Annotated in this window: 47 protein-coding genes and 1 pseudogene; 13 read left to right on the top strand and 35 right to left on the bottom strand. The window is 41.1% G+C overall.

Annotation, left to right across the window (positions count from 1 at the left end; all coding sequences use genetic code 11):
* Nucleotides 1-718 precede the first annotated feature (718 nt).
* From recG to RWZ99_RS03715, 10 genes are all read right to left on the bottom strand, one after another.
* A complete protein-coding gene (gene recG / locus RWZ99_RS03760) occupies nucleotides 719-2737 on the bottom strand; it encodes an ATP-dependent DNA helicase RecG (protein ID WP_314676531.1) in 2019 nt (672 codons plus the stop codon).
* A gap of 128 nt (nucleotides 2738-2865) precedes the next feature.
* Nucleotides 2866-3969, bottom strand: coding sequence for an alanine racemase (gene alr, locus RWZ99_RS03755; protein WP_314676530.1), 1104 nt, complete (start codon nucleotides 3967-3969; stop codon nucleotides 2866-2868).
* Nucleotides 3970-3996: 27 nt separating this feature from the next.
* Nucleotides 3997-4350, bottom strand: a complete 354-nt coding sequence (gene acpS / locus RWZ99_RS03750; RefSeq protein WP_314676529.1) for a holo-ACP synthase — start codon at nucleotides 4348-4350, stop codon at nucleotides 3997-3999.
* A gap of 3 nt (nucleotides 4351-4353) precedes the next feature.
* On the bottom strand, nucleotides 4354-5385 hold the full coding sequence (locus RWZ99_RS03745; protein WP_314676528.1) for a 3-deoxy-7-phosphoheptulonate synthase: 1032 nt from the start codon (nucleotides 5383-5385) through the stop codon (nucleotides 4354-4356).
* A 98-nt stretch (nucleotides 5386-5483) separates the two neighbouring features.
* The gene (locus RWZ99_RS03740; RefSeq protein ID WP_314676527.1) at nucleotides 5484-6515 is read right to left on the bottom strand and encodes a 3-deoxy-7-phosphoheptulonate synthase; all 1032 of its coding nucleotides are present in this window, start codon (nucleotides 6513-6515) and stop codon (nucleotides 5484-5486) included.
* 23 nt (nucleotides 6516-6538) lie between these two features.
* Entirely contained in the window at nucleotides 6539-9088 is a 2550-nt protein-coding gene (secA, locus tag RWZ99_RS03735; RefSeq protein ID WP_314676525.1) for a preprotein translocase subunit SecA, read from the bottom strand.
* A gap of 182 nt (nucleotides 9089-9270) precedes the next feature.
* On the bottom strand, nucleotides 9271-9615 hold the full coding sequence (locus RWZ99_RS03730; protein WP_314676524.1) for a hypothetical protein: 345 nt from the start codon (nucleotides 9613-9615) through the stop codon (nucleotides 9271-9273).
* Nucleotides 9616-9617: 2 nt separating this feature from the next.
* A complete protein-coding gene (gene manA, locus RWZ99_RS03725) occupies nucleotides 9618-10565 on the bottom strand; it encodes a mannose-6-phosphate isomerase, class I (protein WP_314676523.1) in 948 nt (315 codons plus the stop codon).
* Between the two features lie 68 nt (nucleotides 10566-10633).
* The gene (gene scrK / locus RWZ99_RS03720) at nucleotides 10634-11524 is read right to left on the bottom strand and encodes a fructokinase ScrK (protein WP_314676520.1); all 891 of its coding nucleotides are present in this window, start codon (nucleotides 11522-11524) and stop codon (nucleotides 10634-10636) included.
* 183 nt (nucleotides 11525-11707) lie between these two features.
* Nucleotides 11708-13609 (bottom strand): sucrose-specific PTS transporter subunit IIBC, encoded by a 1902-nt coding sequence (locus RWZ99_RS03715; RefSeq protein ID WP_314676519.1) that lies wholly within the window; start codon nucleotides 13607-13609, stop codon nucleotides 11708-11710.
* Nucleotides 13610-13798: 189 nt separating this feature from the next.
* Between RWZ99_RS03715 and RWZ99_RS03710 the strand changes: the two genes are divergently transcribed.
* On the top strand, nucleotides 13799-15241 hold the full coding sequence (locus tag RWZ99_RS03710; protein WP_314676518.1) for a sucrose-6-phosphate hydrolase: 1443 nt from the start codon (nucleotides 13799-13801) through the stop codon (nucleotides 15239-15241).
* Between the two features lie 8 nt (nucleotides 15242-15249).
* Nucleotides 15250-16215 (top strand): LacI family DNA-binding transcriptional regulator, encoded by a 966-nt coding sequence (locus RWZ99_RS03705; RefSeq protein WP_314676517.1) that lies wholly within the window; start codon nucleotides 15250-15252, stop codon nucleotides 16213-16215.
* Between the two features lie 89 nt (nucleotides 16216-16304).
* Here the strand turns inward: RWZ99_RS03705 and nusB are convergent, their stop codons facing one another.
* From nusB to uvrA, 11 genes are all read right to left on the bottom strand, one after another.
* The gene (gene nusB / locus RWZ99_RS03700; RefSeq protein ID WP_314676516.1) at nucleotides 16305-16739 is read right to left on the bottom strand and encodes a transcription antitermination factor NusB; all 435 of its coding nucleotides are present in this window, start codon (nucleotides 16737-16739) and stop codon (nucleotides 16305-16307) included.
* Nucleotides 16732-17121 carry an Asp23/Gls24 family envelope stress response protein gene (locus RWZ99_RS03695; protein ID WP_003096049.1) on the bottom strand — a complete coding sequence of 130 codons (390 nt, stop codon included), beginning with the start codon at nucleotides 17119-17121 and terminating at the stop codon, nucleotides 16732-16734. Before RWZ99_RS03695 ends, nusB begins: the two co-directional genes overlap by 8 nt.
* Nucleotides 17122-17191: 70 nt before the next feature.
* Nucleotides 17192-17752 (bottom strand): elongation factor P, encoded by a 561-nt coding sequence (efp, locus tag RWZ99_RS03690; protein ID WP_002891830.1) that lies wholly within the window; start codon nucleotides 17750-17752, stop codon nucleotides 17192-17194.
* 112 nt (nucleotides 17753-17864) lie between these two features.
* Nucleotides 17865-18320, bottom strand: coding sequence for a deaminase (locus tag RWZ99_RS03685; protein WP_314676515.1), 456 nt, complete (start codon nucleotides 18318-18320; stop codon nucleotides 17865-17867).
* Nucleotides 18321-18338: 18 nt separating this feature from the next.
* Entirely contained in the window at nucleotides 18339-19400 is a 1062-nt protein-coding gene (locus tag RWZ99_RS03680) for a Xaa-Pro peptidase family protein (protein WP_314676514.1), read from the bottom strand.
* Between the two features lie 132 nt (nucleotides 19401-19532).
* Nucleotides 19533-20255, bottom strand: coding sequence for a hypothetical protein (locus tag RWZ99_RS03675; RefSeq protein WP_314676513.1), 723 nt, complete (start codon nucleotides 20253-20255; stop codon nucleotides 19533-19535).
* Nucleotides 20245-21066: an ATP-binding cassette domain-containing protein gene (locus RWZ99_RS03670; protein WP_314676512.1), complete on the bottom strand. Its 822-nt coding sequence runs from the start codon at nucleotides 21064-21066 to the stop codon at nucleotides 20245-20247. Before RWZ99_RS03670 ends, RWZ99_RS03675 begins: the two co-directional genes overlap by 11 nt.
* Before the next feature lie 59 nt (nucleotides 21067-21125).
* Entirely contained in the window at nucleotides 21126-21986 is an 861-nt protein-coding gene (locus tag RWZ99_RS03665) for a thiol reductase thioredoxin (RefSeq protein WP_314676511.1), read from the bottom strand.
* 255 nt (nucleotides 21987-22241) lie between these two features.
* Nucleotides 22242-22481 (bottom strand): hypothetical protein, encoded by a 240-nt coding sequence (locus RWZ99_RS03660; protein ID WP_314676510.1) that lies wholly within the window; start codon nucleotides 22479-22481, stop codon nucleotides 22242-22244.
* A 200-nt stretch (nucleotides 22482-22681) separates the two neighbouring features.
* Nucleotides 22682-22924, bottom strand: coding sequence for a DUF3923 family protein (locus tag RWZ99_RS03655; protein ID WP_314676509.1), 243 nt, complete (start codon nucleotides 22922-22924; stop codon nucleotides 22682-22684).
* 92 nt (nucleotides 22925-23016) lie between these two features.
* Nucleotides 23017-25842: an excinuclease ABC subunit UvrA gene (uvrA, locus tag RWZ99_RS03650; protein ID WP_314676508.1), complete on the bottom strand. Its 2826-nt coding sequence runs from the start codon at nucleotides 25840-25842 to the stop codon at nucleotides 23017-23019.
* A gap of 305 nt (nucleotides 25843-26147) precedes the next feature.
* Here uvrA and RWZ99_RS03645 point away from each other — a divergent pair, with 305 nt between their 5' ends.
* The 3 genes from RWZ99_RS03645 to RWZ99_RS03635 all read left to right on the top strand — a co-directional run bounded on the left by RWZ99_RS03645 (nucleotide 26148) and on the right by RWZ99_RS03635 (nucleotide 28829).
* Nucleotides 26148-27092, top strand: coding sequence for a magnesium transporter CorA family protein (locus RWZ99_RS03645; protein WP_037611177.1), 945 nt, complete (start codon nucleotides 26148-26150; stop codon nucleotides 27090-27092).
* Nucleotides 27093-27159: 67 nt separating this feature from the next.
* The gene (locus RWZ99_RS03640; protein WP_314676507.1) at nucleotides 27160-27831 is read left to right on the top strand and encodes a DUF1129 domain-containing protein; all 672 of its coding nucleotides are present in this window, start codon (nucleotides 27160-27162) and stop codon (nucleotides 27829-27831) included.
* Nucleotides 27832-27947: 116 nt separating this feature from the next.
* Nucleotides 27948-28829: a DUF4300 family protein gene (locus tag RWZ99_RS03635; protein WP_314676506.1), complete on the top strand. Its 882-nt coding sequence runs from the start codon at nucleotides 27948-27950 to the stop codon at nucleotides 28827-28829.
* Nucleotides 28830-28955: 126 nt separating this feature from the next.
* Here the strand turns inward: RWZ99_RS03635 and rpsR are convergent, their stop codons facing one another.
* The 3 genes from rpsR to rpsF are packed head-to-tail and all read right to left on the bottom strand — an operon-like array spanning nucleotide 28956 to nucleotide 30057.
* Nucleotides 28956-29195 (bottom strand): 30S ribosomal protein S18, encoded by a 240-nt coding sequence (gene rpsR / locus RWZ99_RS03630; RefSeq protein WP_000068665.1) that lies wholly within the window; start codon nucleotides 29193-29195, stop codon nucleotides 28956-28958.
* A gap of 41 nt (nucleotides 29196-29236) precedes the next feature.
* Nucleotides 29237-29755 carry a single-stranded DNA-binding protein gene (locus tag RWZ99_RS03625; RefSeq protein ID WP_314676411.1) on the bottom strand — a complete coding sequence of 173 codons (519 nt, stop codon included), beginning with the start codon at nucleotides 29753-29755 and terminating at the stop codon, nucleotides 29237-29239.
* Nucleotides 29756-29766: 11 nt separating this feature from the next.
* Entirely contained in the window at nucleotides 29767-30057 is a 291-nt protein-coding gene (gene rpsF / locus RWZ99_RS03620; RefSeq protein WP_037602621.1) for a 30S ribosomal protein S6, read from the bottom strand.
* A 218-nt stretch (nucleotides 30058-30275) separates the two neighbouring features.
* Here rpsF and RWZ99_RS09385 point away from each other — a divergent pair.
* Together RWZ99_RS09385 and mutY are read left to right on the top strand one after the other, a co-directional pair.
* Nucleotides 30276-31229, top strand: a pseudogene (locus RWZ99_RS09385) (hypothetical protein).
* A 920-nt stretch (nucleotides 31230-32149) separates the two neighbouring features.
* Nucleotides 32150-33301 (top strand): A/G-specific adenine glycosylase, encoded by a 1152-nt coding sequence (gene mutY, locus RWZ99_RS03605; RefSeq protein ID WP_314676406.1) that lies wholly within the window; start codon nucleotides 32150-32152, stop codon nucleotides 33299-33301.
* A gap of 143 nt (nucleotides 33302-33444) precedes the next feature.
* Here mutY and RWZ99_RS03600 read toward each other — a convergent pair whose 3' ends face one another.
* The 4 genes from RWZ99_RS03600 to polA form a co-directional block, all read right to left on the bottom strand.
* Nucleotides 33445-33645, bottom strand: coding sequence for a Blp family class II bacteriocin (locus RWZ99_RS03600; protein ID WP_314676405.1), 201 nt, complete (start codon nucleotides 33643-33645; stop codon nucleotides 33445-33447).
* 269 nt (nucleotides 33646-33914) lie between these two features.
* On the bottom strand, nucleotides 33915-34511 hold the full coding sequence (locus RWZ99_RS03595; protein ID WP_314676403.1) for a DUF6287 domain-containing protein: 597 nt from the start codon (nucleotides 34509-34511) through the stop codon (nucleotides 33915-33917).
* Between the two features lie 188 nt (nucleotides 34512-34699).
* The gene (locus RWZ99_RS03590) at nucleotides 34700-35014 is read right to left on the bottom strand and encodes a hypothetical protein (RefSeq protein WP_314676400.1); all 315 of its coding nucleotides are present in this window, start codon (nucleotides 35012-35014) and stop codon (nucleotides 34700-34702) included.
* 414 nt (nucleotides 35015-35428) lie between these two features.
* Complete coding sequence (polA, locus tag RWZ99_RS03585) at nucleotides 35429-38068, bottom strand: DNA polymerase I (RefSeq protein ID WP_314676398.1); 2640 nt, start codon at nucleotides 38066-38068, stop codon at nucleotides 35429-35431.
* 206 nt (nucleotides 38069-38274) lie between these two features.
* Here polA and RWZ99_RS03580 point away from each other — a divergent pair, with 206 nt between their 5' ends.
* Nucleotides 38275-40623, top strand: coding sequence for an endonuclease MutS2 (locus tag RWZ99_RS03580; RefSeq protein ID WP_314676396.1), 2349 nt, complete (start codon nucleotides 38275-38277; stop codon nucleotides 40621-40623).
* 100 nt (nucleotides 40624-40723) lie between these two features.
* Here the strand turns inward: RWZ99_RS03580 and RWZ99_RS03575 are convergent, their stop codons facing one another.
* Nucleotides 40724-41266, bottom strand: coding sequence for a CvpA family protein (locus tag RWZ99_RS03575; protein ID WP_314676394.1), 543 nt, complete (start codon nucleotides 41264-41266; stop codon nucleotides 40724-40726).
* Nucleotides 41263-41580: a hypothetical protein gene (locus RWZ99_RS03570; RefSeq protein ID WP_003096030.1), complete on the bottom strand. Its 318-nt coding sequence runs from the start codon at nucleotides 41578-41580 to the stop codon at nucleotides 41263-41265. The genes RWZ99_RS03575 and RWZ99_RS03570 overlap by 4 nt, the downstream gene beginning before the upstream one ends.
* A gap of 311 nt (nucleotides 41581-41891) precedes the next feature.
* Here RWZ99_RS03570 and rnhC point away from each other — a divergent pair, with 311 nt between their 5' ends.
* The 3 genes from rnhC (at nucleotide 41892) to RWZ99_RS03555 (ending at nucleotide 45990) form a co-directional block, all read left to right on the top strand.
* A complete protein-coding gene (rnhC, locus tag RWZ99_RS03565; RefSeq protein ID WP_314676393.1) occupies nucleotides 41892-42782 on the top strand; it encodes a ribonuclease HIII in 891 nt (296 codons plus the stop codon).
* Between the two features lie 18 nt (nucleotides 42783-42800).
* Nucleotides 42801-43424 carry a signal peptidase I gene (gene lepB, locus RWZ99_RS03560; RefSeq protein ID WP_314676392.1) on the top strand — a complete coding sequence of 208 codons (624 nt, stop codon included), beginning with the start codon at nucleotides 42801-42803 and terminating at the stop codon, nucleotides 43422-43424.
* Between the two features lie 61 nt (nucleotides 43425-43485).
* The gene (locus RWZ99_RS03555; protein WP_314676390.1) at nucleotides 43486-45990 is read left to right on the top strand and encodes an ATP-dependent RecD-like DNA helicase; all 2505 of its coding nucleotides are present in this window, start codon (nucleotides 43486-43488) and stop codon (nucleotides 45988-45990) included.
* Between the two features lie 51 nt (nucleotides 45991-46041).
* On the opposite strand, the gene RWZ99_RS03550 is transcribed toward RWZ99_RS03555, so the two are convergent.
* From RWZ99_RS03550 to tsaB, 5 genes are read right to left on the bottom strand one after another with little or no spacing between them, the layout of a single operon-like run.
* The gene (locus tag RWZ99_RS03550; RefSeq protein WP_314676389.1) at nucleotides 46042-46368 is read right to left on the bottom strand and encodes an AzlD domain-containing protein; all 327 of its coding nucleotides are present in this window, start codon (nucleotides 46366-46368) and stop codon (nucleotides 46042-46044) included.
* Nucleotides 46355-47047, bottom strand: a complete 693-nt coding sequence (locus tag RWZ99_RS03545) for an AzlC family ABC transporter permease (protein WP_314676387.1) — start codon at nucleotides 47045-47047, stop codon at nucleotides 46355-46357. Before RWZ99_RS03545 ends, RWZ99_RS03550 begins: the two co-directional genes overlap by 14 nt.
* Nucleotides 47048-47097: 50 nt before the next feature.
* Nucleotides 47098-48111: a tRNA (adenosine(37)-N6)-threonylcarbamoyltransferase complex transferase subunit TsaD gene (tsaD, locus tag RWZ99_RS03540; protein ID WP_314676385.1), complete on the bottom strand. Its 1014-nt coding sequence runs from the start codon at nucleotides 48109-48111 to the stop codon at nucleotides 47098-47100.
* Nucleotides 48111-48566: a ribosomal protein S18-alanine N-acetyltransferase gene (gene rimI, locus RWZ99_RS03535; RefSeq protein ID WP_314676384.1), complete on the bottom strand. Its 456-nt coding sequence runs from the start codon at nucleotides 48564-48566 to the stop codon at nucleotides 48111-48113. The genes tsaD and rimI overlap by 1 nt, the downstream gene beginning before the upstream one ends.
* Nucleotides 48526-49212: a tRNA (adenosine(37)-N6)-threonylcarbamoyltransferase complex dimerization subunit type 1 TsaB gene (gene tsaB / locus RWZ99_RS03530; RefSeq protein ID WP_314676383.1), complete on the bottom strand. Its 687-nt coding sequence runs from the start codon at nucleotides 49210-49212 to the stop codon at nucleotides 48526-48528. Before tsaB ends, rimI begins: the two co-directional genes overlap by 41 nt.
* A 262-nt stretch (nucleotides 49213-49474) precedes the next feature.
* Between tsaB and RWZ99_RS03525 the strand changes: the two genes are divergently transcribed.
* The gene (locus tag RWZ99_RS03525; RefSeq protein ID WP_064523125.1) at nucleotides 49475-49705 is read left to right on the top strand and encodes a DNA-dependent RNA polymerase subunit epsilon; all 231 of its coding nucleotides are present in this window, start codon (nucleotides 49475-49477) and stop codon (nucleotides 49703-49705) included.
* Between the two features lie 4 nt (nucleotides 49706-49709).
* Nucleotides 49710-51392 carry a ribonuclease J1 gene (rnjA, locus tag RWZ99_RS03520; protein ID WP_314676382.1) on the top strand — a complete coding sequence of 561 codons (1683 nt, stop codon included), beginning with the start codon at nucleotides 49710-49712 and terminating at the stop codon, nucleotides 51390-51392.
* Nucleotides 51393-51461: the final 69 nt, after the last annotated feature.

Genomic DNA, 51461 nt, shown 5'->3' with positions numbered 1-51461 from the left:
ATTATAGGAACTCTAACTTAAAGAAAGCTTGTAATAAGCTTGAAGGAAACTTAAACCTCTCAGTGAGTTCACTGAGAGGTTTTGTGTTTATATCAGTGTTTTCATGATAAGTATTTCCTTATCGAAAAGTTATTATCGTTCTTCGATATTTTTATCTAAAATTCAAAAAAACAGAAAAACCAGTTAAGAAAATCTCAACTGGTTACCTTACTTATGTTAATCACCTAGACTGGTCATTCTTCCGTCTAGACTTGTTATGACTTTAAGAAGAGGGATTCTACGTTATGAAAAAAAGGGAAAAGGGATTTTGGAAAATGAGGGATGAAACTTGTAGAATATGGGTAAATTTAGCCTCTTCCTAGCATCAATATTAGTTTTGATAAACCTTAAAGTCTTGAGGACGCTTCTGGAAATTTGGGTTGTAGGTTACTTTAATTTTTACTGTCATTGTTGTTGCCTCCTTTTTAGGAATGGTTTGGCCTAGCCAAAACGTTTTATTATCAAAACCTATCTCGTTTTGATGGTTTTATTATAGGAACTCTAACTTAAAGAAAGCTTGTAATAAGCTTGAAGGAAACTTAAACCTCTCAGTGAGTTCACTGAGAGATTTTGTGTTTATATCATGGATAAAATATAAGAGCTATCATCATAAGAAAGAAGGGATGGAAGATAGCAAAAAAATCGAGTTTTAACCATTTCTTTTTCATTGGTTTCCTCCTCAGTCAAACTCACCTTGGTTTCTCAAATGAGCTTCTAGCACCTGCCAAGTAGGATTTTCACGCCAGTTAGGATTAGATACAATTTGACTAGCCACACGCCTTGCTTCTTCTAGGATATTATAGTCTTCCACAATATCAGCCACCTGAAATTCGGGAATACCTGACTGCCGTGTCCCGAAAATCTCTCCTGAGCCACGCATTTTAAGGTCCTCTTCTGCTAGAACAAAACCATCTGTAGTCTCACACATAGCCTGCATGCGTTTTTTACCGGTATCATTTTTAGGATTAGCCACCAATACACAGTAAGACTGCTTGTCGCCACGACCTACACGGCCTCGAAGCTGGTGAAGCTGGCTAAGTCCAAAACGATCCGCATCCATAATGACCATAACCGTAGCATTAGGTACGTTAACTCCCACTTCGATAACTGTGGTTGATACTAAAATCTGAGATTTTTTGTTCTTAAAGTCCTGCATAATTTGGTCTTTTTCATCATTTTTCATCCGACCATGCATCAAAGCCACCCTAGCTGAATCTCCAAAGAACTCTGTGAGTTCCTGATGAAGGGCAACAGCATTTTTCAAATCAAGAGCCTCAGACTCTTCAATCAAAGGAGAAATAAAATAAACCTGAGCATCTTTTTCTAGTTCTCCCTTAATCCAAGTCAATACGGTGTCTAGTTGCTCATGTTTAACCCAGCGGGTAATAATGGGCTTACGTCCAGCCGGCATCTGATCAATAATTGAGACATCCATTTCCCCAAAGGCAGTAATCGCCAAGGTCCTAGGGATGGGTGTCGCTGTCATCATGAGGACATCAGGATTGTCCCCCTTCTCGCGAAAAATACGACGTTGATTAACTCCGAATCGGTGCTGTTCATCAGTAATCACCAAGCCAAGTTTATGATAAGTCACCGCATCCTGAATCAGTGAGTGAGTCCCTACAATCATCTGAGCCTCCCCAGATTCAATTTTGGAAAGAGCTACTTTCTTATCTGCCGCCTTCATCCCAGAAGTTAAGAGGACTACCTCTAGCTCAGGAAAAAGTCCCTGCAAGCTCTGATAATGTTGTTCTGCTAAGATTTCCGTCGGTACCATAAGGGCAGACTGCAATCCTGCCGTATAGGCCCCATACATGGCAAGGCTAGCGATAACTGTTTTCCCTGAACCCACATCTCCTTGCAAGAGACGGTTCATATGAGCCCCAGATTTCATATCAGCTAGGATCTCTGATAAACTGCGTTGTTGGGCTTCTGTTAAGGGAAATGGTAATTCTGCAATTTTGGCTTTGATTTTGGCTTCATGGTAAGAAATCGCTAGCCCATTGGTTTCTGACTTATTCTCAGCCTTTAGCACCTGTAAATTCATCTGGAAATAAAAAAGTTCCTCAAACTTTGTTCGTCGTAGGGCCTGCTTATATTCAGCCAAATCTCTCGGAAAATGCATGGCACGCACAGCCTCTTGACGCCCCATGAGACGATACTTGTCCATCAGCACCTGGGGGAGACTTTCCTCCAACAAATTAAGGGCCCCACTATCAAAGGCTGCCTTTATAGCCTTTATTAGCTGGGCCTGACTAACGCCCTGAGCCACATGGTAGACTGGCTGCATATCGTCCTCAACTTGAGCTAAGACTTTCACCCCAGTCACTGCAGACTTCTTCTGGTCCCACTTGCCAAAGATAGCCACTTCTGCCCCCATCTCAATCTTGTCCACAAGATAAGGCTGGTTGAAGAAACTAATGGCAATCACTGCCTCCCCTTGTTTGATTTTAAAGCTAAGACGATTACGTTTAAAGCCATAATACTGCACATTGGCAGGCGTCACCACTGTTCCCGTAATGACGGCCTTTTCTCCATCCATCAGTTCAAAGATGGACTTACTCTTAAAATCTTCATATCGGAAAGGAAAATAAAGCAAGAGGTCCCCAACTGTGTGTAAATCTAATTTGGTGAATTTTTCAGCGGACTTAGGACCAAAGCCCTTCAAATCCGCTATTGGTGAATCTAATTGAATCATATTCTATATCATTTCTATCGAGTTCTGTTCCTCCTGAAAGAGGAAGCCTTATCAGCTATTATAACACATGGAAAGGATCTTCCCTAAAATCAAAAAATCCAGTATCAAACTGGATCTCTTTTTTTATATTAGTCATAGCTACGAGGTACACGGTCACTAAGTAAACAAAGGACCTCATAGTTGATTGTACCACGCTTTTCAGCTACCTCTGTCGCAGTAATCCTTGCTTCCCCCTTTTCACCTATAAGCGTAACCGGAGTTCCCAGTGGATATACCTTAGGAAGGCGAACGGTGATCTGGTCCATAGACACACGCCCAACAATAGGACAAAACTGTCCATCCACAATAACGTGGAAACCTTGTAAATCTCTGGTCCAACCATCCGCATAGCCGATCGGAAGCGTTCCAATAACTTCTTCAGTCCTAGTTGTATAGGTTGCACCGTAACCCACATCTTGAGCAGCTGGAAGGGTCTTAACATGGATAAGAGCTGTCTCTAAACTTAGAGCAGGTTGAATATTATAGGGAAGTTCCAAAACACTGCCACTAGGATTGAGACCATAGATGACGACACCCAGACGTACCGCATTAAAGACGGTTTCTGCATGCCAAATACTTGTCGCTGAGTTGCTAGCGTGCACCAAGCGAGGTCTATCAGTCAAGTTATCCACCAAATCGGTGAAGAAAGATAATTGACGCTTAAATTTACTATCATCTGCTTCATCAGCTGTTGCAAAATGAGTAAAAATACCTTCGACATCGGCACCAAGAACCTTCAGACCAGCAATCAAGTTATCTGCGTCCTCTAGGCTACGTACCCCAATGCGACCCATACCTGAATCAACCTTAATATGGCAGGTCAAACCTGTCAAATCAAGCCCTTGTTTCTGAACCAGTGCCAACCACTCAAGCGAAGCCACCGTCAGACTAATGTTTTCATGAATAGCCAAGGGAACCACATCTGGCAAGACTACTCCCAAAATAAGTATCGGTTGCTCTAAGCCAGCTTGACGAAGTTCAAGCGCCTCGTCTAGGTTGGAAACACAAAAACCATCCACCTGCTTAGACACATGCTTGGCCACTTCAACAGCGCCATGACCATAAGCATTGGCCTTCACAACTGCAAAAGTCTGCACCTGTTTAGGAATATGACTAACCACTTGTTCAATATTTTCTGAAATTGCTGATAGATCAACCTTTGCCAAGGTTGGTCGATGTAAACTCGATATCATAAGCTATCCTCTTCCAACACCTATCTCTTAGTTTTTTTCTAAAATGACACTTGCCTGGACAAAATCACCACTATGAGAAATAGAGATAAAGACATTTCCTTCAAAAGGCGACTGAGTCACCACGGGGGCTCCCTTGTCATTGTTTAGAATTTCAATATCCTTAAAACCAACTGCTCCGATTCCAGTACCCCAGGCCTTTGAAAAAGCTTCCTTACCGGCCCAACGCCCTGCCAGGAATGACATCTGACGATTTCCAGAAAGGGACTCGAAACGCTCCCATTCTTTTGCTGTCAGTACTTTCTTTGCAAAACGAGGGTTTCGGTCATAGGCCTTTTTAACTGCTGAAATTTCCTGCAAGTCTATACCATGTCCAAAAATCATAAACTATTTTGAAAGAGTAGCATGGATTTCACGAATAAGGCTATCCGTTTTTTCCCAACCGAGACATGGATCTGTGATTGATTTTCCATAAACTTCAGGTGTATCTTGACGACCATCTTCAAGATAAGATTCAATCATAAAGCCACGTACAGTATCTGCAATACGCTTATCCCACTCACGGTTAAGAAGAACTTCACGCACAATTCGGATTTGCTCCATAAAGTTTTTACCAGAGTTATCATGGTTTGTATCAACAAGAATAAATGGGTTTTCTAAACCAAATTCACTATATTTATCCAAAGCCTTAACCAAGTCCTCGTAGTGGTAGTTGACCTCGTTTTGACCATATTCGTTACTAGAACCACGTAAAATAGCATGTGCTAACGGATTACCGTCTGTTTGCACTTCATGGCTATTGTAGATAAACTCTTGCTTATTGTGAGCAGCATAGATACCATTGAACATGACATTAAGATTGCCTGAAGTTGGATTTTTCAAGCCCGTTGGAACATCAAGCCCTGAAGCCACAAAACGATGTTCTTGATCCTCAACTGATCGAGCACCAATAGCATGATAACTTAATAAATCTTCAAAATAGACCAGATTTGTCGGATATAGCATCTCATCAGCAAGCGGAAGTCCGGTTTCCCTAATAATGCGAGACTGTAGACGACGCACTGCCTTGATACCTGTTATAAGATCAGTAGCTCCTTCAGCATCAGGTTGGTGAACAAGTCCTTTATAACCATCACCATTTGTGCGTGGTTTAGCCGTATAAACACGCATAACAATGAAAATCTTATCCTTGACTTCCTCTTGCAACTTAGACAAGCGATGAGCATAGTCAAGTACTGCTTCTTCATTATCTGACGAACATGGTCCAACAACTAAGAGAAGACGATCATCTTCACCTTTAATTATCTTAGCTAAGGTACTATCATTAGCTTGTTTTTTCGCCAAGTCATCTCCTGTAAGAGCATGTGCTTTTCTTACTTCTGTTGCCTTAATTAGTGAACTAATTTTATGAATTCCCATTTCCCTATTCTCTACTTCCTATTTTGGGTAAAGAGTCGAGCCGTTTGGAAAATCCCAAAACGGCTCAAATCTTTACATTCAGACTGTGTTTCAAATAATTATTTTGAAAGTGTTGTGTGAATTTCACGAATCAATTGCTCAGTATTATCCCAACCAAGACATGGATCAGTAATTGATTTTCCATAAACTTCTGGTGTATCCTGACGACCATCTTCAAGATAAGACTCAATCATAAAGCCACGAGCAACCTTATTGATTTTTTCATTCCAATCACGGTTAATCAAGGTCTGACGTACAATACGGACTTGCTCCAAGTAACGTTTACCAGAATTATCGTGGTTCGTATCAATCACGATAAATGGATTTTGAAGTCCCATCTTTTCGTAGGTGTCAATAGTATCAAGGACATCATCATAGTAGAAATTAGGAATATTCTTTCCGTATTCATTTGTTGATCCACGAAGGATAACGTGTGCCAACGGATTTCCAGATGTCTTAACTTCCTCACCATTATAGAGGAAATTTTGTTTAGATTGCGCAGCATAGATACCATTAAACATCACATTAAGGTTCCCTGATGTTGGATTTTTCATACCAGTTGGTACATCAATACCTGACGCAACAAAACGGTGTTGTTGGTCTTCTACAGAACGAGCACCGATAGCAATGTATGACACAAGGTCATCTACCAAAGGAAGGTTTTCAGGGTAAAGCATTTCGTCAGCAGTTGTGATACCAGTTTCTGTGATAACACGGTAGTGAAGATTACGTACGGCTTTGATACCGTTGATTAGGTTTGGTTTTCCTTCAGCATTAGGCTGATGCACAAGCCCTTTATACCCATCACCATTTGTACGAGGTTTAGCAGTATAAACACGCATAACCATAAAGACTTTATCTTTTACTTCTTCTTGAAGTTTAGCCAAACGGTGTGCATAATCAAGAACTGCCTCCTCATTATCAGATGAACATGGACCAATCACCAAAAGCGTACGGTCATCTTCACCCTTGATGATTGCCTCAAGCTCTTTATCACGAGCTTGCTTCTTGGCAAGGGCTTCTCCTGTCAATGTAGTTGATTCTTTGACTGCATCAAAATCAATTTTTTTACTTACTGCTTTAAAAACCATAATAATTACCTATTTCTATTTGTCTAAAACTGTTTACGACCGTGACAATTTTTAAATTTCTTACCAGAGCCACATGGACAGAAGTCATTACGACCAACCTTGCTAAAGTCAATCTCTTGACCGTTAGCATCTGCTTGATGTGCTTGAATATTACCTGTTGCTGTTGTTGAAACGCGTTCATTAACATGTTCACGAGATTGTTCGTGGATTTGTGCTTTCATCATCGTACGAGTTACATCATACTCAATAGCACCAATCATATCTTGGAACATCTTGAAACCTTCAGATTGATACTCAACGATTGGGTTGTTTTGCGCATAACCACGCAAACCAACAGCGTTACGTAATTGATCAAGGGCATCAATGTGGTCTGTCCACTTATTATCAACAACCATCAAAATCAAGACTTTTTGGAATTCGCGGATAGCTTCCTCTGAACGCAACTTCTTGATTTGACGATCATAAACGTCGTCTGCTAACTCAGTCAGATAAACCTTGATAGCATCATAATTAACACTACGTTTTGTCACCTCTCCCACTTCTTTTAGATCTTCAAGTGAGATGGCATTCTCAGGAACCAAGGCCTGACGTGCAAAGTTCAAGATACCTTTAAGAGCTTCTTCTTGATCGTTGCGACTGTGCCCATCAACCGTACGGTTAATAGTACGTTTAATCATAGCCTTGATTTCAGGTTCAAGGTCACGTTCTGCTGTGATAACATCATAACGCTCTGCGTAGATGATTTCACGTTGTTCACGCATAACGTCATCGTACTGAAGGACTTGTTTACGAGTATCGTAGTTATTCCCTTCGACACGTTTTTGAGCTGATTCCACTTGACGGGTCAACATACGTGATTTGATAACAATATCTTCGTCATCAGCGTTCAAACGTTCCAAGACATGCTTGATACGGTCAGAACCGAAACGACGCATCAATTCGTCTTCAAGAGACAGGTAGAATTGAGATTCCCCTGGATCCCCTTGACGTCCCGCACGACCACGCAACTGGTTATCGATACGACGACTTTCATGACGCTCTGTACCAATGACACAAAGTCCACCAAGCTCAAGAACACCTTCACCAAGTTTGATGTCAGTACCACGACCGGCCATGTTGGTCGCAATCGTAACAGCACCACGTTGACCTGCATTCATGATAATATGCGCTTCTTTTTCGTGGTTCTTGGCATTAAGCACTTCGTGAGGAATACCTGCGTCAACCAACATCTTAGAAATTAAGTCAGATGTTTCAACGGCAACCGTACCAACAAGGACTGGTTGCCCCTTCTCATAACGACGCTTAACATCTTGTACCACAGCACGGAATTTAGCATCCAAGGTTGGGTAAAGAAGGTCGTCATGGTCAATACGTTGAATTGGACGGTTTGTTGGAATTGGGATGATTCGCATGTTATATATTTCACGGAATTCATCTTCCTCGGTCTTACCAGTACCCGTCATACCTGATAATTTCTTGTACATACGGAACATATTTTGGTAAGTGATTGAGGCAGAAGTCTTGGTTTCCTCTTGGACTGGTACACCTTCTTTAGCCTCGATGGCTTGGTGGAGTCCATCTGAGAAACGACGACCTTCCATAGTACGACCAGTAAATTGGTCAACGATAAGGATTTCTTGCTCAGGACTTACCACATAGTCAATATCATGCAACATAATGTAGTTGGCACGAAGGGCATTGTCAATATAGTGAGTCAAGGCAACATTGTCAATATCGTACAAATTTTCCAAGTTAAAGAAGTCTTCAGCCTTGTCAATACCTGAGTCATTCAAACCAATTGTTTTTGTTGGAATATCAATCGCATAATCATCTTCTGTTAATGTCTTAACAAAAGCATCCGCACGGTGATATAACTGATTAGTTTCTGAACTTACAGGGCCTGATACGATCAATGGTGTACGGGCCTCATCAATAAGAACCGAGTCAACCTCATCGACCAAGGCATAGTTCAATGGACGTTGTACCATGTTTTCCTTACGAACAACCATGTTATCACGAAGATAGTCGAAACCTACCTCTGAGTTGGTTGAGTAAGTGATGTCACAGTTATAAGCTTCACGTTTTTCAGCTGGTGATTTGGCTGAAAGGTTGATCCCTACTGACAAACCGAGCCAACTATAAAGCTCACCCATTTCAGTCGCATCACGCTCTGAAAGGTATTCGTTAACGGTGATAACGTGTACCCCTTCACCTGAAAGAGCATTCAAGTAGACAGGCATTGTCGCAGTCAGGGTTTTCCCTTCCCCTGTACGCATCTCTGGTACGTCACCATGGTGAAGCACAATACCACCCATAATTTGCACACGATATGGGGAAAGTCCAAGGACACGTTTCGCTCCTTCACGAACAACCGCGAATGCCTCTGGCAAGAGTTGATCTAGGCTTTCTCCGTTTTGATATCGTTGTTTAAATTCTTCTGTTTTTGCCTGAAGTTCTTCATCTGAAAGAGCCGCCATTGCATCAGCATAGCTCTCAACTTTCTTGGCAGTTTTTTCTAGTCTTTTAATTTCGCCTTTATCATTTTCAATGATTTTGCGTAATATATTTGCCATCTTTTTTCCTTTCGACAGTCTTTATCTCCATATTTTACCACAAATGCCCCCTTTAAACAAGAAATCACACAAGGATTAACAAAGAAAAAAGCCCCAGTTTAAAGGCTTTCACAACGGATTAGCAAATAAACTAAAACTTTTTTATTAGATTCACTGAAAATAGCGACAATAACACTTTAAGGCTATTTCTCAGAGATTTCTTGATTCTCTAAGAGATCCTCAAAGTCATGTAAAAGATTTTCAAAGGCCTGTTCAAAGAAAGCTCTATCACTACTGCTATAAGCCTTCATGATCATAGGACTGGCCTCAAAATCCACATAAAATTCGTATTCCAGGACACCATTTTTCCAGTAAAATTTGATACTAGGAGAGGCTGTCTTTTCACCACACATACCAGGAATTGCCCGTTGCAAACCATAAATGTGGTCTCCATAGTCTTTCAAACGATAGTAAGCCCCTTCAAAATAGTAGGATCTCCCAATTTCGACACGCTCAAAAAGAGCTGATAACGCTTTTTCATTACTCATACTTAAGCCTCGTTAGGGTGACTGACAATCATCTCCAATTGTCCATCAATTTCCCAATCTATAACATTATTTGGAAGAAGGAAGTGATCACCTTTTTTTAGACAATAAATGCGTGAATCGACAGTCAAAGTCCCATTACCAGAAAGCACTGAACAGAGCAAATAAGGAGCTGATTGCTTGAAGTCAACTAATCCACTGAATTTCCATTTGTAGACTGTGAAAAAGGCGTTTGATGTCAAACAAGTTGTCTCAAACTGCATGGTCTTAACAGTTGATGGAACACTATTTTGGGGCTCCCCAATATTCAGAACATCAAGAGACTGTTGGATATGAAGCTCACGTTGATTGCCTTGAGCATCTCTACGATCAAAATCATATACACGATAAGTGGTATCGCTAGACTGTTGTGTTTCTAGAATAAGGATGCCTGGACCAATAGCATGCATGGTTCCGCTTGGGACAAAGAAAAAGTCACCTTTTTTTACAGGCGTTTTCGACAAAAGCCCATCCCAATCACCCGCTGCAATTAAGGCTGACAGCTCTTCCTTGGTTTGAGCCTTGTGGCCATAGATAATTTCGGCACCCTCTTCGGCGTCAATAATATACCAACACTCCGTCTTTCCTAGTTCACCTTCATGCTCCATACCATAGGCGTCGTCTGGGTGGACCTGCACCGACAACCAATCATTAGCATCCAAAATCTTGGTCAACAAAGGAAATACACTCGCCTTTGGATGTCCAAAAAGTTCTGGTTTATCTTTGTAAAGTTCTGCTAGATGAAAACCAGCATATTTCCCGTTCTTGACGTAAGATACACCATTAGGATGGGCAGAGATTGCCCAGTATTCGCCAGTATGTTCACTAGGAATATCATAACCAAACTCTGTCTTAAGTCGATTACCTCCCCATATTTTTTCATGCATCGGCGAATCTAAAAATAAAGGTTCCATTACATCCTCCTGTATAGAGCAAAACGCCTTAAGACCATGTCTTAAAGCGATTTTACATATTTGGGTTATTAGCGTGAGTGTTTGTCAGCTACATCTTTGGCAAGTGCAAAGTTACCAAGTGTCGCAGAGCCATTACCTGAAACAGCAGGTGTCACAATATACTCAGTCACGTCTGGCACTGGAAGGTAACCATTCAACAGAGCTGTGAATTTTTCACGGACACGGCGAAGCATGTGTTCTTGTCCCATAACACCACCCCCAAAGACGATAACCTCTGGACGGTAGAGCACAGTTGCTTGGACAGCAGCTTGAGCAATGTAGTAAGCTTGAACATCCCAAACCTCAGAGTGTTGCTCAATCAATTCGCCACGAATACCTGTACGAGCTTCAAGTGATGGACCAGCAGCCAAACCTTCCAAACAGCCGCGGTGGAAGGGACACGTTCCGTTAAATTCATTGGCAACATCATTTGGGTGAAGTGGTACATAAACGTGTCCCGCCTCAGTATGACCTACACCACCAATGAATTCTCCATTTTGAATAGCACCAGCACCGATACCAGTTCCGATAGTGTAATAAACAAGACTCTTAACACCTTTACGAACAAGTGCCTCACCATAAGCAGATGAATTCACATCAGTCGTAAAATAGAAAGGAACATTAAATTCCTTAGCAATTAAACCAAGAAGGTCGATGTTTGACCAATGTGGTTTTGGCGTTGAAGTTACAAAGCCATATGTTTCTGAATTTGGATCCACATCAATCGGTCCAAATGAACCAATAGCGATTCCTGCCAACTGATCTTCATAACGTTTGAAAAATTCAATCGTACGATCAATTGTTTCGTATGGTGTTGTTGTTGGGAATTGAGTTTTTTCAATGACTTGGAATTTCTCATCACCAACAGCACAAACAAACTTTGTACCACCGGCTTCCAAGCTTCCGTATAGTTTAGCCATATGTAAAGCTATCTCCTTTTATGATCAATAAATAACTATCTTATTACTATTATAAAGAAAAGCAAGATAAAAGACAATCTAAATAAAAGCATATTTAAGGTGCCTCAGATTTGACTTCATATCACTCTTCTTTATAAAACATTCAACTAAAAAAGCCGAAACAGCTTCGACTTTTCTAGCTTATTATTTAACTGCGATGAAGTCTGCACCTTCAGCAACTGATCCAGTTGCTACTGATGAAACATCTTCGAAGTCTGCAGTGTTTGTAACGATAACCATAGTTGTATCGTCAAGTCCTGCACCTGTGATAACTGAGCTATCGAAGGTAGCCAAGACATCACCTTTTTTAACACGTTGATTTGCTTGAACTTTAGCATCAAACCCTTTACCGTCAAGTGAGACAGTGTCGATACCGATGTGGATAAGCACTTCAGCACCTTTATCAGATTTAAGGCCGTAAGCGTGACCTGTTGGGAAGGCGATTTGCACTTCACCATCAAATGGTGCAACCACTTGGTTACCTGAAGGTTTGATAGCCGCACCTTTACCCATAGCTCCTGATGAGAAGACTGGGTCATTGACATTTTCCAAAGCTACAACTTCACCTTTAAGTGGTGCAGCAATTGTTTCAGCTTGCAATGCAACTGGAGTTGAAGCTGCTGAGGCGATATCTTCAGCAACAACTTCTGTTTGAGCTTCAACCTCTTCCTCTTTGTATCCGAAGAGCCAAGTAAGAACGAAACCAAGAGCAAGGGTAACAAGTACCATCATTACATACTTAAATACTTGACCGTTTAGGTAAAGAAGAATACCAGGAACGATTGTTACACCAAATCCTGTACCAGCAAGGTTAAGGATTGATGCCAACCAACCGCCGGCAGCACCTGCGACAAGACCCATGATAAATGGTTTACCGAAACGAAGGTTAACTCCGAAGATGGCTGGTTCAGTGATACCAAGTACCGCTGAAAGAGTTGCAGGGAAAGCGAGAGCTTTCAACTTAGAGTCTTTAGTTTTAACACCAACTGCAAGTGTTGCACCAGCTTGAGCAGTCATCGCAGCTGTGATGATAGCGTTAAGTGGGTCTTTACCTGTATTAGAAATAAGGTTAGCTTCAAGCAAGTTGAAGACGTGGTGAACCCCTGTAACGACGATAACCTGGTGAACACCACCAAGAACAAGACCTGCAAGACCAAATGGCAAGGCAAGAATCCACTCTGTACCAGCAAGTACGTAGTTCTCAATTGTGTGGAAGACAGGTCCGATGACAAAGAGAGCCAAGACTGACATTACAGCAAAGACGATCAGTGGACGCAAGAGAAGGTCAAGGACATCTGGAACCCATTTACGAACCCATTGTTCAAACTTAGCACCAATCAAACCTACGAAGAAGGCTGGAAGGACTGAGTTTTGGTAACCAACTACTGGAATAAATCCAAAGAAGTAAATTGGTTTTGCAGCACCTGATGCAACATCCCAAGCATTTGGAAGAGCGGTGTTAACCATCATCAAACCAAGTACCAAACCAAGAAGTGGTGAACCACCAAAGACGTTAAAGGCTGACCAACAAATCAAGGCTGGGAAGTAGGCGAAGGCTGTATCTGTTAATACAACTGTGTATGTATAAAAGTTTGACGCTTGGAAAGCTTCAGAGGTTGTACCGAACAAACCAAGAACTGTATCGTTATTGATGGCTCCACGGATACCCATGAAAAGACCAGTCGCTACGATAGCTGGAAGCAATGGAACGAAAACGTCACCAAATGAACGGATAGCACGTTGGAACCAGTTCCCTTGTTTAGCAGCTTCTGCTTTTTGTTCGTCTTTAGATGCTGTTGGGAGACCTTGAGCAACGACTTCGTCGTAAATCTTGTTAACAGTACCTGTACCAAAAATCATTTGGTATTGACCTGAGTTAAAGAAAGCACCTTGAACTTTTTCAATGTTCTCAGCTTTTTCCTTATTGATTTTGTTTTCATCTTTAACCATAACACGTAGACGAGTCGCACAGTGAGCAACACTGTTGACGTTTTCACGTCCACCGAGGGCTTCGATGACTTCTTTTGCAATTTGTTTGTTATCCATTTGCAAAATTCTCCTTAATAAAATTGTTTTTGAAAGCGTTTTGCTGTTCTTTACGATATTTATTTTAGCATCTTTCTGTCATATGTCAACCGTTTAGCATAATTTTTTTATTTTTTATCATAAATCGTTGATTTTTCTAGGTAAAACGTTTACTATATTACTAACAAATAGATTAGGAGATTACTAAATATGAATCTACCAACAGAAGTTCGTTACCGTCCATACACAGATTGGACAGACGAAGAAAAAACAAAGATTAAAGAAAATGTTGCCAAATCACCTTGGCGTGCAAGCTACCATATTGAACCAGAAACAGGACTTCTAAATGACCCAAACGGTTTTTCTTACTTTAATGGTAAGTTCCAACTTTTCTACCAAAGTTGGCCATTTGGAGCCGCTCATGGTTTGAAACAATGGGTGCATACTGAATCTAAAGATTTGGTTCACTTTACAGAAACCGGTGTCAAACTCTTGCCAGATCATGAAAATGATAGTCATGGGGCCTATTCAGGTTCTGCTTATCAAATCGGTGATAAGCTCTTTATCTTCTATACTGGGAACGTTCGTGATGAAAACTGGGTTCGTGACCCACGTCAAATCGGTGCTTGGATGGATAAAGACGGCAAAATCGAAAAATTCGACAAGGTTCTTATCAAACAACCTGCTGACGCTACTGAGCACTTCCGTGACCCTCAAATTTTCGATTACAAGGGACAATTTTACGCTATCGTAGGTGCTCAAAACCATGATAAACAAGGATTTATCAAACTTTACAAAGCAGTTGATAATGATGTCGAAAACTGGGTTGAAGTTGGAGACCTGGACTTTGGTGGTACTGGCTCAGAATACATGATTGAGTGTCCAAATCTTGTCTTTGTAGATGGCAAACCTGTTCTTCTTTATAGCCCACAAGGTCTTGATAAAGCTGAACTTGACTATGGCAATATTTATCCTAACACTTATAAGATTTTCCAAGATTTTGATCCTGAGAAACCTGCCCTTATTGATGGCACACCAATCATCAACTTGGACTACGGATTCGAAGCTTATGCTACTCAAGGATTTAACACTCCTGATGGTCGTGCCCTTATTGTTAGCTGGATTGGTCTCCCAGACGTGGACTATCCAACTGACAAATACGACTACCAAGGTGCTATGAGCTTGGTTAAAGAATTATCTATCAAAGATGGGAAACTCTTCCAATACCCAGTAGAAGCTATTACAAGCTTACGTGCTAGCCAAGAAGATTTCTCTGAAAAAACGGCAACAACTAACACTTATGAGCTTGAACTTAACTTTGAAGCTAACACTCAAACAGAACTTGTCCTCTTCGCAGACCAAGAAGGAAATGGCTTGTCACTTACAGTTGATACTGAAAACGGAAAAGTTATCCTTGACCGTTCTAAAGCTGGTGAACAATATGCTACTGACTTTGGAACAAGTCGTGAATGCACTCTTGATGCCGGTCAAGCTACAACAGCTAATATCTTTGTAGATAACTCAATCGTTGAAATTTTCTTCAACAAAGGTGAGAAAGTCTTCACTAGTCGCGTCTTCCCAAGTGCAGAACAAACTGGTATCAAAGTAACATCAGGAAACGTCTCTGGACATTACTTCGACTTAAAATACTAAGGTGAACTATGGTCGCAAAGCTTACTGACGTTGCCGAACTTGCTGGTGTAAGCCCAACCACAGTTTCTCGCGTCATAAACAGAAAGGGCTACCTCTCACAAAAGACCATTGACAAAGTGCAAGCTGCCATGCAGGAGCTAAATTACAAGCCTAATAATTTGGCTCGAGGCCTCCAAGGCAAGTCGGCAAAGCTCGTTGGTTTGATTTTCCCAAACATCTCCAATATGTTTTATGCTGAACTTATTGAACGCCTTGAGGATGAACTTTTTAAGCAGGGTTATAAAACCATCATTTGTAACAGTGAGCACGATCCTAACAAGGAAAAGGAATACTTGGAAATGCTTGCCGCCAACCAATGTGATGGCATTATCTCGTCTTCCCACAATCTAGGGATTGAAGATTATGAGAAAGTTGAAGCTCCTATCATCGCCTTCGACCGTAATCTCGCTCCAAAAATTCCTATCGTCTCGTCTGACAACTTTGAAGGTGGAAAATTAGCCGCAAAAGCCTTGGTCAAGGCTGACTGCCAGCGTATTGTCATGATTACAGGTTATGATAATTCAGATTCTCCAACAGGACTCCGTCAACTTGGTTTCAATTACGAATTGGATAAACACGGTATTATCTGCCCTGTTCCAAACGGTCTGTCTCTTATGCGACGAGAATTGGAAATAAAATCTATTATTTCTCGTGAAAAACCAGATGGTATCTTTGTCTCAGATGATTTAACAGCTATCCTAGTTATGAAAGTGGCTAGACAGCTAGAACTTTCCATCCCAGATGACCTAAAAATCATCGGTTACGACGGTACTGCCTTTATCCGACACTTCTATCCAGAGCTAGCAACCATCCAACAGCCTTTGGATGAAATTGCTAAACTGTGTGTCGAAATTCTTTTGAAGAAAATCAAAGGCGAAAGAGTCAATCGTGATTATGTGCTACCAGTAAATTTGATTTCTGGTGGCAGTATATAAGTAAAAGTCGCAAGAAATCTCCGCTTGCGACTTTTTGTTGAGCTTACTTATCAAAAAAAGAAGTTGAAACAACGCTCAACTTCTTTTTCTTATGCTTCGTCTGTCACGAACTGACTAAGAACACCATTAATGAACTTAGCAGATGTTTCATCAGAATATTTTTTAGCAATTTCAATAATTTCATTGATAGCCACACGTCCTGGTGTCTCTTCAAAAGACGTGATTTCATAAAGCCCCAAACGAAGGAGGGTACGGTCTGTCACAATCAAACGCGAGAGACTCCAACCTTCTTTCAATTTTTCTTCAATTTGACTATCCAGTTGAGACAACTCTTCACGAACACCTGTTACTAGGCTAAGGAGAAAAGCTGGTACATCAACTTCTGTTTCTTCACCAATTGGCTTGTCATAAGTGTAAGCAAAATGTGCTTGCTCTAAAGCTTCGCCATCAAACTCAAGGGCAAACAAGGTTTGAAAAGCACGCTCACGAAGGTCACGACGTGAATCTTTAAAGATATTAGTCATTCAAAAAATCCTCGTTAAACAATTCAGCCAAGTCTGGTTTTTGTGACTTTTCAGTGACAATAGATTCAACGTGAACATTTACTTCTGAAATTGACACTTCGGCCATATCATAGACAGCTGCTTTAACAGCTTTTTGAATTTCAATTGAAACCGCAGGCACATTAACACCATACTGAAGAGAAACGTAGATGTCAGCGTTTACTGTACCATCTTCCTCAGTTTGGAGATAAACACCACGTCCCAAGCTTGTTTTGCTGAGACTATCCGTAACGTTTTTGTTTTGAAGGGCGTAAACACCGTCCACTTTAGTTGCAGCGATACCAGTAATCACTTCAAGAACACGAGGGGCAATTACGATTTCACCGATATTTTCTGTAGTCATCGCATATTTCCTTTCCGTTAGTTTGGAAAATAAAGCTTTCAAACCAGTAGTTTGAAAGACTTAATTAGGCTTAGGCACGTGATACGTAAGTACCTTCAGCTGTGTTGATAACCAATTTTTGACCAGCTTCGATAAAGTCTGGAACGTTAACCACAAGACCAGTTTCAAGTGTTGCAGGTTTACCTGAACCTGTAACTGTTGCACCTTTGATTGATGGTTGTGTTTCAGTAACAGTCAATTCAACAGTTGTTGGTACTTGCACACCGATAACTTCTGTTCCGTAGAATTGGATTTTTACATCTGAGTTTTCAAGGATAAATTTCAATTCTTCTTGAACGTTGGCTACTGGAATTTCATATTGGTCATATGTTTCAGTGTTCATGAAGTATGCAGTATCATCCATTTGGTACAAGTATTGTGCTGGTACTGTTTCGATGATTGCTTGTTCAAATTTTTCTTCTGGACGGTAGCTAGTGTCAAAAGTTGAACCTGAACGAACATCACGCAATTTCATACGCATGATTGTGTTACCTTTACCAGGTTTGTGGTGGCTAGCTTCAAGAACTTTGATCAATTTGCCATCATTTGTTACAAAAGTCATACCCGCACGGAGTTTACTTGCTTCAATCATTATTAAATACCTCTTTGTAAAAATTATTATCAGTTTATTTTACCATAAATGACAGCATGGCTCAAATGTTTTATAGAATCAGACCTAATCCCTAGGCTTTTCCATGGAGAATCTAATCATCCATTCCCAAGTGTACCTCTGGTACATCATGCTGCACATAAGAGACTCCCTTTTGTTGCATCAACTCAATCGCAAAGGCGTGAGGGCGATAATTAGCCTTATAAGTAATCTTAATAATGCCAGCCTGCAGGAGAGCTTTGGTGCAGTTGATACAAGGAAAATGCGTCACATAGATTTCTGTGTTTTTAGTCGAAATGCCCTCTTTGGCACACTGGATAAGAGCGTTCATCTCCGCATGGACCGTACGAATACAATGACCATCTTCCATGTAGTGACCTACTTCATTACAGTTATCTGTCTCAGAGACTCCACCGTTATAACCTGTAGCAATAATACGCTTGTCCTTGACCAAAACAGCACCAACAAAGGCACGATCACAGGTAGATCGCTTAGAAATCAGCTCTGCATTAGCCATAAAATAGTCTTGCCAAGATAGACGGTTTGGCATAAAGTATTCCTCCAAATCTTAGAGTACAATCAATTCCTTAGGTGCAAGAGTAATCAATTCGCAACCATTCTCAGTAATAATAATATCATCTTCAATACGAACACCGTATTTGTCAGCCAAATAAATACCTGGTTCATCCGTCAAGACCATACCAGCTTCGATAGTCTCATCAGAATTACCAAAGTAAGGAATCTCATGAATATCAAGACCGATACCGTGTCCAATACCGTGTGTAAAGTGAGCACCATACCCCGCTTCAACAATAACATCACGCGCAACCTTATCATAGTCACGACGCGTCATGCCAGCTTTAGCCGCATCAATCAAAGCTTGATTTGAACGTAAGACGATATCGTAAATTTCACGCTCCTCGTCAGTCGTTTCACCAATATGGATAGTACGAGTCATATCACTAACATAGTGATCGTAGTAACAACCAAAGTCCATAGTCAAAGTTTCTCCTGACTGGATGACCTTTTCTGAAGCAACACCGTGAGGCATAGCTGAACGGTAACCTGAAGCAATGATAGACTCAAAGGAAATACCTGAAGCTCCATACTCACGCATACGGAAATCTAGGAAGTTGGCCACTTGTAGTTCTGTTGTTTGGCCTGGTTTGATAAAATCAAGCACATCTGTAAAGGCACGATCTGAGATAGAACAAGCCTTACGGATAGTTGCCAATTCTTTCTCATCCTTAATCATGCGCAACTCTTCCATGAAGTTGCTTTGCGGTGACAAGGTATAGCCTTCAAAAATCGCTTGAAGACCTTGGTAATAAGCGAATGACACCTGATTGTCAAAGCCGATTGTCTCAAGTTTATCTGCCTCGATAAGTTTAACGATATCTTTTAGTGGATCCTTACTTTCGATAATGTCAAAGCCATGTACAGATTGTTTGGCAATAAGAATATAACGTGAATCTGTTAAAAATAAACGACGATTCTTTGTGATAAAGACAGTTGCATTTGTCCCCCAGAAATCCGTTAAATAGTAAATATTATTTTGTCCTGTCACCAACAAGGCATCTAGTCCTGATTGGGCAAGTTTGGCATCAAATCGCTCGAGTCTACGTTGCATTATGAATTACTCCTTTGGTATTTTAGGTTAATTATACCAAATTTTCAGATTCTAAAGGATGAAATTGATACTTTAACTTGTTTTTTTGATGACATTAAGAAAAAGCCAGGTGAACCCCTGACTTTATAAGCATTACACATAGGCTCGCTTTTCGTAAATAGCTTGCGTCAAAAGGAGCAAAAATAGGGACCAAGCAAACAAAACAAAGCTGTCACGAAGATTAAAGAACTGTTGACCACTAGTAAAGACCGCCCGCATAAAACTAAACGGTACATAAGTCATTAGCCTAGTCATAGTATCCCCTAAACTAGCCAAATAGAGTGTAAAGAAGGTCATTCCTGTTATCCCAAAATAGACTGTTACAAAAGCTGTTAAGGTATTCTTTAAAAGTAAGATAATCAAAGTCGAAACCATATAAACAAAAGCCCCATAAGCTAGGAAATCAACATAGATTTGTCTGATATAAACCCACAAAGGAAAATCGACATGCTGCACAGAGTACTTGTAAAAAATCAGCTCTAAAATCAAGATAGTAGCTACAACTATGGATAAAACAAGAAAGCTCAAAAGCTTTCGGAGAATCACTTCTCGACCAGATAAGTCACTCACCCGAATCATATTAATCGTTCGATTCTGAAATCCTCTTCCCAAACTGGATACAGCTAAGTAAGCAAAGACAATATCCACTATGAAAGAATAGCTAGCTATAATCGCAGATGGTCCAAGATAAGATCCCTTATAGCCATCACATAAGATAACAAGCGCACCAATCAGCCCTGGCAATACAAGACAAATAAAGGCACTCTTTGTCACGCATTCTTGCTTTAAAAATACCGTCTTCAATTTAGTTGCCATTAAAAAGTACCTCACTCAATCCTGCTTTTTCATATGTGAAAGGAATCCCCTCTTGTCCCAAAATCTGTTTAATCTTTTCTATTCCTTTAACCAGAATATCATGCTTTTGACGTTCAAAAGCAAGGTCATTTAGTTTTAGTAGGGTCATCAAAGACTTCATGCTTAAATCCTCAGTGTAAATTTTATATTTGGCATTCGCATCATCATCCAAACAAGTCAATTTGTGATTCTTCAACAAATAGTTTTTTGTACAAACCTGTTCAAGATTTGATAGGATGTGGCTGGAAATAATAAAAGTTAGACCATGATTTTTAGCTAGCCTTTCAATCAAGATTAGAAGACTATTAATACCATTAGGGTCCAAGCCGTTGGTAGGCTCATCAAGAAGAATAAATTCATCTGATGCAATTAAAGCGATAAACAAACCTACACGTTGCTTCATACCCAAGGACAACTTGGAAGCCTTGCGTTTGAAATAGGTTGCTACCTCTAAATCTTCTTTATAGCAATCAATCAATGAATAATCTTTATGATAAAGCCTGCAATAAAACTTAAGGTTAGCTTCAACCGTCATGTTGGGATATAAAGCTGGAGCTTCAATCAAGGCACCCACAGTTTTAGTTTTTAAGTCAATATTATCCTTAGGGCTTGCCAAAATACCTGAAACTAGTTTCATCAGAGTCGTCTTTCCTGCACCGTTATTACCAATCAAACCAGCAATATCTCCCTTCTCTAACGTAAACGAGATATTATCCAAGATGATTTGCTTCCCAAAACTGTAGTTTAACCCCTTCACCTCTAGTACTGTCATGTATTTCCTTTCTTTGTGCCAAATAGCCCGTCCAAAATTTAAGGTAAATGAAATATAAATTAGAAGAATTTCCCTAGAAAACTTTTAAGAGGATTTGTCAGGCTCCAAAACACTTGCTTAAGTTGAGATATCAAGTTAGTACCAGATTGTTCAGTATGATTAACAGTCCCATCAGCTTCATCCTTGATAGTATCATCAGATGGTGTTTCAGATGGAGAATCCTCTACCTTTAATGCTGTCTCAGTTACCTCTGGCAACTCAGTTTTATCATTTTCGCCAGCAAAGACAGCCTGATAAATAGCTTGGGCATCTGGTGCACTGCCAAGATAGCCAGAAACCAATTGACCATTTTTAAGACGAATCACACTTGGAGTCCCCGGAATTCCCAACTTATCAAATAAAACCTTACGAGATTCACGATCCAACTGATCCGAATCCGTGTTGTAATAAAGGAGTTGACCATTGATTAAAGTATTAAAATCCTTCAAAACAGGTGAGTTTTGACGGCAATAATAACAGCTGGGCCGACCTATATACAGAATGTGATCGCCACCATCTTCAGTCAACATATTGGTGACATCGCTGTAAGAAATTTGTGTCACATTTTCAAGATTCTTTTCATAAGTTTCAACTGAAATCTCTTCAGGGCTAACCCCCTCCTCAATAACTTCTGTCTGTTCTAAGTAAGAGAGTGAATTTTCCTTGATTTCACTACTAGAATCAACCTGCTCAGACACTTGCTCGGCTTCCTTCTCAGAAGAAATCTGTACATTACCTGCTTCTCTATTCTCAATAAAATCACTGGCTAGTTCCGTAGTCGCTCCCTTAGCATTTAGCTCATCTGCCGACCCACTAATCGCTGCTAATTGACAAGCTCCCAAAACGAAGCTTGACATCAAAACAAATTGTATTTTTTTCATCTATTCTCCTTTTTTAATATTGTGTTACACCTTACTACCTACCCAAAAACAATAACAAGGGAACCATTACACTGATAACCATATCCGTCTCCTTTCATTATTAACAATTCAAGGCTTTTACACCCCTTGTTCAAGCTATGAATCCATTATAAAAGCTGATTAAAATAAAAAATAGTGACATAAATGTCACCCTGCACAAGAAAAAATGAAAACAAAAAAGACTGAGTTAGCAAGCTCAGCCTAAAGATAGTAAACTCATTTCTCCTTATCTTTACTTGCCAGTCTAAGTGCAAACAAAGAGACAGCCAATGAAAGTGTAGCCCAGACAAGGCTATGGTCAATAAAAGCGATGCCTTCTGTAAAACTTAAAGTAGCATTCATCATTACAATAAATAGCCAAACAATCACAATAACAAGGGTCAACCCATTAATAAGATTTGATTTTTGTTTATCCATATTTTTCTTCTCCATATCTGGTCCTTTCAAAGGTGTCATTCTAACCCCTGGTAACTCTAAAATAGCTGGTCTTGAGCAATCTTTTAGATAAGATTTGAAACCGAAAGATACGGCTACTCTCTTATTTTTCTAACCTTTTAGCAGTTAGCTTTACAGGGCTTGCCTTTATTATAGAAGCTCCTGTTTCAAAAAAATAGTGACATAGATGTCACCATAAATAGCTATGAAAAAACAAGTCCTTATATGACTTGTTCCACAATCCGTTTATTTCTACGATGTCTCATAATATAATATAAAATAACTTCAAAAAGGAGAAAACTAACATAAACTCCCGAAACGTAAAGTAAGGTTTCCCATTTATCAGTTGTTGATTGAAAACGACCATGATGATCAACTGTACGAATACTAATCAAAAGACAAATATCTAGAAATAGGGCTAGAAGAATACCGTTAAATCCTATGAAAAAACGCTTTTTAACCATAGTGTGACTCCTTTTGTTTTCTCTTAACCGTAGAATAGCAAACTCATCTTAAACCAGCCTAAAGCAAAAAAAGACTCAGAGAGCCTTTTCCTTTATTTCAATTTTTCTTTCAAATATTGCCCCGTGTAACTTTCTGGAACAGCTACTACCTCTTCAGGAGTACCTGTAGCTACGATAGTACCTCCACCAACACCGCCTTCAGGACCCAAATCAATGATATGGTCTGCGGTCTTAATGACATCCAGATTATGCTCAATCACGAGAACCGTGTTACCATCGTCCGCAAAACGCTGAAGTACCTTCAAAAGACGAGCAATGTCATCTGTATGGAGACCAGTCGTAGGTTCATCGAGAATGTAGAAAGACTTCCCAGTAGAGCGTTTGTGAAGCTCACTAGCCAGTTTCATACGCTGGGCCTCTCCCCCTGATAGGGTTGTTGCTGGTTGCCCCAGGGTCACATACCCGAGCCCCACGTCCTTGATTGTCTGCACCTTACGAGCAATCTTAGGGATAGCCGCAAAGAAGTCAACCGCGTCATCAACTGTCATATCCAGAATTTCAGCAATATTTTTCCCTTTATAACGAACTTCTAAGGTCTCAGAATTATAGCGTGTGCCATGGCAAACCTCACAAGGCACATAAACATCAGGCAAGAAGTGCATCTCAATCTTGATAATTCCATCACCAGAGCAGGCTTCACAACGGCCACCCTTGACATTGAAAGAGAAACGCCCCTTCTTGTACCCGCGAATCTTGGCCTCATTGGTTTGAGCAAAAAGATCGCGAATATCGTCGAAGACACCTGTGTAAGTTGCAGGGTTGGAACGTGGAGTACGCCCGATTGGACTTTGGTCAATATCAATCAAACGCTCGATATGCTCGATCCCGGTCACCGATTTATGTTTCCCAGGTTTCTCACTGTTTCGATTAAGCTCTTGGGCAATCTTTTTCTTGAGAATACCATTAACCAAAGTTGACTTTCCAGAACCAGAAACACCTGTCACTGCGATTAATTTTCCAAGCGGGAACTTGACAGACACATTTTTTAGATTATTTTCACTGGCTCCTTTAACCTCGATAAAACGGCCATTACCTACACGGCGTTCCGTCGGTACAGGAATTGATTTTGCACCTGACAAATACTGTCCCGTGATAGATTTCTTGTTTTTAGCAACTGCTTCTGGGGTTCCTGAGGCTATGATTTGTCCACCAAAGGCACCAGCGCCAGGTCCCACATCGATAAGCCAGTCAGCTTCACGCATGGTATCTTCATCATGCTCCACCACAATTAAGGTATTGCCCAAGTCACGCATCTTTTTAAGACTTGAAATCAAACGATCATTATCACGCTGATGAAGCCCTATAGAGGGCTCATCCAAAACATAAAGGACTCCAGAAAGGTTAGAGCCAATCTGTGTCGCCAAACGGATACGCTGACTCTCACCACCTGAAAGTGTTCCGGCCATACGAGAGAGAGTCAAGTAATTAAGGCCGACATTATTTAAGAAAGTCAGACGATCCTTGATTTCCTTGATAATTGGGCGGGCAATCAATCCTTCATTTTCACCCAATTCAAGGCGATCTATTTCCTGAAGATGATCAGAAATAGACAAATCAGAAATTTGACCAATATTTAAGCCATTCTCACCACCAACACGAACTGAGAGCGCTGCTTCGTTAAGACGATAGCCATGACAAGTTGGACATGATAGTTCATTCATATAACCACGCATGACATTGCGAGTGAAATCACTGTTAGTCTCATGATAGCGTCGATTAATATTAGTCGCGACCCCTTCAAAAGGAATGTCAATATCACGCACCCCACCAAAATCATTAACATAATGAAAATGGAACTCGCGATCCCCAGATCCGTAGAGAATCAAATCTTGTTCTTCTTTTTTAAGATTTTCAAATGGCGTATCCATATCCACGCCAAACTGTTCCATAGCCTGCTCAAGCATGGCAGGATAGTAGTTGGACGAGATAGGATTCCAAGGTGCTAGTGCGCCTTCACGCAAGGTCTTACTAGCATCAGGAATAACCAAATCCATATCAACTTCTAGTTTATTTCCTAAACCGTCACAAGTCGGACAAGAGCCAAATGGCGCGTTAAATGAAAAGAGACGTGGCTCCAACTCAGGTACTGTGAATCCACAAACTGGACAAGAATAATGCTCTGAGTATAGCAGCTCATTATCATCCATAGTATCCACAATCAAGTAGCCATCCGCTAAACGTAGCGCCGCCTCGACTGAATCAAAGAGACGACTACGGATACCGTCCTTATTGACCAAACGGTCTACAACCACCTCAATATTATGCATCTTCGACTTGGATAACTCTGGAACTTCTGTAACATCGTAAATCTCACCATCTACACGAACACGAACATATCCGTCCTTTTGCACGCGCTCAAAAATCGCCTTATGTTGTCCCTTCCTACGACGGACAATGGGCGCCAAAATCTGCATACGCGTACGATCAGGAAGGGCCAAGACCTCATCCACAATTTGTTCCACTGAGGACGACTGAATGGCTCCATGCCCATTGATACAATAGGGCACACCCACACGCGCATAAAGGAGACGAAGATAGTCATTAATCTCCGTTGCTGTTCCTACAGTCGAACGAGGGTTCTTACTCGTTGTTTTCTGGTCAATGGAGATGGCAGGACTCAAGCCATCAATCGAATCCACATCTGGTTTCTCCATATTTCCCAAAAATTGGCGAGCATAGGCTGAGAGACTTTCAACATAACGGCGCTGCCCCTCTGCATAAATGGTATCAAAAGCCAAGGATGACTTCCCAGATCCTGACAAACCGGTCACCACTACCAGCTTATCGCGGGGAATTTCCACATCAATATTTTTTAGATTGTGAGCTCTTGCTCCATGAATCACTAACTTATCTTGCATAATTTTAAGAGGCCCTAGCCCTCAAGCTACTGCCACTCCTTTCTACAGACGGATGGAAAATCCATCCCAACCTTCTCTCATAATTATAACAAAATTTCAATTTATCCAACCCAAAAATGTTTCAAATGTAGTATAATGGTTGAGTGTGTAAAAAAGGCAAGAGACATCGTCACCAAGCCTCATTCGACACCACTAAAAAAGCTAAGAGCAGCGTTTTTGTACTGAAAAGCGATTCTCAAAACTATCACTATTCCTTTTAAAATCAAGACGCTAGCACTTACCTAATGACGAAGGAGGGGTTCCCATTGAAACAAATGTTCTTATCCACCGGAAAAGAATTCAAAGAAATTGAAACATTCGAGCCTGGTGCTTGGATTCATTTGGTAAACCCTTCCCAGGAAGAAGCCATGAAGGTTGCAGAACGTTTTAACATTGATATCCAAGATCTCCGCGCCCCTCTGGACGTGGAAGAAACATCACGTATCGATGTCGAAGATGACTACACCCTAATTCTGGTCGACGTCCCAACCCAAGAAGAGCGTAATAACAAAAGTTACTACGTTACCATTCCATTGGGTATCATCGTTACCGATGAGGTAGTCGTCACTACCTGCCTCGAGGACATCAGCCTTATGGACAACTTCCTCAATCACCGTGTACGTAACTTCTATACCTTCATGAAGACACGCTTTGTCTTCCAAATTCTCTATCGCAATGCTCAACTTTACCTAACCGCCCTACGTTCTATCGACCGTCAGAGCGATAAATTGGAAGCTCAGTTGGAAAATGCGACAAAGAACGAGCACTTGATTGATATGATGGAATTGGAAAAATCCATTGTCTATCTAAAAGCCTCACTTAAGATGAATGAGCGAATTGTCAAAAAGCTAACAGGTAACGCCTCTAGCTTGAAGAAATATATCGAGGACGAGGATCTCTTGGAAGATACTCTGGTCGAAACCCAACAGGCCATTGAGATGGCAGGGATCTATGAAAATGTCTTGAACGCCATGGCTGAAACCTCGGCCTCCATCATCGGTAATAACCAGAACACTATCATGAAAACACTCGCTCTCATGACTATGGCTCTGGACATCCCAACCGTTATCTTCTCCGCTTATGGTATGAACTTTAAAAACAATTCTATGCCACTAAACGATTTAGATAATGCCTTTTGGGTTATTTTCTTCATAGCGGCTTTCGGGTCATCTTGCGTTGTTATCTACTTTATCAGGAAAAAATGGTTCTAACATAGAGCCTCTTCTTTTCCCTAAACTTCAACACTAAAAATAATATTATTTATCGAAAGGTCATCTCATGGACATCCAAAATCTCACCAAGAAAAACCAAGAATTTATTCACATCGCAACTAACCAACTCATCAAAGATGGTAAGTCAGACCAAGAAATCAAAGATATTCTTGCCGATATTATTCCTGAACTTATCGAAAATCAGAAAAAAGGAATCACAGGCCGCGGACTCCTTGGAGCCCCAACTGTTTGGGCAGCTAGCTTCTCTCCTGAAAAGCACCAACAACCTGAAACTGGAAAACCTAGCAAAGAAATTCCAGAAACAGACAAAACACCTTGGAAGATGTGGCTTGATACCTCACTATTCCTTCTAGCCATTGTTGCTATTATGAATGCAATCTTTGGTTTCTCAGGTACACAAACAAGCTACGGTCTCACAACCCTTCTTTCAGTTTCATTTATTGGTGGCCTTGCTATGTATACCCCTTACCACTATATCTATCGTCATAATAACAAACCAAAAGAAGAACGTCCTAAATGGTGGTTTAGCATGACCGTTATTACACTTTCTTTCATTGCATGGTTTGCTCTCTTCAGCCTTACAGCCCTTCTTCCTAGCTATCTCAATCCTGGGCTTTCTCCAATTGTAATCCTTATTATTGGTGTTATCGCTGGTGTTGCCAAATATTTCTTCAAACGTCGCTACAACGTCCAAAGCACTTACGCACCAGCATCTTAATCAACCGATATCTCAAGCACCCATGAGGGTGCTTTTTTGCATAAGAAATCTTGACACAGCTGGTCCTTCTATACTAAAATGTTAAAGTTAATAGACAAAAGAAAGAACTCCAATAGATGCGTATCAAATTTCCTTTACTTATCATCACTTGCTGCCTATTACTTATGGCTTGCAGCCACAAGACTAGTCAAAAAAGCTATCAGGCTTACTATAGTTTCAACAATGTGACAACCCCAAGTCAGGAAAAGCAGCTAGCTAAAGATTTAAAAAGCAAGGGTATTCCAACAAAAGACTGGGATAATCTAGTTCCTTATATCGACCGCTACAATCAGGAAAACACAAATCTTCAGCCTGTTGTCAAAAAATGGACCCCAAGCAAAATCGGCAAGGATCAAAATCAATTTGTCACCTTCCTTAACGAAAAAACGTTTGAAGATAATAAATCTCACTTCACCGATGATTTGAACTGCCGACGGACGTCCTTCCTCCTCCTTCATGATCTCATTACAAGCTCGGAGGACCTTACTAAATTGGACCTCCCCCTTCAAAATGAATTTCTGGATCTCAAGTCCCGTCACAAAGAGCTAAATACCAAGGATCAAGCCCTCTATAGCCTTCTCTTTGGGGATAATATCAGCTACCAGTCTACAGATGACCTCTTGAAAGCTTGGAAAGAAGCTGGACTCAAGTTTCCAGAAAATGTAAAACTCCTCTCCGTCTTTCAAAATAGCCCTGGTGATGTTAGTAACTTCCACACAGCTATAGCTTACGAAAAAGATGGTAGTATCTATATTTTTGAAAAACAAGATCCAACACTTCCTTACCGCTGGAGTCGTTTCAACAATTGGGCCGACATCAAAACACACTGGTTAGGCAATCGTTTCAAGGTTTTCAAAGACAATGTTGATATCCTCGTTAATGATCAGAAATTTGATGATTTCTTAGAAAACGCATTTTTCATACCACAAAACAACCAACTAGCTCCTCAAGATAAATGAGAAGACCAGTTGGTTTTTCTTTTACTCTAAAGCACAAGATTAAATCTCTCCACTATCAGCCCTAGAAATGACAAAAGTCTACAAAATCAAGACAGAAAAAAATACCCTCAGGCGAGGGCATTATTTTTAGTCTTCGTTTACGTAAGGCATAAGTGCCATAACGCGAGCGCGTTTAATCGCTGTTGTTACTTTACGTTGGTTTTTAGCTGAAGTTCCTGTTACACGACGTGGAAGAATTTTACCACGTTCTGAAACGAAACGGCTAAGAAGCTCAGTATCTTTGTAATCAACATATTCAATTTTGTTTGCTGCGATGTAATCAACTTTTTTACGGCGTTTGAATCCGCCACGACGTTGTTGAGCCATGTTTATTTCTCCTTTATATATTTAATTCGTTTTGCCCATTCTTAGAATGGAAGATCGTCATCTGAAATATCCATTGGATTTGAATTACCAAATGGACTTTCGTCACGACCGAAGTTTGGTGTAGATTGTGCAGGTTGTGATCCACCAAATGAACCACCAGTTGAAGCTCCACCACCGAATGAATTTGAGTTATCAAATCCTCCAGCCTTGTATGAACCACCACTGTGACCTTCACGTGCCGCACGGCTTTCCAACATTTGGAAATTGTCAGCGACAACTTCAGTTACGTAAACACGTTGACCTTGTTGATTTTCATAGTTACGAGTCTGAATACGACCTGTAATTCCAATCAATGCACCTTTCTTAGCCCAGTTAGCCAAATTTTCAGCCTGCTGGCGCCAGATGACACAGTTAATAAAGTCAGCTTCACGTTCACCATTAGCACCTTTAAAGTTACGATTAACCGCAAGGCTGAATGTTGCAACAGCAACATTACTTGGTGTGTAACGAAGTTCCGCATCACGGGTCATGCGACCAACGAGTACGACATTATTAATCATAATTTACCTTCTTACGCGTCAAGTTTAACGATCATGTGACGAAGAATGTCACCGTTGATTTTTGAAAGACGGTCGAACTCGTTAAGAGCTACAGCGTCGTTCGCTTCAACGTTTACGATGTGGTAAAGTCCTTCACGGAAATCTTGGATTTCGTATGCAAGACGACGTTTTTCCCAATCTTTTGATTCAACAACAGTTGCACCGTTGTCAGTCAAGATAGAATCGAAACGTGCTACCAAAGCGTTTTTAGCTTCTTCTTCAATGTTTGGACGAATGATATAAAGAATTTCGTATTTAGCCATTGATATTTTCCTCCTCTTTTGGTCTAATGACTCATGGTCTTTCGCCACGAGTAAGTGAGGTGCACTCACAAGATATAATTCTACCAAAGAATAGGGGATAATGCAAGAAAAAAGTCAATGTGTCTGTTCTATTTTTATGAGACTTAAAAATCACTCAGAAAACACTAAGCCTTATCTGTTATCTTTTCTCAGGCCAAACTTCATGCTAAAATAATAGAATGCTTTACCGTAAAAATAAATTAGGAGAGGAACTAGGGCTTCCAATCTTTAACCACTACTATAGTATTCCTGTCACTTCTCTTGAATTTGACCTTAACAACTCAGAGCAGAGTGATACCTACATCATCACTTTTAAACAGGACAATAACCTCTTTGTTGTCGACATGACACATAATCTTGGCCACACCAGTCATTTTGATGCCGCCTCTCTCTTTACAAAAGACAAACTCCTATCAGGTATCGCAGCTGTACCCCTAGCTGCTGTCTACAACATCCAAATTTTTGCTTTTCCAAATGAGTTACACTTTCTGGCATCCAGTCACCATCTTAAAAATCTAGTTGCTCTATATTTTAAAGACCCAGAAACCATGCGTTACCTCAAGACGACAAAGAATATAGGTGACTAGGTAACTAGGTATCAACTGGAGTCGGAGAAACTAGCAAGACAAGGTAAGGTTTTTGAATTTTTCAAGTACACCAATCGAGGTAAGGTGAAAGAAGAAAATAACTTGTCCGAGGTGTCTAGCAAAGACTACGATTTCATCCCTGATTTCCATCCTTTTTTAAGCTCACCACGGAACCAGCAAGTCCTGAGTATACCTGTGACCTACTTTGATGATAAAACTGGGCAAACTGTCAAAATCGACATTATGGGCTGGTATATCAAGGATCAACAGCTTAAGATCCGTTGGAAACCCAAATACATGCGGAAACGCCGTTGGCGATCTTCACGTATCTCTGTTGACATCGTGACTGATAACTACTTCTTTCAGGGCCAAATTTACAGAAATGGTAGTGCACCGATTTTTCTGGATAACTTATGTTTTGATAGCAAAATTCCCAAGAGTTTCCTGCCACATCTTCAAAAACAATACCAAATTTTTTTATCTCTAGTAGAGGAACAAAAAAGACTGGCCTTGCTTCGAAAGGTTCAGTTAAACAATAAGAACTAAGAGTCTTTCGCCAAAAATCAACATACTCAAAAAGCTCATTCTTACACGCTAGAATGAGCTTTTAAGATTCTTCAATTGTCATTAGAACATCCTTTTGGAATTTTGTAAAAAATATTTTCATAAGGAGGAGCTATTGTGTGTCACCATTTTTATACCTAGCAATCATAAATTACCTCCATCAACTTATAGATGATTTTTAACCATTTTAAGATTTTCTATTACATTGGTATCACTCCCTAAGCTATTTTGTGCAATAACTTGAAGTGTCTCCATTTTTATAACGTCCTAAGTTCAGCATCATAGCAATCACCCCTGATTCTTATGATTGAGACCTATCTCCCCACTGACCACTCAATGAGGACCTACTTATCGCCGTTCTTATAACGACTTACATCAAACATCAACATAAGCGTCACCTCGGTACTTTGTTACAAGATTTCAGCATTAAACTATTGTCGATAGTTCACTTGTTTGGCATTGGTATCACTCCTTAAGCTATTTTACGCGACAGCTTAAGTGTCTCCATTTTTATACCTACTAACATTTCTCATGAGCTTTACCTCACTTTTTCGTAAGTTAACAGATTTGATTTTAGCTTCCGACTTCTGGTGGTATCACTCCCTTGTAGCTATTTTATGCGACTTAATTAATCTCCGTTCTTGTAACGCCCTACTGTCATGTGACCACGCTCCTCAGAGATGATTGGTAAAGTTATTTGTTTTGCCTACTGTTTTGTTTAGAGATCTTAGTCTCCGTTTTTGTACCTTGAAATATTGACTCTCACCATGGCTTTTACCTCCTTGATGAATCCTTATCTTCTTTACACTTTTATTATAATGTAAACGCTTACTTTTGTCAATCTTTTTTCTCTAAAAGACGCAAGATTTTTTGAAAAAAGATTTCTTTGCTACAATAGACACATGTTAGATTTAAAAGAATACGGCATTATCATGTGGGATGCTGAGAAAATCGCATCTTTTCGTCGTACCCTTCTGGACTGGTACGATCGTGAAAAACGGGATCTACCTTGGCGTCGAACTAAGGACCCCTACTATATCTGGGTCAGTGAAATCATGCTACAACAAACTCAAGTGCAGACTGTCATTCCCTATTACGAGCGCTTTTTAGACTGGTTTCCAACAGTTAAGGATTTGGCTGAAGCTCCAGAAGAAAAACTCCTCAAAGCTTGGGAGGGGCTAGGTTACTATTCACGTGTCCGAAACATGCAAAAGGCCGCCCAGCAAATCATGAATGACTTTGCTGGTCAGTTTCCAGATACTTATGACAACATTGCAAAGCTCAAGGGCATTGGCCCTTACACAGCTGGTGCTATTTCTAGCATTGCTTTCGGACTCCCAGAACCTGCTGTGGATGGCAATGTTATGCGAGTCATGGCTCGTCTCTTTGAAGTTAACTACGATATCGGCGACCCCAAAAATCGCAAGATTTTCCAAGCTATTATGGAAATTTTGATTGATCCTGACCGTCCAGGTGACTTTAATCAAGCACTTATGGACCTTGGGACCGATATCGAATCAGCTAAAAACCCTAGACCCGATGAAAGTCCTATCCGTTTTTTCTGCGCAGCCTATCTCAATGGAACCTATGACAAATACCCTATCAAATTGCCAAAGAAAAAGCCCAAACCTATGCAAATTCAGGCTTTTATTATCAGAAATATGAAGGGTGAATTTCTGCTCGAAAAGAATATCGAAGGGCGCCTACTGGGGGGGTTCTGGACTTTCCCTATCATGGAGACGGACTTTATTGGTCAACAACTCAGCCTTTTTGACAATGATAATTGTGTCCTCGAAACCGTTTCACAAAAAGCTGTTTTCGAGGAAAATTATGCCCTCAAACCAGGCTGGACAAAGCATAATTTTACACCTGTGAAACATACCTTCAGCCACCAAAAATGGACCATCGAGATGGTGGAAGGTATCGTCAAAGACGACAAACTTCCTACTGACAAGGAGCTATGCTGGGTAGCAGCTGAGAACTTCGACCAGTTCCCAATGGCCACACCACAGAAGAAAATGATTAGAACGTATGAAGACAGCAAAAAAGGATAGCATTGAGTGCTAACCTTTTTCTTATGCATCAAGTTTATCGTGTTTACGGCTACGTAAAGCAAGATATACTTTTGAAAGAACTATTCCCAAAAAGATATAAAACAATTCCAAATAAGTCACATTTTTTGACATCAAAAATTCAATCATACCCAACACAACGCTCCGTAACTTACTGCTCCTCCAGCTAATCCCAACAAGGCTCCTCCTGGGCCACTAGTGACAAGACCTATGATACTTGTTCCGAGGGCCGCCTTAGCTGCATTGTTCCAACTACATCCACCACCTACAACCACTGATAATTCCTCATGCGTCAATACTTGTTGTGTCATTTCTAATGTTTTCAATATATTTTCTCCTTATAATATTATTTTTTCTATTTTTGATAATTGTGAGTTGCAAATCACTTAGTGTCCTCACTAACCACTAAGAGATATCCTAAAATTAACTGTCTATTCTATCTCCTTTCATTTTAAAGACAACCGTCGCTAGCTCTCGGTTATATCCTTAAGTTATGTTTTTATTATAGGCAAGATTGCTAATAAAAAATAGTGACATAAATGTCACTATGGGGAACCAAAAAAGCCGAAACCTTCAAGTTTCAGCTTGTAAATTATTAGTCTACTTTGTAGAAGAAGTAACTATCGTCAGTGGTACCATAAAGTGACTGTCCACCCCAGATGCGGTCCTTACTTTTATCTGATTGATCATCTACTTTCTCATTAGGTGACGATGTTACTTCCCCTGTCAGAGATACTCCTTTAGGTAAGAATGCTATCGCTCCTCCGCCAACTCCAACACCAGATTTGGGACCTGTACCTGATTTAAGGTAGCCATCAGTTACTTTAGAATTTTCAATGTTTACTCTTTCTGTATCACTAACCAAGCCGTTCTTGTCAAAAGTCATCGTATAGCCTTTACCATTTTTCCAAGTTCCAGCGATGCTTGAGAAATCCCCATTTTGAATAGCATTGATATCCATACCTGTCTCTTTGTTTGACTTGCTGTCACTACTACTTTCTTCTGTATCGTCGCTACTTGAGTCATCAAAGTCATACCAGTCTTCGGAAGACAAATCTAGAGTCTGAGCATCACCCAGGCCAACCTTACTGGCACCGTCTGTTGTCTCAGACATGCTGAAATCAACCGATTGAATCTGATTAAAGGCACCATCCTTGATTTCATAGGTCTCAGCCTTTGCTTCTGGCTTCATTCTATGAAATAACTGACAATAAATAATCCCATTTTTATAAAAACGCAATGTATTCAAGTAACCGCCCTTGGCAAAGGTTCCAGCACTTATGGCAAATACAGGCTTGTCATCGTTATCAAGATAATAAAGTGCATGAACACTGTCAGGAGAACCTATCAGAAGTTCAGCCGAGCCATCATCATTGATGTCTACATAGCTATATTGGACTTTTCACCCACTCTATTGGCTTCAAAAATCGTATTAGTTGAATAAGCTTCCTCAGTTGAGAGGTTGCTTGGAACAGCTGATGTATCACCGGTCAGAGCAATAGGGCGATAAAGATCCAAGACTGAAGCATAAAGCTCATCGTAGCTTACTTCCTCGGTTTCGGACGAATCGCCACTCACTTGCTCAGACTTAGCAGCACTTTTTTTCGAGCCTGAACCACCCGTATTTGTTGCGTTACAGGCCGTCATCAAGAATAAACTTGATAGAAGCGCAAATCCTGTTAATTTCTTTTTCATAACTATCCTTTCATAAGAAACGACCTAATAAAAACATTAAATCATTTAAATCTCTCTGACATTATGTTAACAATTGTATGGTTTATTAGTCGAGTATTTTTTGAAAAATTAATCTATATTCTCACGTCTCTAATTGTTTATATAATCGAACCAAATGGTATAACTTAGTATTTCTAAATTATATTAAATTAGAAATTTAATTAAATTATCTATAGATTAATCAGTAATACTTTGTAATTACAAGTAGAGCCACCAAAAAAGCCGGACCTCAGTCCAGCTTTCATCTGTCTATTTCTACTTGGTCATAAAGTAGGTGATAATCACCAATACTGCTACGATACCTAGGACAACGGCTAGAAATCCCAGCATGTAACGCAAGAGAAAATAGGTAAATGGAAATTTTTCTTTCATGTTTTACTTTGCCTCATACCATGTGCGGCCGTCATTTTCATCTGCGATGAGTGGGACAGCGAGTTCTACTGCAGCTTCCATGGTTTCTTTGACCAAGGCTTTCATAGCTACAAGTTCGTCGTTTGGCACCTCAAGGACGATTTCATCGTGCACTTGGAGGAGCATCTTGGTTTTATAGCCACCTTCTACCAAAGCCTTGTCTAAGTTAATCATCGCAATCTTGAGAATATCAGCAGCACTTCCTTGGATAGGAGAGTTGATAGCTGTACGCTCTGCGAAGTTGCGGACATTAAAGTTACGAGAATTGATATCTGGTAACTCACGACGGCGGTGGAAGAGGGTTTCTACGTATCCTTTATCCTTGGCCTCACGAACCACATTATCCATATAAGCCTTAATACCAGGATAACGCTCAAAGTAGGTGTCAATATACTCCTTGGCCTTCTTACGGCTAATGCCAAGGTTGTTAGAAAGACCAAAGTCAGAAATGCCATAAACGATACCGAAGTTAACAGCCTTGGCGTTACGACGGTCGTTAGGTGTGACATCCTCTGGCTTTTCAATACCAAAGACACGCATAGCTGTAGAGGTATGGATATCTGCTCCCTCTTTAAAGGCTGCAATCAAATGCTCATCGCCCGAAATGTGGGCAAGCACGCGCAACTCAATCTGTGAGTAATCCGAGCTTAGAAGCACTGCGTCCTCAGTCGATGGGACAAAGGCCTTACGAATGAGACGGCCCTGCTCCAAGCGAACGGGGATATTTTGCAAGTTGGGATCCACTGATGAGAGACGCCCTGTCTGTGTTAAATCTTGCATGTAACGGGTATGGATCTTGCCATCCTCAAGAATATAGTCCTGAAGCCCCAAGACATAGGTAGACTGGAGCTTGGTGATTTGGCGATATTCCAAAATCTTAGCTACGATTGGAGCAATTGGCGCCAAACGTTCAAGGACATCCACAGCCGTTGAGTAACCTGTCTTGGTTTTCTTAGTGTATTCCAAAGGCAGCCCCATTTTTTCAAAGAGGATAACACCCAACTGTTTAGGCGAGTTAATATTGAACTCCTCGCCCGCCATTTCATATATTTCTTGGGTCAATTTGTCGATTACTACTTGGTTTTCCACTGCCATCTCGTTAAGGGTTTGTCCCTTAACCTTAATACCAGCGATTTCCATCTTGGCTAACACATTTGCCAATGGTAATTCCATGTCAAAGAGAAGATCTGATTGATTGTGTTCAGCTAGCTTTTCTAGCATGACTGGTTTAGCGACCTGCAGGACTTTGACTTTTTTAGCCAGGTGGCTGAGCAAGATCTCTTTTTCAGGAACAGCACGCTTAGCCCCCTTACCATAGACCACTTCATCTGTTTCTAACGGTAGGTCCGTATAGAGACGGGCAATGGTTGACAATTCATTGTCTTCAACGGTTGAGAGCAGATACTTGGCCAGGCGTGCATCAAAATTCGCCGTAGGTAAGTCAATACCTAGATGGCTCAAAAGCACCTTACTACGCTTGAAATCGTAGATATTAACAGCTTTTGAAAGAGCTGCTTGGAAGGCTTCTGATTTGAGTAGGTCAGTATCTGTAGAGGCATAAATCTGCTTGTCATTACCCCAAGCAAAACCGATGATAGGTTCTGTGTGATAATTGTCACCTAGGATTTCAAAATAGAAGAAATCGTCAGAGCTAAAGTGATCTGCTGTCACTTGGCTAGGCTCTGTATAGGCCACATCAAAATCTTGTGGGACAGCCTCTCCACCAAGGGCATTTTTGAACTGAACAAAGCCCATCTCGTCATAAAAGGCTGCCAATTTTTCAAGGTCAGGTCCCTTAAAGGCAGTATCATCTAGTCCAATTTCAATGGGTGACTGGGTATCAATGGTCGCCAAAGTCTTAGAAAGGAAGGCTTGTTCCTTGTCATTGATGAGGTTTTCCTTCATTTTGGACTTCTTCATCTCATCAATATGGTCATAAATTCCTTCAAGGGAACCGTGTTCCAAGAGGAGCTTGAGACCAGTCTTTTCACCTATCTTAGTAACCCCTGGAATATTATCGGACTTATCACCCATGAGGGCCTTAAGATCGATGAATTGCGCCGGAGTAATCCCCATTTTCTCCATGAGGTAGTCAGGAGTGAAGGCCTCAAACTCGGCTACACCTTTCTTCGAAATCTCAACGACTGTATTTTCATCAGTCAGCTGAATCAAGTCTTTATCCCCAGAAACAACAGTAATTTGATAGTCTTCACTGGTATTTTCAGCCATCTTAGCTAGGGTACCGATGATATCATCTGCTTCGTACTGGGCCAAGTCATAATAGGCGATGCCACGTGCAGCCAACATATCACGGATATAAGGGAACTGCTCACGGAATTCCTCTGGAGTCTTGGCACGACCAGCCTTATAGTCCGCAAACATCTCGGTACGGAAAGTTGTTTTCCCCGCATCAAAGGCTACTAGGACATGGGTCGGCTGAATACGCTCAAGTAGGTTGTCCAACATAAGGTGGAAACCGTAGATGGCATTGGTATGAAGGCCGTTATTGTTACGAAAACGGTCAATTTGATTATAGAGTGCGAAAAAGGCACGAAAGGCAACGGACGAACCGTCGATTAATAGTAATTTTTTCTGATTAGTCATAGGTTTATTATAGCATAGATGGGTGCATTGGTTTTGATTGAAAATCTCTTATTTTGAGAAGACTGTTTTGTAAAATAATCTTTCATAAATAATAAGCCACAAGGAAAATTGACCATCGAAAAACTTTCAAACTAATCAGTCAACAGTATTGTTACAAGTATTTCCCAGCTCCACGCCCTATAGTCAAATGTGCTATAATAGAAGCTATGAACACAAAGATTTTAGACCAATTAGAATTTGACAAGGTCAAGGAGCAGTTCACAGAATACCTACAAACTGAACAGGCTCAGGCGGAGTTACGTGACTTGGTGCCTATGACCAATCCAGAAAGAATTCAAAATCAATTTACAGAAATTCAAGAAATGGCAGAAATTTTCGTAGAGCATCATGGCTTTGCCATTGGTAGCTTGCGAGATATTTCTGAGCCCTTGCGTCGCTTGGAACTGGATGCTGACCTTAACATCCAAGAGCTCATTGCTATCAAGAAGGTGTTGCAAGCTTCGGCTGACCTTGGTCGCTTTTACGCTGACCTTGAAAATGTTGAGCTCGTCGCTCTTAAACGTCTTTTTGACAAGATTGAGGCCTTTCCAAGTTTACAAGGTAGCCTTCAAAGTATCAATGATGGTGGTTTTATTGAGCATTTTGCTAGCCCAGAGTTGCAAAATATCCGTCGTCAACTCAAATCTTGTGATGATGCCATTCGCCAGACCTTGCAAGACATTCTCAAGAAATCTGGCCACATGTTGGCTGAGAGTTTGATTGCTAGTCGTAATGGTCGTTCAGTACTTCCTGTCAAAAATACCTACCGTAACCGTATTGCTGGTGTTGTGCACGACATCTCAAGCTCTGGAAACACAGTCTATATCGAGCCACGCGCCGTTATCCAGCTTAACGAAGAAATCACACAATTACGTGCAGACGAACGCCACGAGATGGCCCGTATCCTGCATGAACTGTCTGATCAACTCCGTCCACAGGCTGCTGCTATTGCCAACAACGCTTGGATTTTGGGCCATATGGACTTCATTCGAGGAAAATACCTCTATCTCCATGATAAAAAGGCGGTTATTCCAAAGATTAGTGACAACCAAACACTCCAACTGCTTAACGTTCGTCACCCTCTCTTGGTCAATCCAGTAGCCAACGATCTGCGCTTTGATGAGAATCTCACAGCCATTGTCATCACAGGTCCCAATACTGGTGGTAAAACGGTCATGCTTAAAACTCTAGGACTAGCACAACTAATGGCTCAATCTGGTCTGCCTATTTTGGCTGACAAGGGTAGTCGTGTAGCCATTTTCCAAGAGATTTTTGCGGACATCGGAGATGAACAGTCTATCGAACAGAGTTTGTCAACTTTCTCTAGTCACATGACGCATATTGTCGAGATTTTGAACGCTGCCGATAGCAATAGCTTGGTCTTGGTCGATGAGCTTGGGGCTGGTACCGACCCTCAGGAAGGGGCTAGCCTAGCCATGGCAATCCTAGAGCACCTCCGTTTGAGCCAGATTAAGACCATGGCCACTACTCACTATCCTGAGCTCAAGGCCTATGGGATTGAGACACAACATGTGGAAAATGCCAGCATGGAGTTTGACACAGCGACTCTAAGCCCTACTTATCGCTTTATGCAGGGGGTGCCTGGTCGCTCTAACGCCTTTGAGATTGCCCGCCGCCTCGGCTTGAATGAAGTCATTGTCAAGGAAGCTGAAAACCTCACGGATACTGATAGTGATGTCAACCGTATCATCGAGCAACTTGAGGCCCAAACCGTGGAAACACAAAAACGTCTGGAGCACATCAAGGACGTTGAGCAAGAGAACCTTAAATTCAACCGTGCGGTCAAGAAACTCTATAACGAATTCTCCCATGAGTACGACAAGGAACTCGAAAAGGCTCAAAAAGAAATTCAAGATATGGTGGATACAGCTTTGGCTGAGAGCGATAGTATTCTCAAAAATCTCCATGATAAGAGTCAACTCAAGCCTCATGAAGTTATCGACGCCAAAGGAAAACTCAAAAAACTTGCCCCACAGGTGGACCTCTCTAAGAACAAGGTCCTTCGTAAAGCCAAGAAAGAAAAGGCTGCGCGTGCCCCTCGTGTCGGAGATGATATCATCGTTACTGCCTATGGTCAACGTGGTACGCTTACAAGTCAAGCCAAAAATGGTAACTGGGAAGCTCAAGTGGGTCTCATCAAGATGACCCTTAAGGCAGACGAATTCACTCTGGTTCGTGCCCAATCTGAAACCCAACAACCTAAGAAAAAACAAATCAATGTGGTTAAGAAAGCCAAGAAGGCATCTGGTGGCCCTCGTGCCCGTCTGGACCTTCGTGGCAAACGCTACGAAGAAGCCATGCAAGAACTTGATGCCTTTATCGACCAAGCTCTACTTAACAACATGAGTCAGGTGGATATCATCCACGGCATTGGTACCGGTGTCATCCGTGATGCTGTTACCAAATATCTCCACCGTCATCGCCATGTTAAAAGTTTTGAATACGCCCCACAAAGTGCCGGTGGTTCTGGATGTACCATCGCAACCTTGGGTTAAAACTAATTAAGAGAGACTGAGACTATGTGTCCAGTCTTTTTTGTGTGAATCAAATCCAAGCACAAAAAAGACTCCCTTAATCAAGGAAGACTTCTATTTTCTATATCACACTGGTCCACAAGTGTTGGATAATTTGGCTAACTGGAAAATTCCAATTAATCAAAAAACGCAAAACCCAGCTAGATGACAAGACCGTTTGAATATTGTTTATGGGAACGGTCGCAAGAATATTCCCCAACATAGTCAAAGGTACGAGACTTACCAAGGAAGCCAAAACACCACCTACCACTTGAAATCGTCTCTGGTCAAGACGCTCAATTCTCACAAAATGGAAGAAAATCCCAAGAAAACGTAAACCATAATAGACCACACAATAGATGGCGAAGAAGGCAACACCCGCATAATAGACACGGTCAAGTGAGAAGATATTCTGATCTGTAAAAAAAGCTACACTGGCATCTTTGGTTGGATTAGCATAAGGTACCCAAAGATTGATAGCCTCTCCTAGCGGCTGGTAAAAATAAGCGGCTACACACATGGCGATAATGACCGAAACCACGTAATAGGCTTGCATAAAGAGACCTCTTCGGTAGCCAATGTAGAAATTCCAAGCCATGAGGGCTAAGACAAGGAGTCCAATCATGCGTCATCCTCATCGTCATCACTTTGAGCTGTCGCCTTGACCTTAAGTTGTTCGAGTTGCTTAGCTCTCAAAATCTCCAACTCTTTTTCCATATCTTCAACTTGAATTTCACGTTCCAACTGAGTAGACAAAGAATTGATGGCCATTAGAATAGCAATCGTTTCATTATCAGCATTTTTCATCTGCTTTTTGATAATTTTATATTTCTCATAAGCAACACGCTCCACCTCTTCCATGAATAAGTTGTCCTTATCAGTTGTTAGCGTGAGATTCTTTTCTCCAAAATGAAATTTGTAACGGTTTTTGTTTGCCATTTGCTTGTTAACTGCCTAATCAATGGTGGGCATGGAGTCTCCACCGCAGCTTCTCCTTATTTTTGTTTTTAGCACCCTTTTTAGTCAGATTTTGACACATTCTCCAGGGCGTATTCGACACATAAATACCAACTGACTCCTCCAATCATAGAAAAAAGAGCAGAATGTGGCATTCTCTTTCTAATCATTATATCCTAAATTTTAAATTTCGTAAATTTTAGACTTTGCCCTTCTCCAGAAAAATAATTTTCAAGGATTCCAAACCTGTAAAATATCTACCAATTCTCCTTTTTTGTGCTAAAATAGATTTCATGGGCACAATCGTATTAAAAATGACAGCAGAACAGATTTCAATACTCCAGAAGGATCTAGCAAGCTATGCAACTGCGACTAAAAATCCATACGCTAGTTTTTCAGCCAAGGTCGATGGAACAAGTGTCATCGCCTATACTTCAGGTAAGGTAACCTTCCAGGGTGCTAAACCAGAAAGCCTAGCTAGCCGTTTTGGTTACCAAGCCGAGCCTAAGCAGTCACCTGATGGGCAAAATCTGGCCCTAATTGGATCAGACGAAGTCGGAAACGGCTCCTATTTTGGTGGTTTAGCTGTTGTAGCTAGCCTAGTTACTCCCGTTGACCATGCTTTTTTGAAATCTCTAGGAGTCGATGATTCTAAAAATCTAAATGATACTAAGATTCGTCAGATTGCACCTCTCTTGGAGGAGAAAATTCCCCACAAAGCACTCCTGCTTTCTCCTAGAAAGTACAATGAGGTGGTTGGAGACGGTAAAGCTCACAATGCTGTATCCGTCAAAGTAGCCCTCCACAATCAGGCTATTTTCCTACTATTACAATCTGGTGCTAAACCAGATAAGATTGTCATTGATGCTTTTACCAGTGAGAAGAATTATCAAAAATACCTCAAGAACGAACGCAATCACTTTGAATTTCCCATCACTCTAGAAGAAAAAGCTGAAGGTAAATACTTGGCCGTCGCGGTGAGTTCTATCATTGCTCGCAATCTCTTCCTGAAAAATCTGGATAAACTTAGCCAAGAGGTTGGTTATACCCTTCCTTCAGGTGCTGGTGCCAAGTCAGACCAAGTCGCTGCTAAACTCCTTCAAGCTTATGGAGACCAGGCTCTCCAGACTACTGCTAAATATCATTTTGCCAATACTAAAAAAGCCTACCAACGCTTAAAATAACCCTGAAAGGCCTTAACCATGCAAAACAAATGGACCCAAAATTTCCTCACTTTTCTTCGTGAGTGGGGACTCTTCATTCTCTTTATCACTTTCTTCCTCTTGACCCGTCTCTTCCTCTGGCTCCCTGTTCAGGTTGACGGACACTCAATGGATCCTACCCTAGCAGATCGACAACGTGTTATCGTTTTAAAACACACGTCCATTGAACGCTTTGATATCGTCGTCGCCAAGGAAGTTGAAAATGGTAAGACTAAACAAATCGTAAAACGTATCATCGGTATGCCAGGTGATACCATTACCTATCAAAACGATAAACTTACTGTCAATGGTAAAGAAGTTAAGGAAGAATACCTCAAAGAATTCCAAGCTGCCTTTGCTAAGGATAAACTACAAAAAGAATATGACTACCGCGATTACTTCCAACAGTTAGCCAAGGATGCAAAGGCCTTCACGGTCAATGCTGAGGGCAATACGACCTTCACGGTCACTGTTCCAGAAGGCAAATATTTCTTACTCGGAGATAACCGTATCGTTTCAAAAGATAGCCGCGAAGTTGGTTACTTTGACAAGAGTGCTCTTGTCGGGGAAGTCAAATTCCGCTTCTGGCCACTTAATAAAATTGGTACAGTTGAGGACAACTAAGAACACTAAATAAGATAAGGTTGGGGAGACCCAGCCTTATTATGTATCTAGGAAGAAACACATGCAAGAATTTTATTTTTCAGGAACTATCGAACGTATCATTTTTGAAAATGCCAGTAATTTCTTTCGTATCCTACTCTTAGAGATTGACGAAACCGACAGTGATTTTGAAGACTATGAAATCATTGTTACTGGAACTATGGGGGATGTCATGGAGGGTGAGGACTATACCTTCTGGGGTCAGCTAACCAATCACCCCAAATATGGTGAACAACTACAAATGACTCGTTACGAGCGTTCAAAACCCTCTGCCAGTGGCCTTATCAAGTATTTCTCCAGTGACAATTTCAAAGGAATCGGTAAGAAAACAGCCGAGCGTATTATCGAGATTTATGGCGAAGACCCTATTGACAAGATTCTCGAAGACCCTAGCAAATTAGAGCAGATTCCTAATCTGTCCAAGGTAAACCGAGAAGCCTTCCTAGCAAAGTTAAAAATCAACTATGGTACCGAACAAATCTTGTCCAAACTTTCCAGCTATGGACTCACACCAAAGGCTGCCTCACAAATTTTCAACCAATATAAGGAAGAAGCACTCAACCTTATCGAAGAATATCCTTATCTCTTGGTAGAGGAAGTTCAGGGAATTGGATTTAAAATGGCCGATCAACTAGCCGAACGTCTGGGGATTGCTAGCGATGCTCCTGAGCGTTTACGAGCCGCCCTGATTCACTGTCTGCTAGAAGCTAGTCTGGAAGAAGGCGACACCTACATCGAGGCCAAAGCCTTGCTTGAACGGACTATCATTCTTTTGGAAAGTGCTCGCCAGATTGAACTTGAACCCGCCTTGGTCGCTAACCAATTAACCAATCTTATTCAAGAGGATAAGGTGCAAAATATAGAGACTAAAATTTTTGATAATACCCTATATTTTGCGGAACAGGGCATCTATACCCACCTAACTCGTATCATGAAAGACCAACCTGACATCAGTGCTGAGGACAAAATCCAAACAAGTCTTGAAGAGGTGGAAGAAGAGCTTGGTATTGCTTATGACAAGGTTCAAAAAGATGCCATTATTAAAGCCCTACAAAGCAAGGTCTTCATCCTGACAGGTGGTCCCGGAACAGGGAAAACCACTGTTATTAACGGAATTATTAAAACCTATGCTGACCTTCATGGTCTAGATCTCAAGAAGTCTGATTTACCAATTATTTTAGCGGCACCAACGGGACGGGCTGCTCGTCGGATGAACGAACTCACCAAACTTCCTAGTGCCACTATTCATAGACATTTAGGCCTCAATAGTGAGGACGATTTCAAGACCTTAGATGACTATCTCGATTGTGATTTGATTATCATCGATGAGTTTTCTATGGTTGATACTTGGTTGGCCAATCAACTCTTCGAAAGCATTTCTGATACTACTCAAGTCATCATTGTAGGTGACCAAGATCAGCTGCCTTCTGTAGGCCCTGGCCAAGTCTTAGCTGACCTTTTGCAGATTGATAACTTGCCCAAGGTTTCCCTAACCAAAATTTTCAGACAATCTGAGGATTCCACTATTGTTACCTTAGCTAGCCAGATGCGACAAGGCCAACTACCCGCTGATTTCACAGAGAAAAAGGCTGACCGATCATACTTTGAGGCTAATGCTAGTCATATTCCACAGATGGTCCCTAAAATTGTCTCTGCCGCTATTAAAAGTGGGATTGCTGCTCAGGATGTACAGATTCTGGCCCCCATGTACCGGGGACAGGCTGGTATCAACAATCTCAATACCATTATGCAAGATCTACTAAATCCCAAAGAAAAAGCCAATCAATTTGCCTTTAATGATATTTTCTTCCGTAAGAATGACAAGATTCTCCATCTGGTCAACGATACAGAACTCAATGTCTTCAATGGCGATATCGGAATCATTACTGATCTCATACCTAGTAAATATACTGAAAGTAAACAGGACGAAATTTACATTTCCTTCGATGGCAATGAGGTAATCTATCCTCGTAACGAATGGAATAAGATTACTCTTGCCTATGCCATGTCAATCCACAAATCCCAAGGGAGTGAGTTCCCAGTTGTTATCCTTCCCATCACACGCCAAAGTGGGCGTATGCTGCAACGTAACTTGATCTACACCGCTATCACACGCGCCAAGAGTAAACTGGTCATGTTGGGGGAAATCGCAGCCTTCGATTATGCGGTTCACAACGAAGGTGCCAAACGTAATACCTACCTCATCCAACGTTTTGAACAAACTTATACACAAGCTGTTGATAAGTCTGTCGAAAAGATTGTTAAAAACGAGGCAATAGACGCCTCTGATCAAACAAAAACGGAAAACAATAACCCCTCAGAAACCCTTGAAAACAAAGACTTCTCGGAAAATATCAATCCATCCCAAACTCTTATTAACACTTATTCACACCTTGTGGATAAGTCTGTTAACAAACCTGTGCAAACAGAAGAAAACTATCTTTTAACTGAAGAAAATTGGTCAACTATTGACCCAATGATAGGTCTCAGTGAAGACGATATTGCTGCCTTTTTTAACAATAATTAAAAAAGACTGGGAAAGTGACTCATTTAGAGCAACTCCAAGTCTTTTCATTTACTAAAATACTAAACGAATCAGGGCCATAGACACTATACCGACAATGACTGTATAGAGTAGATTTTTACTCTTAAATGCTACAATGACCGTTGGCACCGTAGCCAGTATTTCCATCCACTTAAACTGTGGCAAGTGACCGATTTTCTCAGTCATGAGGCTCGAGAGAATCAGGGCAAAGAGAATAGAAACTGGTAGGTAGTGCAAGAAACGAACAACTATATCTGGTAGGCCCTTGTATTTCACTAAGATGAAAGGGAGGACACGAGGGACCCAGCTGACCACAAATCCAAGTAAGATAGCAATGAGAATAAACTTATTGACGGCCATCACACATCACCCCCACACTACATCCAATCAAAGTTGCCACTAAAACAGCTAAGGATTCTGACAAAATGATACTAAAGCTAAGATATGCCACAGCAATAGATAACAGAATCAGGAACAGCTTACGCACTCCTTCACCTAGCAAGGCATCAAACTGACTACTTAACAAACCAATAAACATGGCAATCAAGGCAAAATCCAAACCAAAAAGCTGGGGATTGGGAATCATTGAACCAATCAAACAACCAACAACTGACGATACAATCCAAACCAGATAACTGAAAATATTGTTACCATGCATCCAGTTAGCGGGAATATCTTTATGATGCACATATTCACCCAACAAGACACCATAACTTTCATCCGTAATCAGACTACCAATTCCCAGCTGATTCCAGAGACTTGTTTTTGTAAAAATCGTCGTGGCATGTAAACTCATCAACATGTTACGCAAATTAACCAAGAAAACAGTCAAGGTTAACTCACCCAGACCAGCCCCTGCGACCACTAAGGCACACATGGCAAACTGAGCCGAGCCACCATAGACCAAGGCACACATGAGAGCAACTTCAAGAGCCGATAGACCAGAAGCTACTGCTACAACACCAAAAGCTAGGCCAATAGCCACATATCCTAGAGCTGTTGGTACTGCGGCTTTCACACCCAAACGAAAGTCAGACACACACAATCCTTTCTAAAGGAACCTCTTACCAGACCAGTAAGAGGTTCTTCTTATTCTTCAAATCCTGCAAAGGCTAGACTTGGTTTAGCATTTAGATCCAAGTCAGCAAAATGTTTTTTATCATATTCAATAGCTGCTGCTAAAGCAATCATACCAGCATTATCACCACAAAGACGCAAAGGCGGAATAACCACATCTACATCTGTGATTTCCTCAGCCAAGCGTTCACGTAAGCCCTGATTAGCTGCCACGCCCCCAGCAACAACAAGTGTCTTGACTGGGTAACGCTCTAAGGCTTTCTTGGTCTTAGCTAGGAGAATATCCAAAACAGCAGCTTGGAAGGAAGCACAAAGGTCTTCTGTAACTAAAACTTCCCCTTTCTGCTCAGCATTATGGTGCAAATTGATGAAGGCTGACTTCAAGCCTGAGAATGAAAACTCCAAGTGGTCTTCCTTAATCATGGCACGTGGGAAATCATGAACATCTTTCCCCTTATGTGCCAATTCATCAATCTCTCGTCCTGCTGGGTAGGTCAAGCCCATCACACGTCCCACCTTATCATAGGCTTCACCAACCGCATCGTCACGTGTCTCACCAACAATCTTGTAATTTCCTGGCTCTGACACGTAAACCAACTCTGTGTGTCCTCCAGATACCAAAAGCGCCAGGAGGGGATACTCCAACTCTTGAACCTCACGCGCCGCCATCAGATGACCTGCCATATGATTGACTGGAATCAAAGGCAAACCGTGCGCCCAGGCAAAGGCCTTAGCTGCTGCCATACCAACCAAGAGGGCTCCAACCAAGCCTGGACCATAGGTTACAGCTACAGCATCCAATTGTTCAGCAACAATTCCTGCCTCAGATAGAGCATCCTTAATACAAAGAGTCACTACTTCCACATGGTGACGGCTAGCCACCTCAGGAACAACACCACCAAATCGTTTATGACTTTCCACCTGACTGGCAATAATATTACTTAAAAGTTCTTTCTCATTTTTTAAAACAGCAACTGAAGTCTCGTCACACGAGCTCTCCACCGCCAAAATATATCTATCTGCCATTAGATTTCCTCTCGCCTCATGATAACAGCATCCTCCTGAGGTTCATGATAATAGTTTTTCCGAATTCCTAGACTTTCAAATCCAAATTTTCTGTATAATGCCTGAGCAACTTGATTTGAAGCCCTAACTTCAAGAAAGATTGGCTCACTACGCTCTTCTAAATACTTCATCAGCTGACTGGCATAACCACGTCCCTGATAAGCTTTTAGAACTGCAATATTGGTAACCTCAAGCTCACCTACTAAATTTTGAAGAGCTAAAAAACCTACAACTTCTTCTTGATTATAAACATAGAAATATTCTGTAGTGTCCAAAGCCAAGTCTGCCACCACCTGCTCAAGTGTCCACGGAGATTTGTCATAAACATCCGACAAAATCTGGTAAATGAGCTGAGCCTGTTCCAGTCTACTCAATCTAGACGCGCTTGATGTAGTTGTCACGGTTAGTCTCCTCATGGGTCTTAAGCCAGTTTTCCTCCGCCTCAACCCGCTTCAAGTAATGTGGGACAAAGGCATCCACATTAACAGGGGGCAAGGATAAGCCTAAACGACCAATTAACAGGGCTGACGGAAGACTTGACAAGATCGTTGCCTCTGGAAGACTTTCCTTAATCTGATCCACAAAATTAGCTACTTCACCTACAAAAGTTACCTTTTCAAAAGTTTTAGCTTGCTCAAGAACATCTGTAAAGGCAGCATGACAATCAGGGACGATAGCTTGGCCATTTTCATAAAATCCGACGTAAACATTATTACGACGGGCATCCATGATAGGAATCACAACACCATCAGCTGAAAGATCCATCAGGCCCTGCAAACTTGAAACTCCCACTAAATCAATGTTAAGGGCATATGCTAAAGTCTTAGCTGTTGCAACAGCCACACGAAGACCTGTGTAGGATCCGGGTCCTTGAGCAACAACGACACGCTCTAAATCAGCTGGTTGCCAGTTCGCCTGAGCGACCAAAAAATCAATGGTGGGCATTAGACTAATACTGTGATTCTTTTTCACTGTCACGGTTGCCTCTGCCACTAAGTTCTCTCCTTCTAACAAGGCTACTGATAGAGCAGTGCTAGAAGTATCAAATGCTAATATTTTCATCTTTTTTCCTTGTTTCCTTTTATGCTTTTCTATTATAACACAAGTAGTTGTTTCCCAAAAACGAACATTTCCCAACTTTTTCCGCCATTTTCTTTATCTACCCTTTATCTTGTGGTACAATAATAGTAATTGTTATGCGAATCAAGGCTACTAGCTATTACTCATAAAAGTGAATATCATAACGTCAAGTTAATCATAGAAAAGATTAACTTGACCGGTTTTTTTATAGAATGGCAGAGCCTTTTGGAAAGAAAGGAAAACCATGATTTATAAAGTTTTTTACCAAGAAACTAAAGAGCGTAACCCACGCCGTGAACAGACAAAATCACTCTATCTAGATATCGATGCAAAAACTGAACTTGAGGGACGTATCCAAGCTCGTCAAATCATCGAAAAAAATACTGCCTACAACATCGAATTCATTGAGCTCCTCTCAGAAAAAGCCCTTGAATACGAAAAAGAAACAGGCGTTTTTGAAGTAACGGAGTTCTAAAACCATGACATCAAAAATCAATCTAAAACCTGAAGAAGTTGGGGTTTATGCGATTGGTGGTTTGGGAGAAATCGGTAAAAATACCTATGGTATTGAATATCAAGATGAAATTATCATCGTCGATGCGGGTATTAAATTCCCTGAGGATGATCTTCTCGGTATTGATTATGTCATCCCGGACTATTCTTACATCGTTGAAAACGTTGACCGTGTTAAGGCTCTTGTCATTACTCACGGTCACGAAGACCATATTGGTGGTATCCCCTTCCTTCTTAAACAGGCAAATATCCCAATCTATGCAGGACCACTTGCTCTTGCTCTCATCAAAGGAAAATTGGAAGAACACGGACTACTTCGTGATGCACAACTCTATGAAATTAACGCTAATACAGAGCTTACTTTCAAAAATATGAGCGTAACCTTCTTCCGCACAACTCACTCAATTCCAGAACCTCTCGGAATTGTCATCCATACACCACAAGGTAAAATTGTTTGTACCGGTGACTTTAAGTTTGACTTCACTCCAGTAGGTGAGCCAGCCGACCTTCATCGTATGGCTGCACTCGGTGAAGAAGGCGTTCTTTGCCTCCTCTCAGACTCAACCAATGCTGAAGTCCCAACTTTCACTAATTCCGAGAAGGTCGTGGGGCAATCCATCATGAAAATCATTGAAGGCATTCACGGTCGTATTATCTTCGCCTCATTTGCCTCTAATATTTTCCGTCTTCAACAAGCTGCTGAGGCTGCTGTAAAAACCGGTCGTAAGATTGTTGTCTTTGGACGTTCTATGGAAAAAGCCATTGTTAATGGTGTTGAACTAGGCTATATTAAAGTTCCAAAAGGAACTATTATTGACCCTAGTGAGATGAAAAACTATCATGCCAGTGAGATTCTTATCATGTGTACCGGTTCTCAAGGGGAGCCTATGGCGGCCCTTGCACGTATCGCCAATGGGATGCACCGACAAGTAACACTACAACCTGGTGACACCGTTATCTTCTCATCTAGTCCTATCCCAGGAAACACAACTAGCGTTAACCGTTTGATTAATACCATTCAAGAAGCGGGTGTAGATGTTATCCACGGTAAAATCAACAATATCCATACCTCTGGTCACGGTGGTCAACAAGAGCAAAAACTAATGCTTCGCTTGATCAAACCAAAATTCTTCATGCCTGTTCACGGTGAATACCGCATGCAGAAGGTCCATGCCGGTCTCGCTGTTGATTGTGGTATTCCAAAAGATAATATCTTTATCATGGAAAATGGTGATGTCTTAGCCCTAACAAAAGATTCTGCTCGTCGTGCAGGTCATTTCAATGCTCAAGACATCTATGTCGATGGTAACGGTATCGGCGATATCGGAGCGGCTGTTCTTCGTGACCGTCGTGATCTTTCTGAAGACGGTGTTGTCCTTGCTGTGGCAACTGTTGATTTCAAGTCTAAGATGATTCTAGCTGGTCCAGATATTCTCAGTCGTGGCTTTATCTATATGCGTGAATCTGGTGATCTTATTCGTGAGAGCCAACGCATTCTATTCAACGCTATTCGTATTGCTCTTAAAAATAAAGATGCTAGTATTCAATCCGTTAACGGAGCTATCGTCAATGCATTACGACCATTCCTATATGAAAAAACAGAACGTGAACCAATCATTATTCCAATGATTCTCACACCTGACAAATAAAAATGGTAGCCTAACAGGGCACTGCACCCTTATAATGGGACACAAGAAAAACACATTCATGAGGCCAGT

Source organism: uncultured Streptococcus sp. (genome assembly GCF_963545685.1).
Taxonomy (GTDB): domain Bacteria; phylum Bacillota; class Bacilli; order Lactobacillales; family Streptococcaceae; genus Streptococcus.
This window is presented reverse-complemented; position numbering and strand designations above follow the sequence as displayed.

Excerpts from the sequence above, each read along its gene's own strand:
- RWZ99_RS03715 (WP_314676519.1), bottom strand. The coding sequence starts at position 13,609 with ATGGATAACAAACAAATTGCAAAAGAAGTCATCGAAGCCCTCGGTGGA.
- lepB (WP_314676392.1), top strand. The coding sequence starts at position 42,801 with ATGCAAAACAAATGGACCCAAAATTTCCTCACTTTTCTTCGTGAGTGG.
- uvrA (WP_314676508.1), bottom strand. The coding sequence starts at position 25,842 with ATGCAAGATAAGTTAGTGATTCATGGAGCAAGAGCTCACAATCTAAAA.
- secA (WP_314676525.1), bottom strand. The coding sequence starts at position 9,088 with ATGGCAAATATATTACGCAAAATCATTGAAAATGATAAAGGCGAAATT.
- RWZ99_RS03670 (WP_314676512.1), bottom strand. The coding sequence starts at position 21,066 with ATGACAGTACTAGAGGTGAAGGGGTTAAACTACAGTTTTGGGAAGCAA.
- RWZ99_RS03745 (WP_314676528.1), bottom strand. The coding sequence starts at position 5,385 with ATGGGAATTCATAAAATTAGTTCACTAATTAAGGCAACAGAAGTAAGA.
- mutY (WP_314676406.1), top strand. The coding sequence starts at position 32,150 with ATGTTAGATTTAAAAGAATACGGCATTATCATGTGGGATGCTGAGAAA.
- alr (WP_314676530.1), bottom strand. The coding sequence starts at position 3,969 with ATGATATCGAGTTTACATCGACCAACCTTGGCAAAGGTTGATCTATCA.
- rpsF (WP_037602621.1), bottom strand. The coding sequence starts at position 30,057 with ATGGCTAAATACGAAATTCTTTATATCATTCGTCCAAACATTGAAGAA.
- recG (WP_314676531.1), bottom strand. The coding sequence starts at position 2,737 with ATGATTCAATTAGATTCACCAATAGCGGATTTGAAGGGCTTTGGTCCT.
- tsaD (WP_314676385.1), bottom strand. The coding sequence starts at position 48,111 with ATGGCAGATAGATATATTTTGGCGGTGGAGAGCTCGTGTGACGAGACT.
- rnhC (WP_314676393.1), top strand. The coding sequence starts at position 41,892 with ATGGGCACAATCGTATTAAAAATGACAGCAGAACAGATTTCAATACTC.
- RWZ99_RS03570 (WP_003096030.1), bottom strand. The coding sequence starts at position 41,580 with ATGGCAAACAAAAACCGTTACAAATTTCATTTTGGAGAAAAGAATCTC.
- RWZ99_RS03695 (WP_003096049.1), bottom strand. The coding sequence starts at position 17,121 with ATGACTACAGAAAATATCGGTGAAATCGTAATTGCCCCTCGTGTTCTT.
- RWZ99_RS03710 (WP_314676518.1), top strand. The coding sequence starts at position 13,799 with ATGAATCTACCAACAGAAGTTCGTTACCGTCCATACACAGATTGGACA.
- RWZ99_RS03685 (WP_314676515.1), bottom strand. The coding sequence starts at position 18,320 with ATGCCAAACCGTCTATCTTGGCAAGACTATTTTATGGCTAATGCAGAG.
- RWZ99_RS03655 (WP_314676509.1), bottom strand. The coding sequence starts at position 22,924 with ATGGTTAAAAAGCGTTTTTTCATAGGATTTAACGGTATTCTTCTAGCC.
- RWZ99_RS03550 (WP_314676389.1), bottom strand. The coding sequence starts at position 46,368 with ATGGCCGTCAATAAGTTTATTCTCATTGCTATCTTACTTGGATTTGTG.
- RWZ99_RS03660 (WP_314676510.1), bottom strand. The coding sequence starts at position 22,481 with ATGACACCTTTGAAAGGACCAGATATGGAGAAGAAAAATATGGATAAA.
- acpS (WP_314676529.1), bottom strand. The coding sequence starts at position 4,350 with ATGATTTTTGGACATGGTATAGACTTGCAGGAAATTTCAGCAGTTAAA.
- manA (WP_314676523.1), bottom strand. The coding sequence starts at position 10,565 with ATGGAACCTTTATTTTTAGATTCGCCGATGCATGAAAAAATATGGGGA.
- RWZ99_RS03705 (WP_314676517.1), top strand. The coding sequence starts at position 15,250 with ATGGTCGCAAAGCTTACTGACGTTGCCGAACTTGCTGGTGTAAGCCCA.
- RWZ99_RS03595 (WP_314676403.1), bottom strand. The coding sequence starts at position 34,511 with ATGAAGCCAGAAGCAAAGGCTGAGACCTATGAAATCAAGGATGGTGCC.
- RWZ99_RS03625 (WP_314676411.1), bottom strand. The coding sequence starts at position 29,755 with ATGATTAATAATGTCGTACTCGTTGGTCGCATGACCCGTGATGCGGAA.
- RWZ99_RS03640 (WP_314676507.1), top strand. The coding sequence starts at position 27,160 with ATGGACATCCAAAATCTCACCAAGAAAAACCAAGAATTTATTCACATC.
- RWZ99_RS03730 (WP_314676524.1), bottom strand. The coding sequence starts at position 9,615 with ATGAGTAATGAAAAAGCGTTATCAGCTCTTTTTGAGCGTGTCGAAATT.
- RWZ99_RS03665 (WP_314676511.1), bottom strand. The coding sequence starts at position 21,986 with ATGAAAAAAATACAATTTGTTTTGATGTCAAGCTTCGTTTTGGGAGCT.
- RWZ99_RS03590 (WP_314676400.1), bottom strand. The coding sequence starts at position 35,014 with ATGAAAAAGAAATTAACAGGATTTGCGCTTCTATCAAGTTTATTCTTG.
- RWZ99_RS03675 (WP_314676513.1), bottom strand. The coding sequence starts at position 20,255 with ATGGCAACTAAATTGAAGACGGTATTTTTAAAGCAAGAATGCGTGACA.
- polA (WP_314676398.1), bottom strand. The coding sequence starts at position 38,068 with ATGACTAATCAGAAAAAATTACTATTAATCGACGGTTCGTCCGTTGCC.
- RWZ99_RS03575 (WP_314676394.1), bottom strand. The coding sequence starts at position 41,266 with ATGATTGGACTCCTTGTCTTAGCCCTCATGGCTTGGAATTTCTACATT.
- RWZ99_RS03580 (WP_314676396.1), top strand. The coding sequence starts at position 38,275 with ATGAACACAAAGATTTTAGACCAATTAGAATTTGACAAGGTCAAGGAG.
- rnjA (WP_314676382.1), top strand. The coding sequence starts at position 49,710 with ATGACATCAAAAATCAATCTAAAACCTGAAGAAGTTGGGGTTTATGCG.
- tsaB (WP_314676383.1), bottom strand. The coding sequence starts at position 49,212 with ATGAAAATATTAGCATTTGATACTTCTAGCACTGCTCTATCAGTAGCC.
- RWZ99_RS03740 (WP_314676527.1), bottom strand. The coding sequence starts at position 6,515 with ATGGTTTTTAAAGCAGTAAGTAAAAAAATTGATTTTGATGCAGTCAAA.
- RWZ99_RS03635 (WP_314676506.1), top strand. The coding sequence starts at position 27,948 with ATGCGTATCAAATTTCCTTTACTTATCATCACTTGCTGCCTATTACTT.
- rpsR (WP_000068665.1), bottom strand. The coding sequence starts at position 29,195 with ATGGCTCAACAACGTCGTGGCGGATTCAAACGCCGTAAAAAAGTTGAT.
- rimI (WP_314676384.1), bottom strand. The coding sequence starts at position 48,566 with ATGAGGAGACTAACCGTGACAACTACATCAAGCGCGTCTAGATTGAGT.
- RWZ99_RS03525 (WP_064523125.1), top strand. The coding sequence starts at position 49,475 with ATGATTTATAAAGTTTTTTACCAAGAAACTAAAGAGCGTAACCCACGC.
- RWZ99_RS03680 (WP_314676514.1), bottom strand. The coding sequence starts at position 19,400 with ATGCAACGTAGACTCGAGCGATTTGATGCCAAACTTGCCCAATCAGGA.
- scrK (WP_314676520.1), bottom strand. The coding sequence starts at position 11,524 with ATGGCTAAACTATACGGAAGCTTGGAAGCCGGTGGTACAAAGTTTGTT.
- efp (WP_002891830.1), bottom strand. The coding sequence starts at position 17,752 with ATGATTGAAGCAAGTAAACTCCGTGCGGGTATGACTTTTGTAACAAAT.
- RWZ99_RS03555 (WP_314676390.1), top strand. The coding sequence starts at position 43,486 with ATGCAAGAATTTTATTTTTCAGGAACTATCGAACGTATCATTTTTGAA.
- nusB (WP_314676516.1), bottom strand. The coding sequence starts at position 16,739 with ATGACTAATATCTTTAAAGATTCACGTCGTGACCTTCGTGAGCGTGCT.